41 protein-coding genes and 1 pseudogene (1 of these 42 running past the window's edge) are annotated in these 57,671 nt (G+C 73.1%); 12 read left to right on the top strand and 30 right to left on the bottom strand.

The window, feature by feature from the left end:
• From AB0R04_RS26225 to aceA, 7 genes are all read right to left on the bottom strand, one after another.
• Window positions 1-2,396 carry the 5' portion of a site-specific integrase gene (locus tag AB0R04_RS26225; RefSeq protein WP_363375299.1) on the bottom strand. It extends 28 nt beyond the left edge of the window, so only the first 2,396 of its 2,424 coding nucleotides appear in the window; its start codon is at window positions 2,394-2,396; its stop codon lies off the left edge, out of view.
• The gene (locus tag AB0R04_RS26220) at window positions 2,393-2,743 is read right to left on the bottom strand and encodes a helix-turn-helix transcriptional regulator (RefSeq protein ID WP_363375296.1); all 351 of its coding nucleotides are present in this window, start codon (window positions 2,741-2,743) and stop codon (window positions 2,393-2,395) included. Before AB0R04_RS26220 ends, AB0R04_RS26225 begins: the two co-directional genes overlap by 4 nt.
• Window positions 2,744-2,759: 16 nt before the next feature.
• Window positions 2,760-3,863, bottom strand: a complete 1,104-nt coding sequence (locus AB0R04_RS26215) for a tyrosine-type recombinase/integrase (RefSeq protein WP_363375294.1) — start codon at window positions 3,861-3,863, stop codon at window positions 2,760-2,762.
• Between the two features lie 65 nt (window positions 3,864-3,928).
• On the bottom strand, window positions 3,929-5,395 hold the full coding sequence (locus tag AB0R04_RS26210) for a site-specific integrase (RefSeq protein WP_363375291.1): 1,467 nt from the start codon (window positions 5,393-5,395) through the stop codon (window positions 3,929-3,931).
• Window positions 5,334-6,011, bottom strand: coding sequence for a 3-hydroxyacyl-CoA dehydrogenase NAD-binding domain-containing protein (locus tag AB0R04_RS26205; RefSeq protein ID WP_363375288.1), 678 nt, complete (start codon window positions 6,009-6,011; stop codon window positions 5,334-5,336). The genes AB0R04_RS26210 and AB0R04_RS26205 overlap by 62 nt, the downstream gene beginning before the upstream one ends.
• Before the next feature lie 25 nt (window positions 6,012-6,036).
• Window positions 6,037-7,647 (bottom strand): malate synthase A, encoded by a 1,611-nt coding sequence (gene aceB, locus AB0R04_RS26200; protein ID WP_363375286.1) that lies wholly within the window; start codon window positions 7,645-7,647, stop codon window positions 6,037-6,039.
• 129 nt (window positions 7,648-7,776) lie between these two features.
• Entirely contained in the window at window positions 7,777-9,072 is a 1,296-nt protein-coding gene (gene aceA, locus AB0R04_RS26195; RefSeq protein ID WP_363375285.1) for an isocitrate lyase, read from the bottom strand.
• Window positions 9,073-9,419: 347 nt separating this feature from the next.
• Between aceA and AB0R04_RS26190 the strand changes: the two genes are divergently transcribed.
• Together AB0R04_RS26190 and asnB are read left to right on the top strand one after the other, a co-directional pair.
• Window positions 9,420-10,823: a short-chain fatty acyl-CoA regulator family protein gene (locus AB0R04_RS26190; protein ID WP_363375284.1), complete on the top strand. Its 1,404-nt coding sequence runs from the start codon at window positions 9,420-9,422 to the stop codon at window positions 10,821-10,823.
• Between the two features lie 229 nt (window positions 10,824-11,052).
• Window positions 11,053-12,912, top strand: coding sequence for an asparagine synthase (glutamine-hydrolyzing) (gene asnB, locus AB0R04_RS26185; RefSeq protein ID WP_363375281.1), 1,860 nt, complete (start codon window positions 11,053-11,055; stop codon window positions 12,910-12,912).
• Between the two features lie 120 nt (window positions 12,913-13,032).
• On the opposite strand, the gene AB0R04_RS26180 is transcribed toward asnB, so the two are convergent.
• On the bottom strand, window positions 13,033-13,974 hold the full coding sequence (locus AB0R04_RS26180) for a nitrilase-related carbon-nitrogen hydrolase (protein ID WP_363375279.1): 942 nt from the start codon (window positions 13,972-13,974) through the stop codon (window positions 13,033-13,035).
• 179 nt (window positions 13,975-14,153) lie between these two features.
• Between AB0R04_RS26180 and AB0R04_RS26175 the strand changes: the two genes are divergently transcribed.
• Window positions 14,154-15,155 (top strand): LacI family DNA-binding transcriptional regulator, encoded by a 1,002-nt coding sequence (locus AB0R04_RS26175; RefSeq protein ID WP_363375276.1) that lies wholly within the window; start codon window positions 14,154-14,156, stop codon window positions 15,153-15,155.
• Between the two features lie 59 nt (window positions 15,156-15,214).
• Here the strand turns inward: AB0R04_RS26175 and AB0R04_RS26170 are convergent, their stop codons facing one another.
• Window positions 15,215-15,772: an adenylate kinase gene (locus AB0R04_RS26170; RefSeq protein ID WP_363375275.1), complete on the bottom strand. Its 558-nt coding sequence runs from the start codon at window positions 15,770-15,772 to the stop codon at window positions 15,215-15,217.
• Window positions 15,773-15,943: 171 nt separating this feature from the next.
• Between AB0R04_RS26170 and AB0R04_RS26165 the strand changes: the two genes are divergently transcribed.
• Window positions 15,944-17,236 (top strand): cytochrome P450, encoded by a 1,293-nt coding sequence (locus tag AB0R04_RS26165; protein ID WP_363375272.1) that lies wholly within the window; start codon window positions 15,944-15,946, stop codon window positions 17,234-17,236.
• A gap of 61 nt (window positions 17,237-17,297) precedes the next feature.
• On the opposite strand, the gene AB0R04_RS26160 is transcribed toward AB0R04_RS26165, so the two are convergent.
• Together AB0R04_RS26160 and AB0R04_RS26155 are read right to left on the bottom strand one after the other, a co-directional pair.
• Window positions 17,298-17,969, bottom strand: a complete 672-nt coding sequence (locus AB0R04_RS26160; protein WP_363375270.1) for a hypothetical protein — start codon at window positions 17,967-17,969, stop codon at window positions 17,298-17,300.
• Between the two features lie 65 nt (window positions 17,970-18,034).
• Window positions 18,035-18,859, bottom strand: a complete 825-nt coding sequence (locus tag AB0R04_RS26155; protein ID WP_363375268.1) for an SAM-dependent methyltransferase — start codon at window positions 18,857-18,859, stop codon at window positions 18,035-18,037.
• Window positions 18,860-19,006: 147 nt separating this feature from the next.
• Here AB0R04_RS26155 and AB0R04_RS26150 point away from each other — a divergent pair, with 147 nt between their 5' ends.
• The gene (locus AB0R04_RS26150; protein ID WP_363375406.1) at window positions 19,007-19,261 is read left to right on the top strand and encodes a DUF6093 family protein; all 255 of its coding nucleotides are present in this window, start codon (window positions 19,007-19,009) and stop codon (window positions 19,259-19,261) included.
• Between the two features lie 76 nt (window positions 19,262-19,337).
• Here the strand turns inward: AB0R04_RS26150 and AB0R04_RS26145 are convergent, their stop codons facing one another.
• A complete protein-coding gene (locus AB0R04_RS26145; protein ID WP_363375265.1) occupies window positions 19,338-20,057 on the bottom strand; it encodes a hypothetical protein in 720 nt (239 codons plus the stop codon).
• Window positions 20,058-20,443: 386 nt separating this feature from the next.
• Here AB0R04_RS26145 and AB0R04_RS26140 point away from each other — a divergent pair, with 386 nt between their 5' ends.
• Window positions 20,444-21,811, top strand: coding sequence for a hypothetical protein (locus AB0R04_RS26140; RefSeq protein ID WP_363375263.1), 1,368 nt, complete (start codon window positions 20,444-20,446; stop codon window positions 21,809-21,811).
• A gap of 226 nt (window positions 21,812-22,037) precedes the next feature.
• On the opposite strand, the gene AB0R04_RS26135 is transcribed toward AB0R04_RS26140, so the two are convergent.
• Window positions 22,038-22,259, bottom strand: coding sequence for a hypothetical protein (locus tag AB0R04_RS26135; RefSeq protein ID WP_363375261.1), 222 nt, complete (start codon window positions 22,257-22,259; stop codon window positions 22,038-22,040).
• A gap of 201 nt (window positions 22,260-22,460) precedes the next feature.
• On the opposite strand from AB0R04_RS26135, the gene AB0R04_RS26130 reads away from it, so the two are divergent.
• Window positions 22,461-24,062, top strand: a complete 1,602-nt coding sequence (locus tag AB0R04_RS26130) for a leucyl aminopeptidase (RefSeq protein WP_363375258.1) — start codon at window positions 22,461-22,463, stop codon at window positions 24,060-24,062.
• Window positions 24,059-25,759 carry an AbgT family transporter gene (locus tag AB0R04_RS26125; protein WP_363375255.1) on the top strand — a complete coding sequence of 567 codons (1,701 nt, stop codon included), beginning with the start codon at window positions 24,059-24,061 and terminating at the stop codon, window positions 25,757-25,759. Before AB0R04_RS26130 ends, AB0R04_RS26125 begins: the two co-directional genes overlap by 4 nt.
• Window positions 25,760-25,786: 27 nt before the next feature.
• Here AB0R04_RS26125 and glsA read toward each other — a convergent pair whose 3' ends face one another.
• The 3 genes from glsA to AB0R04_RS26110 form a co-directional block, all read right to left on the bottom strand.
• Window positions 25,787-27,031, bottom strand: a complete 1,245-nt coding sequence (glsA, locus tag AB0R04_RS26120) for a glutaminase A (RefSeq protein ID WP_363375252.1) — start codon at window positions 27,029-27,031, stop codon at window positions 25,787-25,789.
• Between the two features lie 76 nt (window positions 27,032-27,107).
• Complete coding sequence (locus AB0R04_RS26115; protein WP_363375248.1) at window positions 27,108-27,416, bottom strand: SHOCT domain-containing protein; 309 nt, start codon at window positions 27,414-27,416, stop codon at window positions 27,108-27,110.
• Between the two features lie 44 nt (window positions 27,417-27,460).
• Window positions 27,461-27,883, bottom strand: coding sequence for a DUF6325 family protein (locus tag AB0R04_RS26110; protein ID WP_063352198.1), 423 nt, complete (start codon window positions 27,881-27,883; stop codon window positions 27,461-27,463).
• A 365-nt stretch (window positions 27,884-28,248) separates the two neighbouring features.
• Between AB0R04_RS26110 and AB0R04_RS26105 the strand changes: the two genes are divergently transcribed.
• Complete coding sequence (locus tag AB0R04_RS26105; RefSeq protein ID WP_363375246.1) at window positions 28,249-28,788, top strand: hypothetical protein; 540 nt, start codon at window positions 28,249-28,251, stop codon at window positions 28,786-28,788.
• 75 nt (window positions 28,789-28,863) lie between these two features.
• Here AB0R04_RS26105 and AB0R04_RS26100 read toward each other — a convergent pair whose 3' ends face one another.
• The 12 genes from AB0R04_RS26100 to AB0R04_RS26045 form a co-directional block, all read right to left on the bottom strand.
• Window positions 28,864-31,686, bottom strand: coding sequence for a hypothetical protein (locus AB0R04_RS26100; protein WP_363375245.1), 2,823 nt, complete (start codon window positions 31,684-31,686; stop codon window positions 28,864-28,866).
• Complete coding sequence (locus tag AB0R04_RS26095) at window positions 31,683-31,850, bottom strand: hypothetical protein (RefSeq protein ID WP_363375242.1); 168 nt, start codon at window positions 31,848-31,850, stop codon at window positions 31,683-31,685. Before AB0R04_RS26095 ends, AB0R04_RS26100 begins: the two co-directional genes overlap by 4 nt.
• 424 nt (window positions 31,851-32,274) lie before the next feature.
• Window positions 32,275-33,585, bottom strand: a complete 1,311-nt coding sequence (locus AB0R04_RS26090; protein WP_363375240.1) for an MFS transporter — start codon at window positions 33,583-33,585, stop codon at window positions 32,275-32,277.
• A 133-nt stretch (window positions 33,586-33,718) separates the two neighbouring features.
• The gene (locus tag AB0R04_RS26085; RefSeq protein ID WP_363375239.1) at window positions 33,719-35,002 is read right to left on the bottom strand and encodes an ATP-grasp domain-containing protein; all 1,284 of its coding nucleotides are present in this window, start codon (window positions 35,000-35,002) and stop codon (window positions 33,719-33,721) included.
• A complete protein-coding gene (locus tag AB0R04_RS26080; protein ID WP_363375236.1) occupies window positions 34,999-35,235 on the bottom strand; it encodes an MbtH family protein in 237 nt (78 codons plus the stop codon). The genes AB0R04_RS26085 and AB0R04_RS26080 overlap by 4 nt, the downstream gene beginning before the upstream one ends.
• The gene (locus tag AB0R04_RS26075) at window positions 35,232-35,966 is read right to left on the bottom strand and encodes a DUF6875 domain-containing protein (protein WP_363375233.1); all 735 of its coding nucleotides are present in this window, start codon (window positions 35,964-35,966) and stop codon (window positions 35,232-35,234) included. Before AB0R04_RS26075 ends, AB0R04_RS26080 begins: the two co-directional genes overlap by 4 nt.
• Window positions 35,963-37,765 (bottom strand): non-ribosomal peptide synthetase, encoded by a 1,803-nt coding sequence (locus AB0R04_RS26070; RefSeq protein WP_363375230.1) that lies wholly within the window; start codon window positions 37,763-37,765, stop codon window positions 35,963-35,965. Before AB0R04_RS26070 ends, AB0R04_RS26075 begins: the two co-directional genes overlap by 4 nt.
• A complete protein-coding gene (locus AB0R04_RS26065; RefSeq protein ID WP_363375228.1) occupies window positions 37,762-39,174 on the bottom strand; it encodes a cytochrome P450 in 1,413 nt (470 codons plus the stop codon). Before AB0R04_RS26065 ends, AB0R04_RS26070 begins: the two co-directional genes overlap by 4 nt.
• A gap of 2 nt (window positions 39,175-39,176) precedes the next feature.
• Window positions 39,177-40,076 carry a phytanoyl-CoA dioxygenase family protein gene (locus tag AB0R04_RS26060; protein WP_363375225.1) on the bottom strand — a complete coding sequence of 300 codons (900 nt, stop codon included), beginning with the start codon at window positions 40,074-40,076 and terminating at the stop codon, window positions 39,177-39,179.
• A gap of 94 nt (window positions 40,077-40,170) precedes the next feature.
• Entirely contained in the window at window positions 40,171-44,748 is a 4,578-nt protein-coding gene (locus tag AB0R04_RS26055; RefSeq protein WP_363375222.1) for an amino acid adenylation domain-containing protein, read from the bottom strand.
• Complete coding sequence (locus AB0R04_RS26050) at window positions 44,745-47,738, bottom strand: beta-ketoacyl synthase N-terminal-like domain-containing protein (protein WP_363375220.1); 2,994 nt, start codon at window positions 47,736-47,738, stop codon at window positions 44,745-44,747. The genes AB0R04_RS26055 and AB0R04_RS26050 overlap by 4 nt, the downstream gene beginning before the upstream one ends.
• On the bottom strand, window positions 47,735-54,253 hold the full coding sequence (locus AB0R04_RS26045; protein WP_363375217.1) for an amino acid adenylation domain-containing protein: 6,519 nt from the start codon (window positions 54,251-54,253) through the stop codon (window positions 47,735-47,737). Before AB0R04_RS26045 ends, AB0R04_RS26050 begins: the two co-directional genes overlap by 4 nt.
• 819 nt (window positions 54,254-55,072) lie before the next feature.
• Here AB0R04_RS26045 and AB0R04_RS26040 point away from each other — a divergent pair.
• Window positions 55,073-55,891 carry an LLM class flavin-dependent oxidoreductase gene (locus AB0R04_RS26040; RefSeq protein WP_363375214.1) on the top strand — a complete coding sequence of 273 codons (819 nt, stop codon included), beginning with the start codon at window positions 55,073-55,075 and terminating at the stop codon, window positions 55,889-55,891.
• A gap of 18 nt (window positions 55,892-55,909) precedes the next feature.
• Here AB0R04_RS26040 and AB0R04_RS26035 read toward each other — a convergent pair whose 3' ends face one another.
• Entirely contained in the window at window positions 55,910-56,089 is a 180-nt protein-coding gene (locus AB0R04_RS26035; RefSeq protein ID WP_363375211.1) for a hypothetical protein, read from the bottom strand.
• On the opposite strand from AB0R04_RS26035, the gene AB0R04_RS26030 reads away from it, so the two are divergent.
• Window positions 56,079-56,234 carry a hypothetical protein gene (locus AB0R04_RS26030; RefSeq protein ID WP_363375209.1) on the top strand — a complete coding sequence of 52 codons (156 nt, stop codon included), beginning with the start codon at window positions 56,079-56,081 and terminating at the stop codon, window positions 56,232-56,234. The two genes, AB0R04_RS26035 and AB0R04_RS26030, sit on opposite strands and share 11 nt — an antisense overlap.
• Before the next feature lie 265 nt (window positions 56,235-56,499).
• Window positions 56,500-56,889 (top strand): hypothetical protein, encoded by a 390-nt coding sequence (locus AB0R04_RS26025; RefSeq protein WP_363375207.1) that lies wholly within the window; start codon window positions 56,500-56,502, stop codon window positions 56,887-56,889.
• Between the two features lie 134 nt (window positions 56,890-57,023).
• Here AB0R04_RS26025 and AB0R04_RS26020 read toward each other — a convergent pair.
• A pseudogene (locus AB0R04_RS26020) lies at window positions 57,024-57,578 on the bottom strand (transposase); the annotation flags it as partial.
• Window positions 57,579-57,671 lie beyond the last annotated feature (93 nt).

Raw genomic sequence — 57,671 nt, 5'->3', positions numbered from 1 at the left:
ACGTCGGCCGCGTAGGTGCCCCAATCGCCGGCTGCGGCTCGTTGCCATTTGACGGCGACGGTGATGTCGATGCCGAGGGTGCGGGCGAGGACTGCGGCGGGCAGCTCGGTGGCGAGCTGGAACAGAGCAGTCGAGCGGGTCTCGGCGAGCCTGATGCCGAGCTTGCGGAGGCGTTCGCCCATGGCCCAGACGCTGATCGGACGGCCGGGCTGGCCACCGGGGAACAACCACGGCGAATCCGTGCGCGCGAGGACGGCGTGACTGCGGCGAACCGCGACCTGCTGAATGGCCAAGTCGGCGACGAGCTGCGGCAGTTCGACCGGAACTTCACCGAGTCGGATGCGGACCGCTCCGTCGATCTGCTCGATGTGGTCGACGGTCAGACGGGAGATCTCTGCGGGCCACTGGGCATAGAGGAGCAACAGCAGCCCGGCCAGGCGGTCTTCGGTTCGGATGGTGTCGTCGTGAAGCAGCCGGCGGGCGGTGGCCCAGCGGGCCTCGTCGTCCATCGGCCGGGACGGGCCGTTCCATCGCACGGCCGGGAAGCTGAGGTCGCGGGCGATCTTCTGGGAGAGGGCCCAGCGCACGAAGTTGCCTGCTTCCCGGCGGTGGCGCACGTCGTCGCTGGTCATCCAGCGTTCGAGGTCGATCTGGCGGCAGGTGGCGAGAGTCAGGTCCTGGTCGTCGAGCCAGTTGAGGAGGTGGACGGCTGCCCGCAGGTGCTGGCGGACGACCGTGAGCTGGGTGTGCGTGATGTCCCTGCCGCGGCTGCGGCGGCGAAGGCGCCGCATCAGGTGCCAAGTCGCATACCGGTGCAGGACCTTGCGCCCCTCGACGGTTGCGTGGGAGGTGACGAGCTCTCTCACGTGTCGCTCCAGGCGGACCATCTGCTCGTCCCGGTGCGGCAAGGCGTCGGTGGCCACGAGCACGCTGCGGATGTGCTCGACGACCTTGCCGTTCGGGAGTTCGTCCAGGGCCTCGTGGCTCAAAGGCCGGCGCCCGGAGCCCAGATCCGACAGGACGGTGGAGACGATGCCCTTGGAGAGCCAGCGCATCGCGGTGCCGGCGCGCTCGGTGCCGGTCAGGGCGTCGTGGAGGGCCTGCAGCTTCGGCGGTATGGCGCCCGTGTCATCGGCGAGGAGTTCGTGGATCCGCCGCTTGAGAGTGCAGCGAGGGCAGGGCCCTGGAACTCGTAGCCGCTCGGCTTCGCCGCAGGTCGGACAGGGGCGCCAGAGTTCCGCGTCCGGTGCGGTGCAGGGGCCGCAGATGGGGGCGTCGGCGGTGCCGGAGTGGATGCCGCGAAGCCGTCCGCAGACGGTGCAGTGGGCTTGGCGCCTGTCGCAGCCGCCGCAGCGGGGAAGGCCGGTCAGTTTGGAGAGCGTGCAGGGGGCGGTGCGACCGCAGAGCGAGCAGGCCAGGACCGGTAGCGGACAGCAGTTGGGACAGAGAGGGCCGTCGGCGGTGCGGGTCTGCACTCGCCGTCGTTCGCTGCAGCTGATGCAGACCTCGGTGTTCGCAGGGTCGGTGACCAGGCAGTTCGGACACAGCGGACGCCCCTGCTCGTCGCGGGTCGCCGGTTCGCGCCGGGCACCACAGCGTGCGCATTCCTCGACACGCGACTTGGCGATGCAGTTGCGGCAGACCCGCTGCCCGTCCAACGGCTTGTCGATGCGGACGACCCGATGGCAGCGAGGACAGGCCGGACGGACGATCCCGGCGACGCCCGCCTCGTGCAGCAGGTCGATGAACTGCAGGATGGCGCGATGCGGGGCGAGATAGCCCTCGCCGGTCAGCAGGCGGGGATTGTCCTCCAGGGCCCAGACCAGCCTCCGCCGATAGGCGGGGCGGTGGGGTACTGACCGGTGGAGGGCTTCGGCGATCACGTCACGGTCGGCGTCCGGGGAGATCGCGGCGATCACTTCGTGGACAACCGTGGCCGGATCACGGTCGTCGGCGTCGGGACACATCGAACAGCGGGGCAGGCCCTTGCGGTCCCGGAAGGAGAGGCGCCGGGTGTTGCCGCAGGCGGCACATTCCGCGGTCTCCTGGCCGCAGACCGAGCAGTACCAGTTCTGGCCCTGGCGCTGGAGGGTCCGCAGGTTCTTGCCGCACTCGGTGCAGACGGGTGGCGAGATCGCCGAGGCGCCGGCCTTGCGGAGTTCGATGAGCAGGTCGCCGATGGCCCGTGGCGCCGGTGATCGGCCGTCGGTGAGGACGCCGGGCCGCGTCGCCAGGACCTGGGCGAGGCGGCGCGACTTCGCCCGGCCGCCCGCGACCGCGGTGACCACGGTCTGGACGGCGGCGGGTTCGAGTTCCTTCTCGACGTCGGCTATCAGATCGGTCATCAGGCCGATCGGGTCGGTGACGGCGCGACCACGGTGGTCAGCACTGGTCATGGCCGGTCAACACCCCTGATCCTGGCCCGTTTCGGCCGCAGTCCGCCGAGCCCTTCTGCGGGTTCCCCGCCGCCGCTGGCGGCGGCCTTCTTGGGCTTCCTCACGGCTCCGGCCACGGTGAAGGGCTCGATGAGGTCGTCCATCGTGCAGTCCAGGATGTCGAGCAGGGCCATGAGGATCTTCAGGCTCAGCCGCTCCGGTCGCTCGACGACGAGCCGGTAGACCTGGCTCGACGACAGGGTGATGCCGCGTTCGGCGAGCGGCGGGATGAGGTCGGTGGTGGAGAACATCCCGCGGTCCGCCATGACTTTGCGCAGGTGCCAGTGGTAGTCGAGCTTGGCGGCCATCGCCGGATCCCTCCTGTCAGTCCCCGGCGAAGGCCGGGGCCAGTGCCTTGTGCAGGGAAGTGTTCATGAAGTCGTCGCTGACGTGCGTGTAAATGGCCAGGGAGCTGTCGCACTCGTGACCGACCTGCTGCTGGATGAAGCGCCGGTCTACCCCGTCCTCGGTCAGGTGCGTGACATACGAATGCCGAAGAGAGTGCGGGACCAGCTCCTTCGGCAGCTTGAGGGCGTCTCGGTATGCCTCGAACCGGTCGTTGATGGAGCCGGGCTGCAGACGGCCCCCGCGCTCGGTGATCCAGAGTGCCGGGTGATCGGGGAAACCAAAGCGCGGCCGGACGTTCTCGACGTAGTCGGTGACCGCCTCGACGGCCCAGTCCATCACCGACAGCACGTTCCTCCGCCGCGGCGGCTGGCCCTTCTTCGCCTTGCCGTAGCGGACGTTGAGCGTGCCGTACCGGCCGAACTGGCGGGCCTGAGGGTTCCGTCCGAAGTCGACCACGTCGAGCTTGGAGGTCTCGGTGCGACGCAGGCCCCAACCGTAGATGACCTTGAACAGCGTGGCGTCGCGGTAGGCCGCAAGGGCGCCCTTGCGTTTCGCCCGTACCGCCCGTTCGACCTGGTCGTCGGCGTAGTCGAGGAAGAGCTGCAACTGTTCCCGGGTGAACGGCTTCGCCTCCGGGTCGCCTTCGTAGTCGTTGAGGTGGGCGATGGTGTTCCACTCGTGGCAGACCGCCACCGGGAACGTGCCGAAGGCTTCCTCACAGGCAGGCCCCCAGCCGTAGCGGCCGTCGATGAGGAACTCGCTGAACATGCGGACGTCGCCCTGATAGCTGCGGATGGTGGACGGCGCCAGGTGCTTCTCACTCGTCAAAGAGAGCGACCACTCGTCCACGTGGGCCGGTGTCCACTGCCACGGGTACTCATTCGCGAACTCCAGGAACCGGCGTATGAGCCGTTCCCGGTCGTCGACCGTCTCGTCCCTCAGCCCCCGCGACTTCTGCTGAGCACGCCAGCCCCGCAGCATCGCGTCGAACATCGCGTCCTCAGGACGCAGCTGAACCACCCCGGAGACAAGCTCCAGATGGGCGGACCCGGCCAGGGCCACCTTGCGCTGATGCACCACTCCAGACCATCCCTTCTGGAGGGCAAATCATGCATCAGAAGGGATCATCTCGGCAACATGCCTGTTCAGACCGCCAGCTCGTAGTAGCGTCGGAGCCCTTCAGCCCCCCACCGTGACCTGGCGACCTGCAGGTTCTCGCCCGCCTGATGCAATTCCCGAGGGTTCAAGTAGATCTGCGTCGTCTCGATCGACCGGTGGCCCAGGCGCATCCGCACCCAGTTCAGCGGATCACCGAAGACCATCTGGTAGGTCTCGCGCTGCCGCGGCGTCATCTCCGCCAGCTCCTGGATGTGCCCGCGCCACAGCTGTTCGAGGGTGATCACCGCGAAGCTGTGCCGCAGGACGTGGGCGTGGCACGAGACCCGCAGGCCCAGCCGCGCGCAGCGCGCGTTGGCGGTCTTGAAGACCTCCTGCCAGCCCGAGGGCCGGCTCGGCAGGCCGTAGCGGTTCAGCCACAGCGCCGCGGGCTCCAGGCCCCGCGCGGTGTCGATCAGGACGCGGCGCCGCTCCCGCTCGTCCAGCTTGCCGATCGCCACGCGCTCGCCGTCGACCACCACCACCGGCCTGCGCGCGTCCGGGACGATCAGCGGCCTGCGGATCCGCTCGTAGAGGCCCTTCTCGCGGGCCTCCTCGACGGCCTCCGCCCGGTCCGTCTCCACGTAGTCCCAGATGTCCTTCAGCGCCGACGCCGGGAAGTAGACCCTGCGGGCCGAGCCGCCCTTGGCGATCGCCTCCGGCAGCCACGTGCGGGCGTTGAGCACCCCCGGCACCGGCCCGGGCAGCTCGAACAGGCTCAGCGCGGTTTGCTCGGACAGCCGCAGCCCGGTGCGGATCATCGCATCGGTGTAGGCGGAGTTCCGCGAGGCGAAGCGGCCGCGGAACGACCGGTCCGGCAGGCCCTGCGGGGTGAAGCCGCGCACCCCCGTGTCGCGCCAGAGGCGGTAGGTCGCGGGCGGCAGCCACTCGACGTCGTTCGGCCGGCCCTCGTGCGACGCCTCCGCCGGCGTCGGCCCGCCCGGCGCCCGCCGCGGATCGCGGCTGCGGGAGGCCCGGTGCCGGAACGGGTTCCGGGACGCATGGCCTGCCGCGACGGCCCACAGGTAGAACTGGTGGACCGTGGCGACCTCGCGGTCCCAGGTCGTCATCTCCACCCGCGGACCGGCGGCATCGTGCAGCCGCCAGTGTTTGAAGGCCTCCCGGTCGTCCGCGGTCGCGGCCTTCCAGCTCCGCCGGCCCCGGTTGTCCCACAGGAACTTCAGGAACCGCTTCAGGTCGTAGGCGACCGCAGCCTGGGTCGTGGTCGGCTCGTTGGCCAGCACCCTGACGAAGTAGTCGTTCAGGTCGACGTCGTACCGGCCGAGCGGGTCGATCAGGTACGGCGAGCCGTCCTCGATCCGGTACTCGTCCAACCAGTCGTCCAGAGCCGCGACGTCGACCATCACGTCCGTACTCGACTGCGGCAGGCCGAGCTCACGCCGGGTGAAGAACACCCGCCAGCCCAGCACGCCCGGATCTCTTGATCTGGATCGCACCGCTGGAACGTAGCAAGGACAAGTCCAGAACCGCATAAGTGACGACGAAGCCGGCCCGGTCGCGGGAGCGGATGACGTGCTTGCCGAGGGTGTCCCGGGTGAAGGCCTCCACCCGGTCGAGGACGGTCGGGGCGGTGTGCAGCGAGGCGACCAGTTCGACGAGCGGCATGACGGGGGCGGGGTTGAAGAAGTGCAGGCCGAGGACGTGGGAGGCGCGGTCGGTGGTGACGCCGAGGCGGGTGACCGGGATGGCGGAGGTGTTGGTGGCCAGGACGGCGTCGTCGGCGACGAGCACCTTGTCCAGGGTGCTGAGCACCTCGGTCTTGACCCGTTCGTCCTCGACGACCGCCTCGACGACGAGCTGGCGGTCGGCGAGCGCTTCCAGGTCGTCGGCGAACAGCAGGTGGGCCCAGGCGTCCGTGCGCTGCTGCTCGTTGATCCGGCCGCGGTCGACGGCGCGGTGCAGCGAGCGGTCGATCCGGGCCCGGGCGGCGCGCAGGGCGCCTCGGCCGGCCTCGCAGACGACGGTGTCCAGGCCGGCGCGGGCGAAGACCTCGGCGACGCCGGAGCCCATCTGCCCGGCGCCGACGACCGCGATGCGGCGGATGTCGTTCATGGTGTTGCCTCCGTGGTCGGGCGGCTCAGGCCGCGGTGCGGATCCGCACGAGGTGGCGGGCGTAGGCCTCGGTGGTGAGGAAGGCGGGCAGTTCGGCGCCGAGGGCGGTCTCCTCCAGGATCCGTACGGCGTCGTCCACCAGCGCCGGGTCGGCGCCCTCGCCGAGCAGCGCGGCGCGCTCGCGGTCGATCAGCCGCCGTACGAGGTCGGGGGTGGCGAGCGAGCCGCCGGTCAGCCGGGAGCAGTGGTGCTGCCACTGCCAGATCTGGCAGCGGGCGATCTCGGCGGTGGCGACGTCCTCCATCAGGCCGAAGACGGCGGCGGCCCCGGAGCCGCCGAGCCAGGCCGTCAGGTAGCGCAGGGCGACGGCGACGTTGGAGCGCAGGCCCTGTTCGGTCGGCAGGCCGACGGACAGCTTGTGCACGCCGAGCAGGTCGGCGGCGGTGACCTCGACGTCCTCGCGGGTGCGGTCGAGCTGGTGCGGGCGGCCGTCGAGGACGGTGTCGAAGGCCGTCCGGCAGGTGGCGACGAGGCCGGGGTGGGCGACCCAGGAGCCGTCGAAGCCGTCGCCGGCCTCGCGCTCCTTGTCGGCGCGGACCTTGGTCAGGGCCGCCTCGTTGGCGGCGGGGTCGCGCTGCGGGACGGCGGCGGCCATGCCGCCGATGGCGTGTGCGCCGCGCCGGTGGCAGGTGCGCACCAGCAGGTCGGTGTAGGCGCGCAGGAAGGGCTGGGTCATGGTGAGGGTGGCGCGGTCCGGCAGGACGTAGCGGGGGCCGTGCGTGGCGAAGTTCTTGATCAGGCTGAACAGGTAGTCCCAGCGCCCGGCGTTGAGGCCGGCCGCGTGCTCGCGCAGCTCGTACAGGATCTCGTCCATCTCGAACGCGGCGGTGATGGTCTCGATCAGTACGGTGGCGCGGATCGTTCCGTGTGGGATGCCCAACTCGTGCTGGGCGAAGGTGAAGACGTCGTTCCACAGCCGGGCTTCGAGGTGGTTCTCCAGCTTGGGCAGGTAGAAGTACGGGCCGCTGCCGCGCTCGATCTGCCGCCGGCCGCAGTGGAAGAGGTGGAGGCCGAAGTCGACGAGGGCGCCGATCGCCGGGCGGCCGTCGATCAGCAGGTGCTGCTCGTCGAGGTGCCAGCCGCGCGGGCGCACGACGATGGTGGCGGGCGTGTCGCCGATCCGGTACCGCTTGCCCTTCGGGGTGGTGTCGTCGATCCGGCGCTCGATGGCGTCGAGCAGGTTCAGCTGGCCGGTGAGCAGGTTGTGCCAGGTGGGGGAGGTGGCGTCCTCGAAGTCCGCCAGCCACACCTTCGCGCCGGAGTTGAGCGCGTTGACGGCCATCCGGCGCTCGGGCGGGCCGGTGATCTCCACCCGGCGGTCCGCCAGGCCGGGGCCGGCGCCGGCGACCCGCCAGGTGGTGTCCTCGCGGACGGCGCGGGTCTCGGGGAGGAAGTCCAGGGTGCCTCCGGTGGCGAGCGCTGTCGCGCGGCGGCGGCGCTCGGCGAGGAGTTCGGCGCGGCGGTCGGCGAAGGCCTCGTGCAGGCGTGCCAGGAAGTCCAGGGCGTCGGGGGTGAGGATCTCGTCGAAGCGGTCCTCGTGTTCGCCGAGGACGTCGATGCGGCTGGGCTGGCTCATCCGGTTCTCCAGGTGGCGGGTGGGAGGGCGCCCGAGGCCTCGTCCCTCAACGGGGCCCCGGGCGGCGGGGTGAAGGGCGGTCTCTCCCCAAGGAGGCCGCCGGGGAGGGCTCAGTGCGCCGGGTATGGCTCAGTGGAACTGCTCGGCCTCGGTGGAGCCGGTCAGGGCGAGCGTCTCGGCGTTCGGGTTGAGTGCGGCGGAGACCAGGTCGAAGTACCCGGTGCCGACCTCGCGCTGGTGCTTCACCGCGGTGTAGCCCTGCGGCACGGCCGCGAACTCGGCCTCCTGGAGGTCGACGTAGGCCGTCATCCCGTGCTCGGCGTAGCCGCGGGCGAGCTGGAACATCGAGTGGTTCAGCGCGTGGAAGCCGGCCAGCGTGATGAACTGGAAGCGGTAGCCCATCGCGCCCAACTCCCGCTGGAACTTGGCGATCTGGTCGTCGTCCAGGGCCGCCTTCCAGTTGAAGGACGGCGAGCAGTTGTAGGCGAGCATCTTGTCCGGGTGCTCGGCCTTGAGCGCTTCGGCGAACTCGCGGGCCTGGGCGAGGTCCGGGGTGCCGGTCTCCACCCAGATCAGGTCCGCGTACGGGGCGAACGCGAGGCCGCGCGAGATCACCGGGGCCATGCCCGGCTCGACCCGGTAGAAGCCCTCGGCGGTGCGCTTGCCGGTGCAGAACCGGGCGTCGCGCTCGTCGACGTCGCTGGTCAGCAGGTTGGCGGCGAGCGCGTCCGTGCGGGCCACGATCAGGGTCGGCACGTCCGCGAGGTCGGCGGCCAGGCGGGCGGAGTTGAGGGTGCGGACGTGCTGGGCGGTGGGGACGAGCACCTTGCCGCCCAGGTGGCCGCACTTCTTCTCGGAGGCGAGCTGGTCCTCGTAGTGGATGCCCGCCGCGCCGGCCGCGATCATGCCCTTGGTGAGCTCGAAGGCGTTCAGCGGACCGCCGAACCCGGCCTCCGCGTCGGCGACGATCGGCACCAGCCAGTCCGGTCCGCCGTCCGTCCCTTCCGCCGCGTCGATCTCGTCGGCGCGCAGCAGCGCGTTGTTGATCCGACGCACCACCTGGGGAACGGAGTTGGCCGGGTAGAGGCTCTGGTCCGGGTAGGTCTGCCCGGCCTGGTTGGCGTCGGCCGCGACCTGCCACCCGGACAGGTAGATCGCCTGCAACCCGGCCCTCACCATCTGCACGGCCTGACCGCCCGTCAGCGCGCCGAGGGCGTGCACGTAGTCCTGCTCGTGCAACTGCCGCCACAGGCGCTCGGCGCCCCGGCGGGCCAGCGTGTGCTCCTCGCGGACGGTGCCGGACAGGCGGACGACCTCGGCCGCCGAGTACGTGCGCTCGATGCCCGCCCACCGCGGGTCGGACGCCCACCGCGCGGCCAGCGCCGCCGCCTGCTGCTCCTGCTGCTGCCGGACCGACTGAGTCATGGGTCTGCTCCCCAGGGTGCTCGTTGCGAAGGTTGTGAGGTGTCTCACCGCAAGGGCGAGTGGGCGGCCGGGCGGTGCCGGGCGGCGGCGGAACACCGCAGGACGTGGATGCCCGGACAGCCTGCCCGGCCGCGACCGACCTGGTGTTTCGCCGCTGTCCTGCGCACCTCCCGGCCGCACCACCGACTCTGGCACCCCGCGAGGCCGCCGTCACCGATGGACCACTGCCAACTTCTGCGAACGGTCCCCGGCAAATCTGCGAAGGTTGCGACGACTCGGCCCCGCGCAGTGCGGCTAGGCTTCCCGCACCGGATCGGCCGACGCCCGGTGAAGGGGAGAACGACACGATGGGAAAGGCCTTCGCCGGCGCCCGGCTGCGCCGCCTGCGCGAGGAACGCGGACTCAGCCAGGCCGCCCTCGCCCGGCTGATCGACCTCTCACCCAGCTACCTCAACCAGCTGGAGCACGACGCCCGCCCGCTCACGGTGCCCGTCCTGCTGCGCCTCACCGAGGCCTTCGGCGTCGAGGCCGGGTACTTCGCCCCGCCCGACAGCGCCCGGCTCACCGCCGAACTGCGCGACGCGCTCGGCGAGGAGCTCGCGGCCGGACGGGTCACCGCCGGGGACCTCGGCGAGGTGGCCGCCCGCCTGCCCGCCGTGGCGCGGCTGCTCATGGACCTCGGCCGCAGCCGACGGGCGGTCGCCGAGCAGCTCGCCGTCCTCGCAGGGGACCGCGGCCTGGCCCCCGACACCCTCACCCCGCACGAACAGGTCCGCGAGTTCTTCTACCGCCGCCAGAACTACCTCCACGAACTCGACACCGCAGCCGAGGAGTTGGCCGCAGCCATCGGCCTGCGGCGCGGCGAGGTCAGGGCGGTGCTGGCCGACCGGCTCGCCTCCGGCCACGGCGTACGAACCGTCGCCGGAGGCGAGCACCTGCACCGGTACGACCCGCGCAGCAGGGTCCTGAGCCTGTCGGACCGGCTGCGCCCGGGCCAGCAGGCCTTCCGGATGGCCACCCAACTCGCCTACCTGGAACACGATCCGCTGCTGTCCGAACTCGCGGCCCAGGACAGCCCGGAAGGCTCCACCGCCTGGTCGCTCACCCGGATCGGCCTGGCCAACTACTTCGCCGCCGCCCTCGTGCTGCCGTACGCCGCCTTCCACGCCGAGGCCGAATCGGCGCGCTACGACATCGAGCACCTCGCCGACCACTTCGGCGTCGGCTACGAGACGGTCTGCCACCGGCTCAGCACCCTCCAGCGGCCCCGGCTGCGCGGCGTACCGTTCTCCTTCGTCCGGGTCGACCGGGCCGGCAACGTCTCCAAGCGCCAGTCCGCGACCGACTTCCACTTCTCCCGCACCGGCGGCACCTGCCCGCTGTGGAACGTCTACGAATCCTTCGCCGCCCCCGGCCGGGTCCACGTCCAGGTCGCCGCCATGCCCGACGGCCGGCGCTACCTCTGGACCGCCCGCGCCGTCACCCGCTCACCCGGCGGCTGGGGCCGCCCCGGCAAGACCTTCGCCATCGGCCTCGGCTGCGAACTCCGCCACGCCACACGGCTCGTGTACTCGGCGGGACTGGACCTCGGCGACCAGACGGCCGCCACCCCGATCGGGCTCGGCTGCAAGGTGTGCGAACGCCCGGCGTGCCCGCAGCGCGCCGCGCCCGCCATCGGCCGGCCGCTCGCGCTCGACGAGCACACCAGCACCTTCATCCCGTACCCCGCGCTGCCCGACCCCCGGAACTGAACGCCGCCACCCGGCGTACCGGCACCTCCGTCCGAGCCCGACGCTCGTCCGTCCGAGCCCGACGCCCGGCGGTTCACCCCCCGTCGGGCTTCGCGCGGGCACCGCCCGACCCGCTCCGGGAATCATGCAGGTGCTCGGAACTTCCCCGACGTCCGGTCCGACTTCTGTGCCGGACGCCGTCGCCGACAGCGTCCGGCAGAGCACACCCCTTCACCCCAGGAGCGCGAGCATGTGCGGGATCACCGGCTGGGTGTCCTTCCACCAGGACATCGGCCAGTCCTTCCACCAGGACACCGGCCACGGCGCCGCCTCCGTCATCCAGGCCATGATCGACACCATGGCCCTGCGCGGACCCGACGCCGGCGGGGTCTGGCTCGGCCGCCACGCCGCGCTCGGCCACCGCCGCCTCGCCGTCATCGACATCGAGGGCGGCACCCAGCCCATGACCGACCGCCCCGAGCACCCGCAGGTGGTGCTCACCTACAGCGGCGAGGTCTACAACCACCACCGGCTGAGATCCGAACTCGCCGCCAAGGGCCACCGGTTCGAGACCCGGAGCGACACCGAGGTGGTCCTGCGCGCCTACCAGGAGTGGGGAGACGCCCTGGTCGACCACCTGGAGGGCATGTACGCCTTCGCCGTCTGGGACGACCGCGAGCAGCGCCTGCTGCTGGTCCGCGACCGGCTCGGGGTCAAGCCGCTGTTCTGGGCCGAAACCGACGGCGGCCTCGTCTTCGGCTCCGAACCCAAGGCCCTGTTCGCCCACCCCGAGGTGACCCCCACCGTGGACGCCGAGGGCCTGCGCGAGGCCTACAGCCTGCTGTTCAACACCGGCCCCACCGTCTGGGCCGGCGTCCGCGAGGTGCACCCCGGCAGCCTGCTCGTCCTCGACCGCGACGGCATCCGCGAACGGCGCTACTGGGAGCTGACCGCCCGCCCGCACACCGACGACCCGAAGACCACCACCGAGCTGATCGGCGGCCTGGTCGACCGCGCCGCCCGTACCCAGCTGGAGGCCGACGTCCCGCTGTGCAGCCTGCTCTCGGGCGGCCTCGACTCCACCGTCGTCACCGCCCTGATCGCCGACGAACTCCGGCTCCGCGAAGGGCCGCAGGCCACGCTGCGCTCCTACGCCGTCGACTACAGCGACCAGGCCGAACGGTTCACCGGCGACGTGCTGCGCACCGGCCACGACACCCCGTTCGCCGCCGAGGCCGGCGCGTTCATCGGCACCGAGCACTCCACCATCGTCCTCGACCCCCGTGCCCTGCTCGACCCGGACAACCGGCGCGCCGTGGTCGTCGCCCGGGACTCGCCGATCGGCGTCGGCGACATGGACACCTCGCTCTACCTGCTGTTCGGGGAGATCCGCAAGCACTCCACCGTCGCCCTCTCCGGCGAGGCCGCCGACGAGGTCTTCGGAGGCTACCCGTGGTTCCACAACCCGAAGGCGCTCGCCGCTCGCGCCTTCCCCTGGCTCCTGGTCACCGGGGACCAGGCCGCCATGCCGCTCCACCCCGACCTCGCCGCCCAGCTGCGCATCCCCGAGTTCCGCGCCGACACCTACCGCACCGCCGTGGCCGCCGTCCCCCGCCTCGACTCCGAGCGCGCCGCCGAACACCGCCTGCGCGAGATGCAGCACCTCTCGCTCACCCGCTGGCTGCGCCAACTCCTGCACCGCAAGGACCGCCTCTCCATGGCCCAGGGCCTGGAGGTGCGCGTGCCCTACTGCGACCACCGCCTCGTCGAGTACGCCTTCAACACCCCCTGGGCGATGAAGAACCACGACGGCCGGGAGAAGAGCCTGCTGCGCGACCTCGGCCGGGGCATCGCCCCCGACTCGGTGCTGTGGCGGCCGAAGAACCACTACCCGGCCACCCACCACCCCGACTACAACGCAGGCCTGCAGCGGCTGGCCCGCGAGGCGCTGGACGCACCGCACGTACGGGACATCGCCGACGAGACGGTCGTCGGGGCCGCCCTCGACACCCCTGCCGAGCAGTTGCCGTGGGGCCACCGGCTCCGCCTGGAGCGGGTCGTCGACCTCGCGCTGTGGCTCGACCACCACCGCCCCGCCCTGGCTCTCTGACCTCGCGGCCTCACCGCCTCGCCGCCTCGCCGCCGGGCCTCCCCGCCTCGCGGCCTCGCCGCCTCGCCGCCGGGCCTCCCCGTCTCCCGGCCGGAGCCGGGCCGGGGAGGCCGGCTGGCGTCAGCGCTCGGCGGTCAGGGGCGCGTAGGCGTCGGGGCGGCGGGTGGCGTTGAAGGGGAAGAGTTCGAGCCAGTCGTGGCGCTGGTCGAGGTCGAGGTCGGCGACCAGGACGGCGGCCTCGTCGCGCGGTGCCCGGGCGAGCACGCGGCCGTACGGGTCGACGATGAACGAGCTGCCGTAGAAGGTGAGTTCGCCTTCGGTGCCGATGCGGTTGGGGACGACCATGAAGGTGGCGTTGGCGATGGCGTTGCCCGTGATGACCTGCTGCCACAGCGGCTGGGTGTCGAAGCCGGGGTGGCCCGGCTCGGAGCCGATGGCGGTCGGGTAGACGAGGACGTCGGCGCCGGCGAGGGAGTAGGCGCGGGCGAGCTCGGGGAACCACTGGTCCCAGCAGGTCGGCAGGCCGACGGCGGCGTCGCCCACCTCGGCGAGGGGGAAGGCGTCCTCGTCGGCCGGGCCCTGGCGGAACCAGGTGTCCTCGTAGTAGCCCTCGGTCACGGGGATGTGCAGCTTGCGGGTGCGCTGCACCAGGGTGCCGTCGGGGGCGACGAGGATCGCGGTGTTGTAGCCGAGGCCGTCGGGGCCGTCCGGCCCGTCGGCCTTCTCGAAGAGCGAGGCGTGCACGTGGAGGCCGTGCTCGCGGGCGGCGGCCGCGGCGAACGTGAAGGTCGGGCCGGTGCGCAGGTCCTCGGGCTCGACGGCCTGCGGGTGGTCGGCCTGGCGCAGCACGGCGAAGTACGGGGAGAGCGTGAGCTCCTGGAGGGCGACGAGGGCGGCGCCCTGCTCGGCGGCGAGCCGGATCCCCTCCAGCAGGCCGGCCCGGTGCTGCTCGGGGTCCGCGTGCCAGCGCTGCTGGACGAGGGCGACCCGCAGGGCGGCGCGCCGGGGTGCGCGGGTGCGGGCCGGGGACGCGGGCGGGTTCAGGGCGGTGATCAGGCGCATGGCGGGTCCTCGGGTCGTCTCGGGTCATGGTGTCGGGAGCAGCGGCCGAAGCCGTGCCGGAACGTTCCGGCACGGGTGACCCTAAGCTGTGCCGGAACGTTCCGGCAAGGGGGTGCGAGCAGCACCGCAGGCGCCCGGACGACGGGTGGCCTCCGGTTCTGCGTCTAGACTTCCGGGCTGTGACCAGCCGATCCGTGACCCTGTTCGACGTGGCCCGGGCGGCCGGGGTGTCCAAGAGCACCGCCTCCGACGCCCTCCTCGGATCCGGCCGGGTGGCCGAGGCGACGCGTGAACGCGTCCAGGCCGCGGCCCGAGAGCTCGGCTACCGGCCGAACTCGGCGGCGCGCAGCCTGCGCCGCGCCAGCACCGGAGCGGTGGGCCTGTACCTGCCGCGTACGGCGACCCGCCTCGACTACTACATGAAACTGGCGTTCGGCGCCGTCGAGCGGGCCCGCGAGGACGGCCTCGACGTGGTGCTGCTGGCCCCCGGGAAGGCGGCGGAGAGCGGGTTGGCCGCCCGGGTCGACGGGCTGATGGTCATCGATCCCGAAGTCGACGACCCGGCCGTGCCCGGCCTGCTGGCCGCCGGCGTACCCGTGGTCACCGGGGAGCGCTACCTCGGCGGCGGGGCCGCGCCCAGCGGGTCGGTGGTGTGCGACAACGCCACCTCGCTCGCCGCCCTGCTGGACCACCTCGCGCAGCGCGGGGCACGCCGCCCGGCGCTGCTGGCCCCCGGCCCGGGATCCGACTGGGCGGCCGCCCTGCGGGCCGCCGCCGCCGACTGGACCAGGCGCCAGGGCGTCGAGGTCGCCGTGCGAACGGTCCCGTTCGCGGCCACGCCGACCGAGGCCGAGGCCGCCACCACGGACCTGCTCGCCGGCACCCCGGGCCTGGACGCCGTGGTCTGCGCCCCCGACGGCGCGGTGCCCGGCGTGCTGGCCGCCGTGGCCCGGGCAGGCCTGCGCGCCGGATCCGAGGTACTGGTGGCCGCCTGCGTCGACGGCGCCGCGGCACGCGGGTCGAGCCCGCAGGTGACGGCGGTGGACCTGCGCGCGGCGGAGTACGGCCGCGAATGCGCCGCCCTGCTCAGCGACCTGCTCTCGGGCGCGGCGGACCCGGGCGTGGTACGGACCCACGCCTGGGAGCTCCACGTCCGGGCATCCACCGCCGGGCGCGGCTGACACCGACCCGAACGCACACCGGCCGCGGCCCCGGACGACGACCGGCCACCCGCACGGTTTCACTCCCGGGCCCGGGCCCGGGCCCGGACAGGGGCCGGTGCCGGGCCGCCTACCGCCCGCAGCCAACTGCGCGCCGCGCGCGCCGAAGTCAGGTGGACCAGCGTCAGCTCGGGGTGGGCCGCGAGCCGGTCCAGCGTGCGCCGGCGGTGGGCGGAGTGCCTGGCCCAGGCCCAGCGGATCGGGTGTTCCGGGTCCAGCCAGTCGCGGAAGCCCTCGCGGTTGCCGTTCCAGAGTTCGCGGCGGCTGAGCGCGCGGGCGAACGAGCGGCGCAGGACGCGGTACATGACGGTGGCCCGGGGCAGGTCGAGCCAGACGTAGGTGTCGGCCCGACCAGTCAGCAGGTCACCGAGCAGCCGGGTGTACTGGTCCTCGACGACCCAGCGCGAGGTGCTCGCGAACGCCTCGACGTCGGAGCGGAACTCCGGGCGCGGAGTCCAGTTCGGGTCGTGGTGCAGGGCGTCCAGCTCGTACCGCGGCAGACCGAGCCGCTCGGCCAGCCGTCCGGCCATCGTCGTCTTGCCGGCCCCTGAGATCCCCGCGATCAGCACCCGTTCCACGACCGCCACCTTAGCGAGACGGCGGCGGCCCCGGAGGACGGCCGTCCTCGTCCCCGGGGTCGAGGGCGAATACGTTCGTTCGGGTGGATTGGTGCCGACGACGACAGGTGGGGCGCGGTCCGGCCGCCATGATGCCGTCACGGAACGACCACCCGTAGGGAGCGCCCCACCATGACGACGCAAGGCCAGGCCACCACCGAGACCGGCGACGAACCACTGGACCTGGCCGACCAGGAGCTGGTCCGCGATCCGTTCACCTCCTACGCGCACATCCGCGAACGCGAGCACCTGGTGCGGGGCCGCGTACGAGGCGTCGACCCCATGTGGGTGGCCACCCGCCACGACGACATCCGCACGATCATGAGCGATCCCGACTTCACCATCGACGCCGCGACCGTCCCCGGCGCGAAGGTGGCCCACCGCACCGAACAGACCTGGCAGGCCCGGGGCATGTACGCGGGCCACGAGAAGTACCTGCGCGCCGGGATCTTCGACTCGGACGGCTCCGACCACCGCCGTCTGCGCGGCCTGGTCACCGCCGCGTTCTCCCCGCGCCGCGTGGCCGCGCTGCGCCCCCGGATCGAAGCCATCGCCGCCGACCTGCTCGACCGCCTGCCGGACCACGCCGAGGACGGCGTCGTCGACCTGATCGAACACTTCGCCCGACCGCTGCCCATCACCGTCATCTGCGAACTCATCGCCGTCCCCGAAGCCGACCGCGACCGCTGGCGGAGCCGCAGCGCCACCCTGGCCGCCGGCACCTGCGGCGAGGAACTGGGCGACGCGCTCGCCGGCATGGTCGCCGACGCCCACCTCCTCATCGGCCTCCACACCGCCGACCCCGGCGACGACCTCATCTCCGAACTGCTCGCGCCCCACCACGACGACCGCCTGAGCACCGACGAGCTCGTCTCACTCATCACCAACCTGGTCGTCGCCGGGCACATCACCACCGTCAACCTCATCGCCAACAGCACCGAAGCGCTCCTCGCCCACCCCGACCAGCTCGCCCTGCTGCGCGCGGACCCCGCCCTCATGCCGCACGCCGTCGACGAACTCATGCGCTACTGCGGGCCCGTCGTGCGCGCGCTGCCCCGCTACGCCACCCGCGACACCACCGTCGGCGCCACCCCGGTGTGCGCCGGAGAAGCCGTCCTCCCGATCGTGTCCGCGGCCAACCGCGACCCTGCCGCCTTCGCCGACCCCGACCGCCTCGACCTCAGCCGCACCCGCCACAGCAAGGAGCCCCACCTCGGCTTCGGGCACGGCGCACACCGCTGCCTCGGCGCGCACCTCGCCCAGGAGGAGACCGCCGTCGCCCTGGCCGCCCTGTTCAGCCGGGTACCGGACCTGCAACTCGCCGTCGACCCGGAGCACCTGCAACGCGGCACCAACCCGCTCAACTGGCACCTGAAGACCCTCCCCGTACGCCTCCAACCCCCGAGCCGCACGCCGCCGGCCTAGCCCGTGCGAGTCGCGTCTGCCGGCGGACCTGGCCGACGCGACCTCGCTGACCAGCGACTTCTCAGCTGTCCTCCCGAACGGTGTGGTAACCCAGCGCACGGGCCAACGCGGTGACGGTGTCGAAGTTCGCGGTGGGCGAGAGCGCGGAAACCGTCCGGCGATCGAGAGGGGCGTCCGCCAGCACGGCCGCCACCGCCTCCCGGTCGACGGACTGCTCGTGGTGGTCCTCGGCGTAGCCCACGAACGCCTCCGTACCGTCGGCGTCGGTGAGCAGGTCGAACAGCCAGTCGGCGCCGTCCGTCTCGCCGTCGGCGAACTCGACCGGTCCGCACCGCCAGTCGGCGCCGCCCGTCTCGCGCCAGGCGCACACGGTCGCGTCGAAGAAGCCTTCGAGCTGGAACTCCGGCGCCTGCGCGTAGTGCGCGAGCGAGCCGGGCAGGCCGTCGAGCAGGCCGGGCCAGTGCACGCGGTCCTCCTCCCGCCACGGGGTGGCGTCGCTCTCGTGGTCGAACCCGTAGAGGAACACCCCGGCCGGGTCGAAGACGATCGCGTACTGGTCACCGGAACCGTTGTCCATGCACGCCAGATCGACGCCCGGACGCCACCCGGCCACGTACGAGTGGTCGGGTGCGTAGGGGGTGGAGACGATCGAGTCCAGCAGCGCCAGCGCCCGGCAGCGGGCGCGCAGCTCGTCGGGCCCGGGCAGGGCGGCCAGAAGGTGGTGAACAGTCATGGCGCACACTCAACAGCACGCCACTGACACTCCCGGTCCGCCCGCCTGCGCGGCGTACGAGCCGGTTACGGCTTGCGGGCCAGCGCGCAGGAGATCAGCTGTTCCCACACCGTCAGGGCGGGCCTGTCCACGCCGTTTCTGGTGCCGTCGTCGCCCGGCATGGGGTCCGGGCGCCACAGCGAGCAGGGGACCAGGCCCGGTTCGAGGAGTTCAAGACCGTCGAACAGGCCGATGATCTCCTCGTCGGTGCGCCAGTGGCCGCGGCCGAGGCTGCTCTGCAGCTTCTGCTCCAGGAGCCGGGTCTCCTCGTTCCCGCCGGAGCGGAAGTGGGAGATGTAGACCTGGCTGTCCGGCGGCACCCGGTCCACCCACCAGCGCGCGAGCTCGGCGGGGCGTTCGGCATCGGTGAGGTGGTGCAGTACGGCGCTGAAGACGACGCCCACCGGCTCGTCGAAGTCGACCAACTCCTGTAGGCCGGGGTCGTGGTAGAGCTCCTCCGGCTTGCACAGGTCCGCCCGGATCACGGTGGTGCGGTCGTCGGCGGTCAGCAGGGCCCGGCTGTGGGCGACCACGACCGGGTCGTGGTCGACGTAGACGACGCGCGCGTCCGCACGGTGCCGCTGGGCGACCTGGTGAACGTTGTCGGCGGTGGGCAGGCCGCTGCCCATGTCGACGAACTGGGAGATGCCGCCGCGGGCCATGGCCGCCACGGCGCGAACGAGGGCCCGGCGATTGGCGAAGGCCACCGCCTGCGAACCGGGCAGGTCCTTGATGAAGAAGTCGCCGATCTCGCGGTCGACGGCGTAGTTGTCCTTGCCGCCGAGCAGATAGTCGTAGACCCGGGCGATGCTCGGCTTCGACTGATCGTCCTCTGAGCTGCGATCGGTCACGGCAGCAGACTCATAATCCCTTGGTCGTGGGTTCGAGTCCCACCCGCCCCGCACTCGGTCAGCGCGGCTGCCCTTCACACAGGTCCCTGTGGCCTGTGAAACGTCCTCATTGTGCGATCGGAAATCTAGGGCACTGGGTGCGCCCGGATCGGGCTGCCCCGCCAAAGTTCACCCGGATGGGAACGCGGAAGCCGGTGGCTGGAGGACAACGCCTCTTGGTGCGAGCTCGCCACCCCGCTGTCCGCGTCGCTCCCGCAGCGCGGCGACTTGGTGACCCCCATCGCCGCGAAGAACCCGACGGCTGGCACGGTCGGCCGGACCTGGCAGGCCCTCGACCCGGGTGAGGCCGGCACCGTGGAAGTCGCGCGGATCGCCCGCCTCGACGAGGTCGCTCTGCCCTGACCGGAGCAGGTGCGGTCTCCGGTTCTGGTGGGGCCGGTTCACAGAATGGCCCCACCAGACTTTGTCGTGGTGTCGGCTACCCGAGGCTCTCTGCGACGCGGATGAGTTCCTCGTCCGAGAGTCGTGGGGGGCCGCCGGTGGTGACGGCGAAGGTGTAGGTCCCGTCAGACCATGTCAGCGACCGGGGTCCGCTATGAGAATCCGGTTGTGTGATGGTCGCGGGGTGGCCCTTGACGCTGGTGGCCCGGCCGGCTGGTGGCGTGCTGTTCCGGAGAGTCTGGCTGATGATCAGGGACCCCGCTTCGGGCCCCGTTCCCAGCCGGTACCCGATTGCCCAGGCGGGGGTGTCGGTCGGGAGCGGGGCCAGGCCGGGCAACTGGACCATCCTGCCTGCGGGGTAGGGGTAGTAGTTCTCCGGCAGGAACGCGGGCCGGAGAAGGTTGCGCTCGTCGAAGTGGATGACGGGCTTGCCTGCGGGGTCGTTCAGCGCCCTGGTCCCGAGCGGTTTGTTCAGGTGGGTTGTGATCTGTCCGATGCCACCTGGGTCGCAGGACCCTGGGGCGACAGTGTGCCGCAGGGAGACCTTTACTGTCTCGGCGGTCTCGCGGGCCACGAGCTCGGGTTGCTTCTCACAACTCCAGCCGATGCTGAGTGTCAGGGTCTGGCTGTCGGAGCTGAGCAGCAGCAGCTGGCCGGTCACGGGGCCTTCGTGGACCTTGGTTTCCGGGCCCCGATTCACCCATGCGTTGATCGCGAAGCCGCCACCGAGAATGGCCATGGCAGCCACGGCGGTCAAGCGATTCCGTCGTCCGCGCTTCGATATCTGACGGACGGTACCTTGCGTCACGAGCCCTCCCCGGCGGTCGCGGCCATGCTTGCGGCATGGCGTGCGCGAAGTCAAGCGAGATGGGAAGCGGAACTTACTGGGCAAATCGTTCAAAGATGTGCCGTTCAATTGCCAATAAATTGCAAAGCCCTGACGGTTGTGCCCGGAAAGGTCTCGCAAGGGTGCTTCTGGGGCTTTTATTTGCGGTGTGCGGGGCGTTGGCTTGGCGCTACCGTGCTGGGTGCAACATGGCCCACGAAGGCTCTGATTGAACCCAATTTGGGGGGAACCGAATGGTTCAAAAAAGCATCTCCGGTCGGAAGCGGATAATTCTAGCCACTGCCCTACTGACGTCGGTGTCCGCAATTGCTCCGGCTATCGCCATATCGGGGGATGGCGCCCTCATCACACCATCGGCTCAACCAGGCAACGCACCCAAGAAGAAGTTGCCGGCCGGCGCCACCGGTGCAGCTGCGCTGCTGGGGGCCGCCAAGCCGGAGGTCATCGAGCTCATGAAGAAACAGGAGGTCCTAGACAAGGTCGTCGACCGTATCACCGGAGGGCAAGAGGAACAGAACCGGGATCGGATCCCGGGATTTTCCGAAGTCGAGGTCGACCCAGGGGTCAATCGCATCACCTTGCACTGGAAGGGGGAGCTTTCGGACACAGTTCACGGTGTGCTCCAAGACCTTCCGAAGGACGTGAGCGTGCAGGTCGTACCTGCCAAGTACTCCAAGGCGGAGCTGCATGCAGCCCGTGAGAAACTGCTGTCGAACGGCAAGCCGATCCCCATCGCGGCGAAGAGGCCAAGCCACATCAACAGTATCGGGCCGTCGCTTGACGGAAGCGGCCTCGACCTCGGCTACGAGACGGACGACGAGCGGGCCCCCGAGATGCAGGCAGTCCTTCCGCCGCTTCCCGCCGAAGAGCTGACGCCGCAGGTGGAGGCCATCGCATCTGCCATCGCCGGTGTGGAAGTCCACGCCCGCCACCAGGCGATGGTTGTGGACCTGACGCGAGGAGAAGACTCCGAGCCTTGGTACGGCGGCGCCGGCATTCATCAGCCCGCGGGTGGGACGATCTGCTCCACTGGCTTCGGGGTATACAAGCCCTCGGCTCAGGGCAAGAACTTTGTCACCACTGCCTGGCACTGCGGCGCAGGCTCGTACGAGACCTGGTACAGCCATCAGTACATGGGATACGCCAACGAGGGTGACGGAAACGCCGCCGATGACACGATCGGTATCATCCCGCGCGACAGCCAGCACTCGGGCGGATACGTCTATGGCGGCCCGTGGAACGAGAGCAGCGGTTATGCCCTTCAGGTCTCCGGTTTCGGCGGCAACAACGTAGGCGACTATGTCTGCCACTCCGCCGCCAACTCGGGGGCGCACTGCGGTCTTCGCGTTCTGCAGGTCGATCGGCAGATTCAAGGGCCTAACAAAGTCTGGCGCAAGTTCGCTGACCAGGTCGTTCAGACGGACCCGAACGACATTGCCGCTGCCAACGGAGACAGCGGCGGACCTGTCGTCACGGAACTTGGCGGAGGCAAGCTCCAGGCCCGCGGAACCATCACGTCGCTTGAGAAGGAGACCAACTGCGGCGGCCGAGCGACCTCTGACGGTGGAACTCGAACGCCGTGGTGCTTCAACGGAATGTGGTACGTCCCCATTTCCCAGACGCTCGCCGACATGGGATGGGTCCTGAGGACAGACAACCCGTGAGAACAAACCGCTCCTGAAGCGGTACCCCGGTGCCGCGAGCTCTCCGGTGACGGGTTGCAGCAGCAAGGTGCGGGGGCGAGACCTTGGTCTAGCCCCCGCACCTTGCTGCGGTGGCGGACCTGTGGCGCGGATCCCAGGTCATTCGCGGCTCCTACGCTCGTGACCATGACCTCCGCCAACCTCCTGAGCAGCGGCATGTCCGCATCCTGGCGGCTCGACCGCTCACCTAGAGATCGACGACCACGACATCGCCGACCAGGTCCGTTCGTACGAGCTGCGGCACACCGCCGGGCAACTCCCCGAACTCCAACTGCTGCGGCAGACCGCCAACCCGGAGTGGGAGGGCGCCGCCCGCGTCGCGGTGGGCGAGGGCCCGGACCCGGCCGCCGCCGCGTTCTTGGTCGCCCTCGACCCCGCCGAGACTGAGCGCGCGGTCCTGGCCCGGCACGACCTCCTCTGACGCCGAGCCGGCTCATCGGGGTCTGGTGCGCCGTCAGGCCGGCGCCCGGGCGGGGGCGCCGGGCGTTCGTGCGTTTGGGGGGCACAGTGCGTGGCGTGTCCTGGAAGCGCCTTGACCGTGCGTCTTACTGGGGAGCGGCTGCTGGGACCGGTGGCCTCTGGACCGCCGCCCCTTGCAGAGGAGAGCACAGTGGCGCAGAGCAAGGCAGCCCTCGATCTCATTCCTTCGTGGAGCCGCGTTCCGAGGGTTGACGTCGTCCCGGCCCGGGATCCGTCGGCGGTGCGGGATCCGGAGGCGGTGGGGCTGCCGGTGGTCCAAGGGGCGGTGGCGGTGCCGGCGTGGATCGGGCTGGGCCCGGGGGCCGTGGAGGCCGCCGGCATGACGGGGGCGGCGGGCCGGGTGCTGCTGGTGCCCCGGGAGGACGGGCCGGACGTCGTGCTCTACGGGACGGGGCCGGAGGGTGTGGCAGGTCCCGATGTGCTGAGGGACGCCGGGGCGGCCGTGGCGCTCGCGGTGCCGGGCCGTTCGCGGCTGGCCGTCGTGGTGCCGTCCGGGGCGGGTGCGACGCCGGCGGAGGCGGCGCAGGCGTTGGTGGAGGGGGTGCTGCTGGCCCGTTACGGCTTCGATCCGCTCAAGCGCGAGCCGTCCGGCACGGCGCTGGAGGCCGTCACGGTCGTGGCGGGTTCGGGTTCGGGTTCGGGTTCGGGCTCGGATTCGGACTCGCGCGAGGCCGTCGAGCGGGGCGTCGAACGCGGGGTGTGGCTGGCCCGCGCGACGATGCTGGCCCGGGACCTGGCCAGCGCGCCGCCCAGCCTGCTGACCGCGCCGGACCTGGCCGAGGTCGCGGTGCGGCTCGGCGCGCAGTGCGGTCTGAAGGTGGAGGTGTTCGGGCAGCGGGAGCTGGAGGAGTTGGGCTGCGGCGGCCTGCTGGGCGTGAACCGGGGCGGCGTGGACGAAGCCCGCATGATCAAGCTCACCTACCTGCCCTCCGACGCCGGTGACGGGACGCCCCGGCTGGCCCTGGTGGGCAAGGGCATCACGTACGACTCCGGCGGCATCAGTCTCAAGCCCGCCGACGCCGTGCACGCGACGATGAAGAACGACATGTCCGGTGCCGGCGCGATCCTGGCGGCCCTGTGCGTCCTGGCCGGGCTCGGCTGCCGGACGGCCGTGACGGGCTACCTGATGTGCACGGACAACATGCCGTCGGGTTCGGCGCTCAAGCTGGGCGACGTGCTGTGGATGCGCGGCGGCACGAGCGTGGAGGTGGTCAACGCCGACGCGGAGGGCCGCCTGGTCATGGCGGACGCCCTGGTCCTGGCCGGCGAGGAGCCGGGGGACGCGATCGTGGACATCGCCACCCTGACCGGCGCGTGTCTGCGAGCGCTCGGCGCCGAGACCGCGGGCGTGTTCGGCAACGCCCAGCCGCTGGTCGACCAGGTCCTGGACGCCGCCGCCCGCACCGGCGAGCCGGCCTGGCAGCTGCCGCTGTCGCGGCGTTACCGGCCGGAGCTGGACTCGGAGGTGGCGGACCTGAAGAACATGGGCGGCCCCAACGGCGGGGCGATCCATGCCGCGCTGTTCCTGGAGGAGTTCGTCGCCGGCCGCCCCTGGGCGCACATCGACATCGCCGGGCCGGCCCAGAACGACAAGCCGAGCGGCTGGCGCACCAAGGGCTGCACCGGCTTCGGCGCGCGCCTGCTCGCAGAGCTCGCGCTGGCCTTCACCCCTCCGTCGACGGCCGCGCGCACCGACTCCACCCGCTCGATCAGTGAGGAGGCCGGCCGGTGAACGCCCTTGCCCACGCCCAGGCCGACGGCCCGCAGGACAAGAGCGCCACCGCCTCCGGGAACGGAAAGTCCGGCGGCGGGTCGGGGCGCGTCCTGGACGCCATCGAGAAGATCGGGAACAAGGTCCCGCACCCGGCCATCATCTTCCTGCTGCTGTGCGTCCTGGTGATCGTGCTGTCGGCGGTCCTGTCCGCGTTCGACGTCCACGTCACCAGCGAGACGGTCAAGTCCGTTCCCTACCCGGCGACGCAGGTCCACGAGGGCGGCACCGAGTACCCGGGCACCCACCTGCCGCCGGAGTCGGCGTACACCCACCGCTACGAGACCGTCATCGAGACGACGAAGGTCGAGAGCCTGTTGTCCGGCGACGGCGTCCGGTTCCTGTTCACCTCCGCGGTGCACAACTTCAACGACTTCGGCGTCGTCGCGGTCATCCTCGTCATCATGGTCGGCGTCGGGCTCGCGGAGGAGGCCGGGCTGATCGCGGCCCTGATCCGACGCCTGGTCAGGATCTCGCCACCGGAGACCCTCACCGCGATCATCGTCTTCGCCGGCATCCTGTCCAGCATCGCCTCCGACGCCGGATACCTCGTCCTCATCCCGCTGGGAGCGGTCGCCTTCATCAGCGCCGGACGCCACCCGCTCGCCGGGATCGCCGCGGCCTTCGGCGGGGTCAGCGCGGCCTTCAGCGTCAACCTGCTCATCGCCCCGATCGACGGCATCATGACGGAGATCACCAACCAGGCGATCAGGCTCGTCAACCCCGGCCAGTCCCTCAACCTGACCGCGAACTACTACTTCGCGATCGGCTCCACCCTGTTCCTGACCATCGTCATCACCTTCATCACCGAACGCATCATCGAACCCCGCCTGGGCCCCTGGCAGCCGCAGGACACCGACGCCGTCGCGGACGGCGAGGAGCCCTCCGTCGACACGGCGGCCGAGGCCCGGGGGCTGCGCTACGCCGGCCTCTCGCTGATCGCGCTCGTGGTGGCCGTCACGCTGCTCGCGTTCATCCCCGGCGCGCCGCTGCGCAACCCGGAGACGGGGAGCCTGTTCGAGGACTCGCCGTTCATGGACGGCCTGATCGTCATCATCATGATCGCGTTCCTGGTGATGGGCCTGGCCTTCGGTGCGGGCGCGAAGACCCTGCGCGGCAGCGCCGCCGCGATGGACGCGATCACCAAGACCTTCGCCGGGCTCGGCGGCCTGATCTTCCTGCTGTTGATCATCGCCCAGTTCATCTCGTACTTCAATTACAGCAACATCGCCACGGTGGTCGCCGTGCAGCTCGCCGACCAGCTGGAGAGCGCGAACATCGGCGCGATCTGGCTCCTGATCGCCTTCATCCTGCTGACCTACGTCATCAATCTGATCATTCCCGGGATCATCCCCAAGTGGGCGATCTTCGCGCCGATCTTCGTGCCCCTGTTCATCCGCCTCGGCGTCGCGCCGCAGACCGTGCTGGCCGCCTACCGGGTCGGCGACTCCCCGACGAACGTCGTCACCCCGCTGATGGTCTACCTGCCGTTCATCGTCCTGCAGTGCCAGAAGTTCAGGAAGCAGGCCGGTGTCGGCACCGTCATCTCCCTGATGATCCCCTACACGGTCATCGTGGCGGTGGCCTGGCTGCTGTTCTTCGTCGCGTGGTACGCCATCGGCATTCCGATGGGGCCGGGTGCACCCGTCAAGCTGTGAACGGGTGCCGGCCGGTGCTCACTCGGTTCACTCGGTTCTCTCGGCCCGCTCGCCCGGGGTGTCGCTCCGGTCCGTGGACGGCCTGCGGACCAGGCCCGCGGGGTCGACGAAGCGCACCGTCGTCCGGGCCTGGAGGCCGGCGGCGCAGTCGGCCAGCAGCCTGCGGGCGATCGGGCGCACGGCGGTGACGTGGGAGAGGTCGACCGTGACCAGCGGCCGGGGCTGATCGCGGGCGAGGCGGCGGACGCAGTGGACGATCTCCTCGGCGGCCGCGAAACCGAGGTCGCCCAGCAGCTCCAGGCGGTGCGCGCCGTGGTCGGTGCGCACCGCCTGGAGCGGTGAGCGGGCACGCTCGGTGTGCCGCAGGACGTGCAGGCCCAGCTCGGCGGACAGCTCGCGCAGGACGGCGCTCGCGCGGACGCTGTTGCCCTGAGGGTCCAGCGGGGGGCTGAACACGCCGACGCCGAACTGGCCGGGGCTCACGGCGCAGACCCCTCCGCCGACACCGCTCTTGGCCGGCAGGCCGACCCCCAGCATCCATTCGCCGCTGTGGTCGTACATGCCGCAGGTGGCCATGACCGACAGCGTGGCGCCCGCCGCGTCGGCGTCCACGACGCGGCGCCCGGTCACCGGGTTGCGCCCGCCGTTGGCCAGCGTGGCGCCCATGACGGCCAGGTCGACGGCGGTGACCTCGATCGCGCACTGGCGGAAGTACACGTCGCAGGCCTGCTGGGCCGGGCGCTCCAGCACGCCCTGGGAGAGCGTGAGGTAGGCCAGCGCCCGGTTGCGGTCCCCGGTGGCGGCCTCGGACCGGTAGACGTCCTCGTCGACCGTCAGCCGGCGGCCGGCGAAGCCCGACAGGGTGTCGCGGATCCGTTCGAACGCGGCCTCGCCGTCGCCGCCGATCAGCGCGGTCGTCACGATCGCCCCGGCGTTGATCAGCGGGTTCGCCGGGCGCCCGGTGCCCGCCTCCAGGCTGATCGCGTTGAACGGCTCCCCGCTCGGCTCGAACCCGACCCTCCTGGCCACCTCCGCCAGGCCCAGCTCCGACAGTGCCAGCGAGTACACGAACGGCTTCGAGACCGACTGGATCGTGAAGGCGGCCGACGCGTCACCGGCCTGGTAGGCGTGGCCCTGGACGCTGACCATGGCGAGGCCGAAGGCGTGCGGGTCGGCGCGGGCGAGTTCGGGGATGTAGCGGGCGACGTCACCGGCGGTATCGGCGCGGTGCCGTTCGACGAGTTCGGCGAGCACCGCCGTCACGGGCTCCATCAGCGCACCACGGCGGCGCGGCGCGCGGGCCCGGTCGGGCCCTGCCCCCGTGCGGGCGCCGTCCGGGGGAGGGGATTCACGAGGTGAGGAGGCGTTGCTTGGCCGCCGTGAACTCGTCGTCGGTCAGCATCCCGCTCTGCCGCAGTTCGACGAGGCGTTCGAGCTGGGCGAGCGTCTGGTCGTTCGGCGCGGCGGCCGGTGCGGCCTGGGGTGCGGGTGCGGGCGGTGGCTCCGGCGGTGGCGGGGCCGCCGGCGCGGTGGCCTGCTGGTGCCGGGCGGCGACCCTGCTCGACACGGACGTGGCGGTTCCGGCGATGACGGCGGTGCGGGCGGCGGTCCCGATGAGCCCCGGGCGCCCGCCGCGCGACAGACGGCGGCCGATCATGACAGCCTCCTTCTCCGAGAGTCCGGCTCCCCCTTTTAGATCTTTTAGAGCCCGATCGCGGCGAGGTCGGCCGCCACCACGGTGTGCGGCACGTGCTCGCGCGTGACCAGGATCCCGTCCGCGTCGTCGAGTGCCCGCAGCAGCGGCGCGGCCCAGCGGTGCTCCCAGACGATGATCGCCGCCGAGCACCCCGCCGGGATCTCGTCGCAGATGCTGGCCAGGTCCTCGTCGCTCAGCAGGCCCATGATCTCGCCGTCCAGCTCGGCGAACACGGCCGCTTCGTCGCTGTCCAGGGCATCGAGTTCGAGGACGCGGACCGCCCCCTGCTCGTCCCTCTTGATGAAGGTGAGGTCGAGGATGCGGATGATCCCCTCGGAGGTCAGGCGTTTGAGCTCCGGCAGGATCGCCCCCCGGAACCGGTTGCCCGGGAAGGCCATGACGGCGTACTCGACCGGCCCGACGTCCATGGCGTCACGCCCCTTCCGCATCGCGTCCCGCCCCTGCCTTCATCCTCCGCCGAGCCCGGCGCCGCCGCGACCGTGTGGACGGCTCACCCGTACTGATGACGTACTGAGGGCGTGCTGTTGACGAGTGGAACCGGATCGCCGGGGGCTGCACCACCGCCCCCGGCGATCCGCCGCACCGCCGGGACCTGCGGAAAGCCGCTGCGGACGGGTGAGCGCAGGCGGCCCGCCGAGGCGTGTGCGAGGAGCGGAAACGGGCGCCCGGCCGCGACGGGGAGCGGTACCGTCGGGCGGGTGACCCGACCGGCCGAAGAACCCTGCGACCGGACCTGCCGCGCACCCGCCGCGGCCGTGTGAGGAGGAGTCCTGTGTCATCGCCTTGTGACCCCCGATACGCCGCCGTCGGCGATGTGAGCACCGCGCTCATGATGATCGACTCCCGGCTCAAGGCCGTCTACGACGGTAAAACCGGGACGGACCCCGAACAGCAGCGGCTGGTCGACGAGTTCGCCGCATCCGTGGGCCCCGACGAGTTCAACGAGCTGCTGGACGGCGCGTGCACGCTCATCTACCTGTTCATGAACTGGCTGCGGTCGGCCTGCGAGGAGCACGACAAGGACGTCATCGAGCACGTGGTGCCCACCCTCGTGGCCACGATGCGCATGATGCCCAGGACCTTCCGCCCCGAGGTCATCCCCACCATGGCCGGCCTGGTGATCGCCGCGGGCAGCGGTCTGAGCCCCAACCTGTGGCGCGCGCAGTACGGACCCTGGACCGGCGCCGAGATGAACCCCCTGGAAGCCACGGCCACGCTGCTCGCGGAGCACGTCAACCGGGTCTCCGGCGACGACCACGACTTCGCCACCCGCCTGATCACCGACGCCCTGTCCAAGTTGGACCAGGACTGAGGCGCCACCGCGTGCCCTCGACCGTGGGGTCGAGGGCCGGTTATCCGGTGATCGCGGAGAGCCTCCGTCGCGGTGTCACGACTGTTCCCCCGCCCGCAGTTCGGTGGCGATCTGGCGCCGGCCGGTGACCAGCGTCTCCAGCACCACCCCGAGGCCGACCAGCAGGGCCAGGCCCGCGGTGGGCAGCAGCACCGGCATCAGCGCGGGGGTGACGAGCTCCCCGACCCTGGCGCCGACCAGGGTCGAGATGTCGAACGCGCCGCCCAGCAGGGCGACCGCCGCCACCGCGACCAGCCCGCCGCCGACGGCGGCCGCCAGAGTCTGCGGCAGCGCCTCGGCGACGATCAGCGCCAGCCCCTGGCGGGGCCGCAGGCCCATGGTGCGCAGCCGGGCGAGCACGGCCGTGCGGTCGGGCGCGGCCCGGAACAGCGTCAGCAGCACGGCGAGCAGGGCGAACCCGGCGCCGGCGGCACCCGAGTACCAGAACAGCCGCCCGGCGGCGTGCTGCAGCGGGTCGCCGCCGAGCGCGGCGGCGGTCTCCCGGCTGCTGTGCACCGTGTACCCCGCGGGCAGGCCACCGACGGCCTTGCCGACGGCCGCGGCGTCGTCCGCGATCATCTTGGCCAGGCCGGTCGGCTGGACCCCGCCGTTGTCCCGCAGCGCCGCCCTGACCGCTTCGGGGTCGACCTCGCCGACGGCGAACCACTCGTTCACCCGCTTGGCGTCCGGCAGCCGCTCCCAGGCGGGGCCGGCGGGAACGACGGCGAACGGCCTGCCCGGGTCCGGCAGGGCGGGGGTGGCGCCGACGGTCCCGGCGACGGCGAGGCGCAGGTCGTTGCCGTTGGGCGTGCGCACCTGGGACGATCCTGCGGCCAGGCGCTCGGCCAGGTCGCGGCTGACCAGCGCGGGCACCGGGGTGTCCCGGCCGCCGGCCGCCCCGGCCAGCTTCGCCGGGTCGAACCCGCCGACCCCGAGGGTCCGGGCGATCTCGGCGTACGCCGCCGGATCGACCACCATCACCAGGTAGGCCTGGGTGTAGCGCTGGTCGGCGCCGACGATGCGGGCGTTGGGCTCGACCCAGGCCGCGGTCGAGGCCCGCACGCCCGGCAGGGCGTCGGCGGCCTTGGTGAACGACTCGGACAGGGTGGCGTAGCCCGGGAGGGAGACGCCGATGTCCCCGCCCGTGGCGATGCGCGCGGCGCGGGTCCGCGCGTGATCGACGGTGTCGAGCACGGTGGCGCCGAAGCCGGTCGTGGTGACGGCGATCACCAGGGCGAGCAGCGGCAGCGCGGAGGGCCGGCGGCGGCCCGAGCTGTCGCGGGCGGCGCGGGCCAGGCCGAGGAAGCCGATCAGGCCGCGGCCCCGGCCGGCGAGGGCGGCGAGCCGGCCGACCAGCACCGGCTCGACCCTGGCCAGCAGCAGCCCGCCGGTGACGGCGAGCAGGAGCGGGGCGGCGACCAGCAGCGGATCCAGTCCGGCGCCGGTGCCGACGCCCCGGCGCCGGACCTCCGCCACGGCCACGGCGGTGATCGCCAGGACGGCGAGTTCGCCGACCAGTCGGCGTCGGCCGCCGGCCGCCCGCCGGCGTGCCCGCCGCAGGGCCGCACGGGCCGGGAAGGCCAGCAGCGCGATCAGGGTCGCGGCCAGGGCCGCCAGCACCGAGCGGTCCCACCGGGGGGTGGGCAGCAGCACCAGGGCGAGGGCCGTTGCGAGCACGGCGGCCGGCAGGACGGTGACCGCGCCCTCGCCGATCAGCCGTCGCAGCACCCCGGCACGGGAGCCGCCGCGGGCCCGGAGCAGCCCGATCTCGGCGGTGCGCCGGTCGGTGGTGAGGGCGGCGGCCAGGAACAGCACCACGGTGGCGACGCCCGCCACGCCGGCCGGGCCGATCACGCTGAGCGGCAGCGAGGCCTGGTAGCGGTCGTCCGCCCGGCTGAGGATGCCGGGAAGGCCCGAGGTGGTGTGCAGGTCGGGGCGCCGGGTCGCGTCGGCCAGGGCGGTGGCGTGGTGCCCGGTCAGGAGGGAGCTGAGGACGCCGCGGGTGCGGTCGAGTTGGTCGGCGTGCAGCGAGGCGGTGTCGACGGGCAGCCGCCAGAAGTTCTCGGCGTTCGAACCCCAGCGGGCCATCGCGGGCAGGCTGTCGCCGTCGACGAATCCGCTGGTCATCCAGTGCTCGTGCTCGGGGTCGGCCCTCAGACAGGCGCGGGCCGGGCAGCCGAGGTCCTCCCAGAACGGGTCCTGGGGGTCGTTGACCTGGTAGAGGCCGACCACCACGGTGGTCCGCTTGGCGCCCGAACCGTCGACGCCGTTGTCGATGACGTCACCGAGCTTGATGTGGATGCTCTCGGCGGCCTTCTTGCTGACCACGATCGGCAGCGGACCGCCGACGGCGCCGGGGGTCGGCCAGGTGCCGTCGGTGAGGGTGGCCCGGGCGGCCAGGTCGTGCAGGTAGAGCAGGCCGAGGACCGGGTCGGTCCTCTGCTCCGCGAACCGGACGTACTCCGGATTGCCCATGCCGCGGTCGCCCAGGGCGCGGGCGCCGTAGGCCTGGCCCGACTGGGTCAGCGTCAGCTGCCGACCGACCATCTCGGTGAGCTGCTGCTGCACCCGGTCGAGTGCGGCGGCCTTGTCGCCGTCCCGCGTCTTGGACGTGGTCTGCAGGCTGGTCTGGTTGAGGCCCTTCTGACCGACGAAGTCCTGGAGCGCGGTGTCCGCGCCCCGGTCCGCGATGCGGGGGAAGGCCGCCGCCAGGAAGACGGCGACGAACGCCAGGGCCGCCATGAGCAGCGCGGCCAGCGGGTTCGCCCGCAGCCTGGTGCGGACCCAGCGCGGGGGGCGGTGGGCGGTCCCGGGCGCGGGCGAAGGGGCGGGCACGGTGGTGCCGGTCCGGGGGGTCACATCTCCTCCACGTGGCGCAGCCGGGTGGCCACGTCCCGACGGCGGCGTCCGGTGGGGAGGGCCGACAGCAGCGGGGCGGCAGCCGCCAGCGGCCGTCGCCCGCGCGGTCGGCGCACGACGAAGCCGAGCATCACGTTCTCCCCCCGGTCGCGTTCCGGCCCCACCCATTGCTCCGGTCCAGGCACATCTCGGCCATGGACGGACACCTCGCGGGCATGCCGGCGCAGTGATCACCGACATTCGGTCGCCGGATAGCGGACGATGCTGTCAGATTCGATCCGGGAACGGAAGGGATTTGCGCGAATCAAGTAAGCGAGGAACAAATGCCATGCACACTTCACAATTCTGGTATCGCCGCACCCCTTTGACCAGGGGAAATTCCTTTCCCGAATTTTCCGCTCGGAATTGTGAACCGGCGAGCCGCTGCATCCGTTGGCCTGGGCCGCCACCGGCCCGGTGGTGGCCCAGGCCGAACCCGTTCCGGAGGAGATTCGATAACGATGTCCTGCCGCATTGTCCGAGAAATCCGAGGTTTCGGTCGGAAAGCGCGGTCATTCGAGATCACCGGCCACCACCGGCGGGCGGGGCCTATAAGACGAGGGGGTCCGGATCCTTGGCCGCCGGATGCTCCTCCGGGGCCGTGGTGCTCAGCGCGCGGGCCTCGCGGTCGAGGGCCAGGTGGAGGCCGACGGCCAGCATGGGGATCGCGGCCAGCACGAACGCCCACTGTATGTCCCAGCCGACCAGCAGGCCCATGGCCGCGATGGAGAGCGGTTCCAGCGTGGCCCGGGGCAGTTCCATCACGCTGCTGACCCGGCCCAGCACGTCCGTCGGGGTCCTGGTCTGGATGAACGTCGGCAGCGCGACGTCGCTGGAGTACGCGACGCCGATCCCCAGCAGGGTGAGCACCACCGCCGCGCTCCACACGCTGGGAAGGAAGCCCAGCAGCACGAAGGCGGTCCCCTCGCAGAGCGTCATCCCGATGATGAGCAGTCCCCAGCGGCGCGGCAGCCCGGTGAAGACCGCGCCGATGGTGCCGATCAGCTGCCCCAGCCCCCAGGCGGACAGCAGGACACCCAGCGCGAGCGAGCCCTGGGGGAAGGTCTTGGCCAGCGCGGGCAGCCCCACGCTGAAGAGGCCGCTGTAGCTGAGGGCCGCCGCGCCGATCAGCAGGAGGACGGTACGGATCTCCCGGCTGCGTCCGGCGTAGCGGAGCCCTTCGACGATCTCCCGCCGGATCGCCGTGAACGACTTGGCGCCCTCGTCGGCCTCGCCCGCCTGGTCGGAGGCCTGGTCGCCCAACTGGTCGCCCGCCTGGTCGGACGGTTGTCTGCGGGGTGCGCCGAAGACCGTCAGGGCGGCGAAGAAGAAGGTGAAGGCGTTGAGCAGGATGGTGGTCGACGTCCCCACCGCGGCCACGAGGGCGCCGCCCAGGATCGGCCCCAGCAGCCGGGCCCCCTGTTCTCCGAAGCCGACGAGCGCGTTGCCCCGGGCGAGGTGCTCGGGCGGCAGGAGGGAGGGGATGATGCTGCCGGCCGCCGGCCAGAAGAACGCTTCGGCGACGCCGGTGAGCGCGCCGAGGGCGTAGAGGTGCCACGTGCTCACGTGGTCGGTCAGGGCGATCAGCCCCAGCGTGGCGACGGCGAGCCCCCGGAGCGTGTGGGAGCAGAACATGACGGCGCGGGGGGAGAGCCGGTCGGTCACCGCGCCGCCCACCAGCATCAGTACGCCCCGGGGGACGGCCTGGACGAGCAGGATCGTGGCCAGCGTGGTCGTCGATCCGGTCTCGTTCAGGATCAGCCAGATGAAGGCGACCTCGAAGCTGTAGTCCCCCACCAGGGAGACGGTCTCGCCCAGCCACACCCGCCGGAAGGGCCGGTGTTTCAGTGGCTGTCGCACCTTGTCGAGCATCGACTACCTCTCTGCTGTTCCACTTTTCCACGATGAAGGACTGCGGGACACTGCGGGGCACGCGCTCTTCGACGCTCTCGGCGGGGCGTGCGCGGCCGGTCTGTGGTGGGGAACGTTCTCTTCACTGGGGTGCGAACTCCAGGTGGAATCTGTCATGGACGGACGTGATGAGCCGGAGCAGCTCGTCATGGGTGGCGACGGTGCCCCGGACGAACGCCAGGCGCTGTGCGGGGTGGCGCCAGTCGACGGGCTGCCCCGGGGCCGTCGCCACGTCGACCTCGCCGACGCCGGGGAGGGCCCGTACGGCGTCGGCGCCGTCGATCGCCCGGACGGTGCCGACCGTGCGCGGCGGCACGATGAAGTACTCGAAGGTCACCGCCGCCGGCCGGGGGGCCGTGACGGGCTCGACGGTGCGTTCCAGGGCCAACTCGAAGGCGAGGGCGAGCAGATCGATGCCCAGCGCCCGGTCCAGCAGGCCCACGGCGCGCCCGCCGACGCGTCCGTTGACCTCGATGACGCGGGGGCCGTCCGGGGTGAGCTTCACCTCCGTGTGGGTCACCCCGGTCGTCACGCCGAGGGCCCGGACCGCGGCCGCGGCGAGCTCGGCGGCGTCCTTCTCCACGGCGGGCGCGAGGGTGGCGGGCAGGAACAGCCCGGTCTCCCGGAGCGGGTCCGCCAGGGCGAACTTGCCGGTGACGCAGAGGGTCGTGACCTCCGCGTGCTGCACGACGGCCTCGACGGAGACGTAGTCCCCCCAGTCCGGTCCGGCCACCGTCGGGTCGCCGGGCAGGTACTTCTCCACGACGAAGTCACGCGGGGCGCCGTGCGGGCCCGCCCGCTCGTCACCGGGGCCGGGCCCGGGGGTGAGGCCGAGGTCGGCCAGGGCGCGCCGCTGCTGCTCGTGGTCCGCCAGCCGTACGGTGTCCTGGCTGCCCGCCCCGGTACGGGGTTTGAGCACCACGGGGTAGCCCAGGCGGGCCACGGCGGCGTCGACCTCGGCGGCGGAGCGCACCACGACGCTCGGGGTGTGGTCGACCCCCGCCGCCGCGAACGCCGCGCGCTGGTCGGCCTTGTCGGTGAGCAGCCGGACGGTGCCGGGCCGGTGGTAGGGCAGGCCGAGGGCCTCGGCGAGCCGCGCGGTGCCGGCGAGGCAGTACTCGCTGAAGGTGACGATGCCCACCGGGCCGTGCCCGCGCAGCAGTTCGGCGGCGGGGGTGTCGTGTCCGCTGATCTCGCAGACCCGGGCCCGTCGGCGCATCCCCGCGAGCAGCGGCGCCACGCCCGGTACCGCCGGGTCGCAGACGAAGACCACGTCGCACAGGCCGCGGGCGGCGCCGAGGATCTCGGCCGGCCCCGCCGACCCCCTGCCGTAGACGACGGCGACTGTGGGAAGCGTGTCGGTCACGGGGACCCCGGGGAGCCGGCCGGGCCCGCGGGGACCGGTGCGGCGGGGGCCGCCTCGCGCCGGGCGGACTTCGGGGTCATGTCGTCCCACTCCTCCTCGATCCTGCGCAGGCAGTCCTCGCGGGACGCCGGCTCCCCCACCGTCCGCCACCCCTGGGGGACGTCGTGGTAGGTGGGCCAGATCGAGTACTGCTCCTCGTGGTTGACGACGACGTGGTACTGGTCCTCGGTCACGGCGCGTCGTTCTCCTTTGCCTTCGGGGCGAGCTCGGGCAGGCCGTGACGTTCCACAGCGGTCACGTACAACTCGCGCAGGAGCGGGTCGCGTACGCGGCCCCGTTCGTAGTGGGCGCGGAAGTTCTGATCGTAAATCTTGAACCAGGCGCGGTGCTTGTACAAGAAGAGCACATCGTGGGGTGCCATCCGGCGGATCGCGAACAGGCCGACGGGGGCCACGGAGACGGGGAAGAGCGGGTTGCGCACGGCCCGTTCGTCGCAGTGCGGGTGGAACTGACCGACCATCAGCCCGTGGGCGACCGCGCTGTTCTTCAGGCCCTCGTACGTCTCGTCGAGGACCCGCCAGCCCTCCGGCCCGGTGGCCGGCAGCACCACGATGCGGCAGTCGAGGGAGGCCCCGGTGTGGGTGCGGCTGCGCTCGGTGCCGAGGGCGAACGTGGACATCTCCGCCTCCAGGGCCTCGCGCAGCTGCCGCTCGTCCTCCCCGGTGATGTCGTAGCGGAAGCTGAACTGGGCGTCCTTGCCGCTGAGGGCGGGCGGGATGAAGGGGCAGACCGGCCCGGTGCGGCCGATCTCGTCGTGGGGCCGGCTGATGTACTGGCGCAGCCAGGTGTGGACCTGGGCGAAGTCCCGGGCGTGCCGGGCGGGTGACTGGGGTTCGATCACCCGGATCCACAGGCCGTCCATTCTGGCCAGATCATTGTCCTGATCCTGCATCACCTGCGTCATGCGACGGCCTCCTGGGCTCGGTCGCCGGGGGGTGCCGGGGTGGCGCTCGGGGCGGTCAGCCGGCACAGATCGGCGTACGTGGGAGCGGCGTAGAGCTGGGCGAAGTCAAGGGTCGGTCCGAGCTGGGTGCGCACCTGCTCGACCAGGCGCATCAGCCCCAGGGAGGTGCCGCCGTCGGCGAAGAAGTCGGAGTCGGGCAGCGGGCGGTGCCCCGTCTGGGACTCCCAGGCCGCGGCGAGTGCGGGGTGGCCCGGGGCGGCGGTGTCGTGCGCGTCGTGCGTCCGGGCGTCCGCGTCGTCCGCGTCGTCCGCGAGGCGGGCGAGGGCGGCGCGGTCCACCTTTCCGGTGGGCCCCAGCGGAAGGGCGTCGACCGCGATGATCCGCTCGGCCACCAGATGGCGCGGCGCCCGCTGCCACGCGCCCCGGCGCACCGCGTCGGTGTCGACGGACGCGGGCGTGAGGAAGGCGGTCAGGACGGCGCCGTCGGGCCCGGTGCCGGCGATGACCACGGCGTCGTCGACGGCGGGGTCGGCGGCGAGGACCGCCGCCGCCTCCGCCGGATCGGTGCGGAAGCCCCTGACCTTCACCTCGTCGTCGGCGCGCCCGAGGAAGTCCAGGGCGCCGTCGGGGAGGTGGCGTACGCGGTCACCGGTGCGGTACATGCGGGCACCGGGCCGGGCGGAGAAGGGGTCGGGCACGAACCGCGCGGCGGTCGCGGCGGGGTCGTGCAGGTAGCCGCGGGCGAGCCGGGGGCCACCGAGGTAGAGCTCGCCCTCCGCGCCCGGGGCGACGGGCCGCAGCCGTTCGTCGAGGACGTGGCACGTCGTTCCCGCGATGGCGGCGCCGATGGGGAACGCGGCGGAGCGCTCGCGGTCCCACGCGGCGGCGTCCCCCAGGGTGCTGAAGGTGGTGTTCTCGGTCGGGCCGTAGCCGTTGACCAGCCGGGTGGCGGGGTGGGCGGCGGTGAAGGAGCGCGCGGTGCCGGCCGGGACGGTGTCACCGCCGGTGACGAGGGTGCGCAGGGTGCCCAGCGCCGGACTGTGGTGGGTGGCCATGAGGCGGAAGAGCGGGGCCGTCAGCCAGGCCGTGGTGATCTGCGGCCGGGCCAGCAGGGCGGCCAGGTCGTGGAGTGCGAGGGGGTGGTGGTCGGCCGCCGTGATCCGGGCCCCGGCCAGCAGCGGGGACCAGATCTCGAACGTGGACGCGTCGAAGGCGAGGGTGGAGTGCAGGAGCACGCCGTCGCCGGGGCCCAGCCGCAGGGACTCCGCCCCGAGCGCCAGCCCGGTGATCCCCCGGTGGGTGACGCCCACGGCCTTGGGGGCTCCCGTGGTGCCGGAGGTGAACATGATGCAGGCCAGGTCGTCGGGGCCGGCCGGTGCGGACGGCACCGCCGTGGTGGTCCGCTCCGTGAGGAGGGAGGGGATGTCGTGCGCGGGGATGCCCAGGTCAGCCACCGGTGGGTGGTCGGCGTGCAGGGCCAGGGCCGCCCGGGCCGTGCCGGCCATGAGCCGGACGCGGTCCGCCGGGTACCGGGGGTCCACCGGCACGTAGCAGCCGCCCGCCATCAGGACGGCCAGCATGGCGAGGACGGTCCGGCGGTCGCCGTGCCCGACGATCAGCACGGCGGTACCGGAGTCGACGCCCTTCGCCCGGAGCGACGCCGCCGCGGCGCGCGCCCGCGTCAGGAGTTCCCCGTAGCGGATCTCGCCGTACCGGTCGGCCAGCGCCACGCGCTCGGGGAACGCCTCGGCGACGGCGGTGAAGCACTGCTCGATCCGGGCGTGCGGCGCGGTCGTCATCGTGCCCCCGAGGGGTGCTTGCGGGCGTTGCCGAGGCCGGTGGTTGTGGTGCCGGTTCCGGTGCCGGGGCCGGGGTACGGGCCGGTGCCGGGGCTGGGGTGCGGGGTGAACACGGCGCGCGGGCTGGGGTCCGGGGTCAGGGCGATGGCCGGTCGCAGCCCGGTCGCGGCCCGGTCGCCCAGCAGGGTGAACCGGCCGTGCGCGAGGATCGTCGCCGTGGCGAGCTGTGCCTCCAGCAGCGAGAACTGCCGCCCCAGGCACTGATGGGGCCCGGCCCCGAAGGGGAAGTACTGCTGGACGGGCGGGCGCCGGCCCAGGAAGCGATCCGGGCGGAACTCCTCGGGCGCCTCCCACAGGGCCGGGGCGCGGTGGATGGCGTAGGTGCTGGCCAGGACGAGGTCGCCGGGCTCCAGCCGAACGCCGGCCGCTTCGACGGGGGTGTCGATGCGGCGAAAGAGCGCCCACGCGGGCGGGTGCAGCCGCAGCGATTCCTCGACCACCGCCAGCGTGTACGGCAAGGATCCCTGGGGGATCGACGGCGCGGCGCGCAGGGAGCGGAGGTCGGTGGAGCGGACCTCGTCGAGGGTGCGGGCCAGGGCCGGGGGAGAGCCGGCCAGGTTGTGGAAGATCCAGGTGAGCAGGGTGCCCATGGTCTCCACGCCGGCCACGAAGATCGACATCAGTTCCTCGCGCAGCACGTCCTCGGGGCGGTCGCCGAGCGCGTCCCCCCGCTGGTGCAGGGCGGCGACGAGCGACGGCAGGACCCCGTGGGCCGTGGCCGCCGCAGGCGCCTGGGCCGCCCGGTGCGCGATGAACTCCTCCAGCACCGCCCTGTCCCGGGCGAACGCCTCGCCGTCCGCGTCGGTGACGGTCTCCGGGGCGAACAGCCGCCGGTCCAGGTAGTGGACGGCCGTGTCCACCGTCGAGGCCAGGGACGCCAGTTCGGCGCCGGTCAGCTCCGGGTCCACGAGCCGGAGGATGATCTCGATGCTCAGCTGCTGGAGGGTGTGTCCGAGGTCGAACTCGCGGCCCGCCCCGGGCAGCAGCCGACGGCGGACGAAGTCCTCCGTGCTCTCCAGCACCAGGGTGTGCAACTCGGCCACGGCCCGGGCCGAGAACATCGGGCGCAGCAGGGCGCGGCGGTGGCGCCACTGCTCCCCGGAGGCGACCACGAACAGTCCGCTGCCCACCAGTTCGCGCAGCAGCCCGCGGTGGTTGCGGGTGCCGTGGGCGAGGGCCGCGGCGGCGACGGCGGGTTCCGCCGCGACGATCAGCCGCGTGCCGTCGTCCAGCGGGACGGCGCTGACCGTCCCCTCGTCGCGCAGCCGTGTCATCAGCCCCAGGGGGTCGCTGCCGAGCTCCTGGTCGAACTCCTCGTAGCCGACCGAACTCACGGTGATGCTCGCCATGGCTAACCCCGCCCCTCGGCGGACTCTTCCGCGTCTTCCGCGAGCGTGATGATCTGCTGGGAGTGGTCGTTCATCGTCCAGCCCTCGGCGGTGCGCACGGAGGTGCGCTGCTGCTCCGTGTAGCCCCTGCCCCTGTCGTGGAAGTGCCAGGCGAACGGCGGGCGGAGCAGCCGGCGCTCGACCGGGGTCCACTCCTCGCCCGGGAGGTCCTCGGGCACGGGCGCGGGAGCGGTGTGCTGCACCATGCCCGCGGTGTAGCGGCAGAAGACGACCCGGCGTTCGAAGTCGGCGGCCCAGGGCCAGCTGCCGTGGGTGGCGGTGTCCGCGAAGAGGACCACCGAGCCGGCCCTGACCGGGACACGGGAGACCCAGTCGCCGACCTTCTGCCAGGTCTGGAAGTCCTCCGGGATCTCGAAGGCCGACTTGTGGCTGCCGGGGACCACGGCGAAGCCGCCCTGGTCGGCGAGGGCGTCGGTGAGGCAGAACGCGACGATCAGGTGTCCGCCGTAGATCCGCCCGTCGCGGACCTGGTAGGTCAGCGGCGGGTACTCCCACGGGGTGTTGCCGTTGTGCAGGATCAGCGCTCCGGCGCCCTTGCGGGCGTAGAGCACCTGGCCCTCGTCGTAGCGCAGGTCGGGGCCGAGCACCTCCTCCAGGTGCGGCAGCACCTTCTCGTGGCTGATCAGGTCGCGCACCGGGCGCGGGGTGGTGTGGAGCGGGCCGGCGTTGGCGATGAACGGGTTGTACCGCTTGAGCAGCGGGTATCCGAGCTTGTTCTCGCCCTCCCACAGGCCGTGGCCGTCGAGGGCGGCGTTGACGGAGGCGAGTTCCCGCGCGGAGAGGACGTCCTCCAGGACCAGGTAGCCGCGCAGGTCGAACAGGTACTTCTGCTCTTCGTCCATGACTTTTCCCCTTGTGTCGGATGTGTCGGAGAGCGGGCGGTCGGGGCACGGGCGCGACGGGCGCACCGCGCGGGAGGTACGGCTGGGGCGTAGCTCAGCTCCGGTCGGGTTCGAGCTCCGCCAGGGCCCGGGCGAGGTGCCCGCGCAGCTCGGCCTGCGGGAAGAGGCCGACGGCTCCGGTCAGGAGCACCGAACACCCTCCCGAGCGGGCCGGTTGCACGTGGAGGACGAGGTCGAGGTCCGCCCAGTGCTCGGGCACGGTGTCGTGGTGCAGGTCGTCCGGCACCACGGCCGGGTTCTCCTCCGGCCCGTGGACGACCAGCCCGGCCGCGCAGACCGGCGGCCGGACCGCGGGGTCGACCGGATCGGCGAGCTCGGCGATGTGCAGCAGCGGCAGGTCGGCGTGGTCCAGGGCGGACAGCAGTGCCCGGTGGGCGTGGCCGGCCCCGGTGGCACCGAGCACCACCGGCAGCAGGTCGACGGCGCGGCCGACGAGCGATTCCTCGGTGGCCGCCGAGCGGTGGGAGACCGGCATGCCGATCACCGTGGACGTGCCGCCCGACATCCGGGAGACGATCCGGCCGAGCAGGTCGAGGAAGGCGGCCGTGGTGGTCGTCCCCGCCGTCCGGCCCGCCCGCTGGAGGCGTGCGTACGCGTCGGCGGGGAGGACCTTCCGCACCCCGTGGTTGCGGAAGGTCCTCGGGCCGGTGCGGCGCTCGGCGAACGGGTCCGGGGGGACAGCGCCCAGGCTGGTGCGCCAGTACCGTTCCAGCTCGGCGCGCCGGGCCGTGCGTCGGACGGCCCTGGCGCGGGCGTAGTCGCTGTAGCGCGGGGCCGGTCGGGGCAGGTCGCGGCCGGCGAGCAGGGCGAGGAGCTCGTCGGCGAGGATGCCCACGGAGGCGCCGTCGCCCCGGTGGCGGGCCAGCCTCAGCAGCAGGTGCCGGACGGTGCCGTCCTCCCCGGCCAGCAGGACGACCTCCAGCCCCGGTGATCCTGCGGGCAGCGGCCGCTCGACCAGTGCGGTGTCCCAGTGGACCTGGGCGGGCCGGTCCGGCAGCGGGGCCATGGGGCAGGGCTGCCACTCGTCGTGCTGTCCCGTTCCGGCGGCCTCCGGTGTCGCCTCCGGGGCTGTCGGCTGTAGGGCCTCGTGCCGGGCGACCAGTGCGCGGACCGCCCGCTCCACGTCCTGCGGATCCACGGGGGCATCGAGCCCCAGCAGCAGCGGAATCGGGGGAGCGGGGTGTCCGAGGGCGCGCTCCTGCTGGGCCACCAGGAGCTGTTCGGGCGTGCGGGAACCGTCGGCTCCGGCCTCGACGGGAGGGGGCGCGGCGGCGAGCAACGTCCTGACCTCGGTGGCGAGTTCGACGGCCAGCGGATGCGTCAGGACGGTGCGCACGGGGACCTCCACCCCGAGGCGCCGGCTCAGCGCGGAGGCGATCCGGGCCGCCCCCAGCGACGCCCCGCCGAGGTCGTAGAGATGGTCGTCCAGGGTGGCCGACGGCCGGTCGAGTGCCGCCGCGAACGCCTCCACCACGGCGGCGGCCACCCGGTCGTGGGCGGCGGCGGGGCCGGCCGCCGTGCGCGCGGAGCGCACCATGGCCAGCAGCGCGCGGCGGTCCGCCTTGCCGTTGGCGGTCACCGGCAGCCGCGGGAGCACCCGGATCTCGCCGGGCACCATGTACGGCGGGAGGGTACGGGCCAGATGGGCGCGCACCGCAGCCGGGTCCGGGGCGGGCTCGCCGGTGACGAAGCCCACCAGGCGGCTGACGCGTTCCCCGACGACGACGGTGGCCGCCTCCCGCACCCCCGGCGCGTCCACGACGTGCCGGTCGACCTCCTCCAGCTCCACCCGGTGGCCGCGCACCTTGACCTGGTTGTCGGTGCGGCCGACGAACTGCACGCTCCCGTCGGCGTTCCACCGCACCCGGTCCCCGGTGCGGTACATCCGCGAGCCCGGGGGACCGGTCGGGTCGGGCAGGAACCGGGCCGCCGTTTCGGCCGGACGGTCCCGGTAGCCTCGTGCCACCCCGGTGCCGCCGATGTACAGCTCGCCGGTGACCCCGATCGGTACCGGACGCAGCGCGCCGTCGAGGATGTGCAGGTGCACGCCGGAGATGGGGTGGCCCACGGGGGCGGTGCCGCCCTCGGCCCCCGCCGTGCACCGGTACGAGGTGGCGTCGATGCAGGTCTCGGACGGCCCGTACTGGTTGCGCAGTTCACCGCGGCCGACGCGCAGGTAGCGGTCGGCCTGCGCCGAGGGCAGCGCCTCCCCGCCGCAGAAGACGACCCGGGCCGGCAGCCGGCGCAGATCCTCGTCGTCCAGGGCGGCGAGCAGGGACGGGACGACGTCGACCACGGTCGCGGAGTGCTCCAGGGCTGCCTCCACGAGGGCGGCCGGATGCGCCCCGAGGTCGACGCCGGGGAAGACCACGCCGGCCCCGGCGACCAGCGGTCCGAAGCACTGCCACAGCGACGGGTCGAAGACCAGGGGAATGGTCTGGAGCACCCGGTCGGGGGCGGCGAGGCCGATCGCCTCGCGGCGCCAGGCGAGCTCGTTGGCCAGCGCCCCCAGCGGCACCGGGACGCACTTGGGCGTACCGGTCGTGCCGGAGGTGAACACCGCGTAGGCCAGGTCCTGCGGGCCCGTGCGGGCCACGGGCGGCACCGCCGCGCCGGTGGCCGGGAGCTCCCGCGCGCCCCCTCGGGGGAGCCGGATCGTCCGGAGTGCCTTTTTCGGCGCGCCGCCGTCGGCATGGTCCCCGTCGGCGTCGTGCCCGGGGCCGTCGGCGGTGCGGACGAGGAAGTCCGCCCGGGCGCTGCGCAGCAGGGCGCGGCGGCGTTCCGCGGGGTCGTCGGGGCGCAGCGCGATGATCCAGCCGCCGAGCCGCCAGACCGCCAGGGCCAGCGTCGGATAGTCGGCGCCCGCCGGCACGTCCAGGGCCACCGCGGAGCCGGGGCCGACCCCGGCCAGGGCGAGGTGGGCCGCCGCGCGCTCGGTGCGCTCGTGCAGCGCCCGGTAGGTGAGGTGACCGTCGGCGGCGTCCCGGACGGCGAACGCCTCGGGGGTGCGCCGCGCCCAGTCCGCGAAGGCCTCGTAGGGCAGGCGGGCCCCGGCCGCGGGCGGCGCCGTCGAGGCGGCCGCGATGGTCGCGCGCTCGGCCGGGTCGCGTGCGTCCAGGGCGGCCAGCGGCGCGTCGGGGGCGGCGAGGACGGAGGCGAGGCAGCGTCGGTAGGCCCGCCCGAGCCGGGCGAGGGCCGCGTCGGTGTAGTGCTGTGGGGAGCCGGTCAGCCGGACGACGGCGGTGTCGGCGTGTTCCGTGAGCTGCACGGTCAGCGCGCCCTGGTCCCCCTGGACGCGTACGGGCAGGGGGGTGACCGTGAGGGGGCCGGCCGGGCGCGGCCGATTGTCCTCGTGGGTCAGGACGAAGGCGGCGGCGGGTACGGGCACGGCGGTGTCGTCGGAGGTCAGGGGGAGGGTCGGGTGCTGCGAGCCGGTCAGGAGCTGCTCGCCGGTCCGCCGGGCCAGCGCGGCGAAGCCCAGCGCGGGCGGCAGGGGCAGGGCGAGGGGCATCGCGGAGACGAAGGCGCCCACGGTGAGGTCGTAGCGCTCCGCCGCCCGGTTGGCGGTGGGAACGCTCACGGAGGCCGTCCGGGTGCCGGTGACGGCGCTCCAGGTGGCCGCGAACGCGGCGAGCCACACCGCGTGCGCCGTGCAGGCGTGCCGCCGGGCGAACGCGTGGACCTGCCGGGTGAGGTCCGGGGACAGCGCCAGCTCGGCGTGCGGCATCCGGGCGGCCTGCTGCGCGGTGGCGTGCTCCGCGGTGGCCTGCTCCGCGGTGGCCTGTTCCGTGGCGGCCTGCTCCGTGCTGGCCGGGTCGACGGCGAAGGGGAGTTCGGCCCCGTCGTCGGCCCCGTCGTCGGCGCGCCCGCTGGAGCGGGCCCAGTGAGCGGCGTGGGCGGCCAGCGCGGCCCGCCCGTCCGGCGACTGCTCCCAGCGGACGTAGTCGAGGTGCTGGGCGCCCGGCGCGGGGAGGGTGGAACCGGGGCCGTCCCCGGCGGCGTACGCGTCCAGCAGGTCGTCGATCAGAACCCCCAACGACCATCCGTCGCAGACGGCGTGGTGGAAGGTCAGGAGGAGGGTGTGCTGCTGCGGCCCCTGGGCCAGCAGGACGGCGCGGACGTACGGGGGCCGGTCCAGGCGGAACGGGCGCGCCGCCTCGGCGTCGAGTGCCCGGTCCCGCTCCGGCGCTCCCGAGGGCAGTTCCCGCACCTCCAGCGGGATGCGGGCGGGCAGGTCGAAGCGCTGCCGGGGCACCCCGTTCTCCTGGCCGAAACGGGTTCGCAGGGCCAGATGGCGGGCGGCGAGGGCGTCCAGGCACGCGCGGAGCCGGTCGATGTCCAGCGGGCCCGCGAGCTGGAGGGCCAGGGGCACGGTGTAGGCCGCCGACGCGGCGGGGGACGCCTGCTCGGCGAGCCACATCCGGTACTGGGTGACGGAGAGGGGGTGGCTGCCGGCCACGGCCTCCGGGCGGGGCGGGAACGCCGGTTCCGAAGGCGCGAGTGACGGTACGGAAGCCGCCGGTGGCGCGGCCGCGGGGCTGCGCCCCTGGAGCCGGGCGGCCAGTTCGGCGCGCTGCCCGGGGGTGAGCCGGTCGAGGGGCGAGGCGGTCATCCGAGCTCCTCCCCGGCCTCGTCGAGGATCTGCTGGGCGATCAACCGCTCGACCAGCGCGTACTGGAGCCCGATGGACCGGGCCCGCAACAGCTCGCCGACGGGGACGTCGACGCCGAACCGGCGGCTCATCCCGCGCGCGAGCCGGGCCACGGTGAGCGAGTCACCGCCCAGCTGGAAGAAGTCGGCCGTGTCGGGCACGTCGGTCACCCCCAGCTGTTCGGCCCACAGGGCGCGGAGGATCGCGACGGGGGTGTCCGCGACGGGGGTGTCCGCGACGGGCTCGACCGCGCCGGCGACGGCCGCCCGGGCGGGTGGTCCGGGCGGTGGTCCGGGCGTCGGGGCGGCCGGCACCGGGTGGCGCGGGCCGTGGAACGGATAGGTCGGCAGCGGGATGGAGCGCCCCGGCGCCTGGAGCGGGACGAGGTCCAGGGGGAGGCCGGAGCACCACAGCCGGCCGATCGCCGCCAGCACCGGGCGGGCGGTGGAAGCGGCCGGGGCGTGCGCCGATGCGGCGGGGGCGGGCGGCGAGGAGCCCAGCAGCGGGATCGCGGGCAGCCCGGCGGCTTCCGCGAAGCCGCTCAGCACCCGGCCGGGCCCCACCTCGACCGCGACGGCGTCGGGGAACTTCGCCCGGGCCGTCGCCAGCGCGTCCGCGAAGCGCACCGGCCGGCGGGCGGCCCGGGCGAAGTGGCCGGGGTCGGTGAGCGAGCCCTCGGGCAGCAGCTGCCCCTCCGTGTTCTCGATCCACGGCAGGGCGGCGGGGCGCACCTCGGCGGCCGTCGGTGTGCCCCGCAGCGCGTCGGCCGCCGGTTCGATCAGTGGGGAGTGGAAGGCACGGGACGACCGCAGCACCTTGGCCGCGTACCGGCCGCCGATCCGCTCCCGGAAGGCCGTCACCGCCTCGGGGGGCCCGGCGAGTACGGTGCTCGTGGCGGCGTTGACCGCCGCGACGCCCAGCTCGGCGCCGGTCTCGGCCAGCAGGGCCCGGGCCTCGGCCTCGCCGCAGGCCAGGGAGACCATCGCGCCCGGGGCGCAGTCCTGCATCAGCTGGGCCCGGCGTGCCACGAGACGGGCCGCGGTGTCGAGGGCGAGGGCGCCGGCCAGGGTCGCCGCCGTGATCTCCCCCAGGCTGTGCCCGAGCAGCGCGCAGGGCACCAGGCCCAGGGCGAGCAGCGCCGTCCCGGCGGCGTACTCGACGGCGAAGAGCGCGGGCTGGGCGAGCGCCGTCCGGGCGAGCCGTTCGGCGGGGAAGGAGGCGTCGTGCAGCGCCTCGTCGACCTCGCGGGCGAGCCCGGGGGAGAAGGCGGCCAGGCAGGCGTCCAGCGCGTCGGCGAACGGGGGCAGGGCGGCGGCGAAGGGCGCCGCCATGCCGGGGAACTGCGTTCCCTGCCCCGGGAAGAGCAGCAGCGCCGGGGCGGGGTGCGTGGCGGGTTCCGGTGCCGGCTCGGCCGGGGCCCGCAGCGCCGCCACGACCTCGGCCACGTTCGCGCCCACCGCCGAGGAGCGGTAGGGGAGTTCCGACCGCCGGGCGAGGGTCCGGCCGACGTCCGCCAGCGAGGGCGCGGCTTCGACGTTCTCCAGGTGCGCGGCGAGCCGCTCCCGCATGCGGGCGAGGGCCCGCGGGTCCTTCGCGGAGAGCACCACCAGCCGTTCCCGCCCGGGCGGCGGGGCGGGCGGCGCGGCGGCCGGCTCCGGCGGCTGCTCCACCAGCATGTGCACGTTGGTCCCGCCCACGCCGAACGAGCTCACCGCGGCCCGGCGCGGCTGCGGGCCCCGCCACGGCCCGGCCTCGGTGGGCAGGGACAGCGGCGAGTCCTCCCGTTCCAGTAGCGGATTGGCCCGGCTCAGCCCGGGAAGCGCGGGCACGTACCCGTGCCGGAGCACCAGCAGCGCCTTCACCAGCCCGGCGAGTCCGGCGGCGGCGTCGAGGTGGCCGATGGTCGCCTTGAGCGCGCCGACCGGGATGCTGCCGGGAGCGGCACCCAGCGACCGGTACACCGCCGAGGCGGCGGACCACTCGATGGGGTCGCCGACGCGGGTGCCGGTGCCGTGGCTCTCCAGGTAGCCGACGGATGCGGCGTCGACGTCGGCGGCGGCGAGCGCGGCGCGGATCGCCTGCTCCTGGCCCGCCGCCGACGGCGCGAGGAAGCCCGCCTTGGTGGTGCCGTCGTTGTTGACGGCGGAGCCCAGCAGCACTCCGTGCAGGGGGAGCGGGCCGTCCGCCACGTCCTCGTGGCGGCGCAGGACGACGCCCAGCGCGCCCGAGCCGCCGAGGGTGCCGTCCGCCGAGGCGTCGAAGGGGCGGCAGTGCCCGCTGAGCGACATCACTCCGCCGGCCATGGGCAGGTGCCCCGCCTGGGGGGCGTTGGCCGACGCGGCGAGCACCAGGGCCTGGTCGCACTCCCCGTTGTTCAGCGCCTGGACGGCCAGGTGGGCCGCGACGAGCGAGGAGGAGCAGGCCGTGAGGACGGTGAGCGCGGGCCCGGTCAGCCCCAGTTTGTAGGCGATGCGCGTCGCGAGGAAGTCGCGTTCGTTGACGAGGAGTGCCTCCTCGAACTCCGGGGGCGCCAGCGAGCCGGAGGCCAGGAGCGCCCGCAGATGACCGCTGCCGCTGGCGGCCGCGTACACCGCCGTCCGCAGCCCGTCGCCAGCCGTGACGCTGTGGCCGGCGTCCTCCAGGGCGGCCCAGGCGCACTCCAGCAGCAGCCGGTGCTGCGGGTCCGTCAGCCCGGCCTCGCGGGGGCTGACGCCGAAGAACTCGTGGTCGAAGCGGTCGGCATCGTCGAGCGGCCCGTGGACGGGGACGTAGGCCGGATCGTCGGCGAGGGACGCGGGGACGCCACAGGCCGACAGCTCCTCCCGGCTCAGGCGCCGGGTCAGCACCCGCCCGTCGCGCAGGGCCTGCCACAGCTGTGCCAGATCGGCCGCTCCGGGGAAGCGCCCCGTCATGCCGGTGACGGCGATGTCGAGGGAACGGTCGCGGTTCATCGGTCGGCCTCCTGGGCGCGGCGGTCGCGGAGCGTACGGGCCGCGTCGCCGCGTCGGCGACGGGACGATCCGGCTGAGGGCGGTGGTTCCGTCCCGGGGGCGGGCGGCGCGGCCGTCGTGCTGCGCGCCAGTCGGGCCGCGAGGTCGGCGACGGTGCTGTGGCGGAAGAGGTCGAGGATCGGCAGCCGGACGCCGGTGTGCCGGTGCAAGGCCTCCTGGAGCGCCGGCACCAGCAGCGAATGCCCCCCGAGGTCGAAGAAGTTGACGTCGCCGGGAACGTCGGCGACGCCCAGGACCTCCCGCCACGCCGCGGTGACCGCCGCGTGCCCGGGCGACACGTCCCCGGCGGGCCGGGCGAGCGCCGAGGCCCGGCGCCGGGCCGCCTCCTGCTCCAGGGCCCGCCGGTCGACCTTGCCGTTGGGGGTGACGGGCAGCCGCTCCAGCCCGTGGACCACGGCGGGGACCATGAACTCCGGCAGCAGCTCCGCGACTTCGCGCCGGATGGCCTCCGGCCGCCCGCCGCCGGTGACGAAGCCGACGAGGCGCGCGCCGCCGTCGGCGACCACGGCCGCCTCCCGGACGCCCTCGGCGCCGCGCAGCGCCGCCTCCACCTCGGCGGGCTGCACCCGGTGGCCCCGGACCTTGATCTGGTGGTCCAGCCGGCCGACGAAGGCGAGCGCCTCCGGCCCCTGCCACCGCACCCGGTCGCCCGTGCGGTACATCCGGGCCCCCGGCTCGCCGCCGAACGGGTCGGGCAGGAAGGCGCCGGCCGTCTCGGCGGGCCGGCCGACGTACCCCCGGCCCACGCCCGCGCCGCCGACGTACAGTTCGCCGTCGACCCCCGGGGGGACGGGGCGCAGGGCGTGGTCCAGGACGTAGAGGCGGTAGCCCGGCACCGGGCCGCCGATGTCGACGGCCTCCGGCCCGTGGTAGCGGCGGTAGCTCGCCCAGACGGTGGCCTCGGTGGGCCCGTACTCGTTGACCAGCGCCACCCGGGGCAGGACGGCGAAGTGGCGCCGCAGCAGCTCGTCCGGGAGCGGCTCCCCGGCCGTGACGACCTCGCGCAGGCTGCGCACCGCGTCGGGGCCGGCCCGGTCGGCGGCGGTGAGCAGCAGGGCGTGGAGCGAGGGCACGCACAGCAGCCGGGTGACCTCGTGCCGGGCGATCAGCGCGACCAGGGCCTCGGGGTCGCGGACCTCGTCGTCGCTCGCGACGACCAGGCGGCCACCGGCCGACAGCGTCCCCCAGATGCCGACCGCGGCCGAGTCGAACGCCGCGGGCGATAGCAGCAGGAAGACCGGCCGCCCCGGATAGACGGTGCGGCGGGCGGCCGTGGAGGCGGCCAGCGTGCCGTGCTCGATCACCACGCCCTTCGGCCGCCCGGTCGTGCCAGAGGTGTAGATGACGTACGCGGGATCGTGCGGCCCGGGCGGGAGGGGGACGGCGGGCTCGGCGCTCCGGGCGGCCGTCGGCTCGGGCGTCGGCGCGGCACTCCGGTCGCTCCCCGGCTCGGCGCTCCGGTCGGTCCGCAGATCTGCCGCCGAGGACAGCGGGAGCAGCGGGACCAGCGGCAGCCCGAACGACGCCGCCCGCCCGGCCATGGCCGCGTCGGTGACGACGGCGGAGGCCCCGCAGTCGGCCAGGCACGCCGCCATGCGGGAGTCGGGGTGCCGGGGATCGAGCGGGACGTACGCGGCACCGGCGAAGTGCACGCCGAGCAGCGCGGTCATCAGGCCCGCGGACCGCTCGGTCAGCACCGCCACCCGGGCGCCCCGGCCCGCGCCCCGGGCGGTCAGCCGGGCCGTCAGCCGGGCGGCGAGGTCCAGGGCGTCGGCCCGCAGCCGCCCGTACGTGAGCTGCTCGCCCCCGGCGACCACGGCGGTCCGCTCCGGTGCCTCCCGGGCGATCCGGGCGACGAGCTCGCTCACCGGGACCACCGGCGCGAACGGCTCCGGGCCCCGCCCCCACTCCAGGGGCAGGCGCCCCGGGTCCAGCGCCACGGGGAGCGCGGCCGGCGCGGAGGGCTCGGCGGCCAGCGCGAGCAGCGCCCCGCGGATCCGCTCGGCCAGCTGCCAGGCCTGGTCCGTCGTCCACCGGTCGGTGCGGTGGAGCACGTCCAGCCGGGCGCCGTCAGGGGTCTCCCGGAGCAGGATCTCGACGTCGTACTTCGCGATGGCCGCCGGGATCTCCACCGAGCGGGCGCGGACGCCGGGCGGCGCGGCCGTCGCCGTGGCCGGCTGCTCATGGTCCACCAGCACCTGGAACAGGGGGGCCTGCCCCGGACCGGCCCGCAGACCGAGCTCCCGGACGAGTTCGTCGAAGGGGTGCGCGCGGTGCGCGTGCGCCCGCAGGAGGGCCGCGTGCGCCTGGGCGACCGCCTCGCCGGCGGTGCCGCCGGGGCGGGGGCGCAGCCGTACCGGGACGGGGTTGACGAAGAGGCCGACGGCCTCGCTGAAGCCGGGCGGTCGGACGTCCATGGTGGTACCGACCAGGACGTCGCCCGCCGCGCCGTACCGGTCGGCCGTCACCGCGAACGCCGACAGGACGAGGACGAGGGCCGTGGTGCGGTGCGTCCGCGCCGCCTCCGTCACGCGCCGCCACTGCGCCGCGTCCAGCGGGACGCCGACCGTCGCCGCGGTGCGCCGGTGCGGGCCCGGCCGGGGCCCGCCGAGGGCGACCGGCGAGTGGGCGCAGACGCCGGCGAGCTCCTCGGCCCAGAACCGGCGCAGCCGTTCGGCCTCGGCGGGCGACGGCCCGGGGACGGCGCCCGCCGGGGCGGGCGGGAGCGCCGGGCCGCCGGCCAGCCGGCTCAGCAGCTGCTCGGTGATCAGCTCCGTGGAGCGGCGGTCGAGCACGAGGTGATGGCCGACGAAGACCAGCACGTGGTCCTCGGGGCCGGTCCTGAGCACCCGCAGCTCGACCAAGGGCTCCTCGAACAGGTCGAAGGGCCGGTGGGCCACGCGCCGCAGGTGCTCCGCCAGGGCGTGCCCGGGTACGTCCCGCACGCTCACGGTGAACGCGGTGAGGGGCCACTGTCCGCGCCCGGGGGCCACGTCGTCGTCGATGACCCGCAGCCGCGTCTCGGGGTGGGCGGTCAGCACGTCGCGCCAGGCCGACTGCAGGCGCGCGGGATCCAGCGGACCGCTCAGCCGCAGCGCCCAGTACACGGTGAACTCGTGGCTGTCCGGCTCCGCCCGGTGCAGCAGCCACAGCCGCCGCTGGGCGGCCGACAGACCGGCGGGCGCAGCCGTGGACGGGCCCTCGCCGCCGGCGGGCGCGGCCCGCGCGATCAGGTGCCGCAACCCTTCCGGTGTGGGGTCGCCGAAGAACGAGGCGAGGTCGACGCGCACCCCGCACTCCTGGTTGACCTCGGCGACGAGCCGGGCCGCGTCCAGTGAACTCCCGCCGCAGGAGAAGAAGTTGTCCCCGTTCGAGGCGGGCGGGCGGCCGAGCGTCAGCGCCCAGAGCCGGACGACGGGGTCCGCGTCGCCCTCCGGCGGCCGCACGGGCGCGGGCACGGGCAGGGCACGCTCGTCGACCTTTCCACTGAGCGTGAGCGGGAACGCGTCGACGACCTCGATGTGCGCGGGCACCGCGGCGGGCGCCAGCCGCCGGGCCGCGAGGCCGCGCAGCTCCCCCGGCACCGGAACCGGCCCGGGGCGGCGGGGGGTGACCCAGGCGAGGAGCCCCGCCGTCCCGGTCGGGCCCCGCCGTGCCACGTAGGCGTCCTGGACGCCCGGCGCGCCGCGCAGCACCTCCTCCACCTCGTACGGGTCGACCCGCTGGCCGCGCACCTTCAGCTGGTGGTCGGTCCGGCCGTGGTAGATCAGGTGTCCGTCGGCGCCGAGGGTGACGCGGTCCCCCGTGCGGTACATCCGGGCGCCAGGTGCCGGGGCGAAGGGGTCCGGGAGGTAGCGCTCGGCCGTGAGAGCGGGCGCGTTGAGGTAGCCGCGGGTGACCAGCGGCCCCGCGAGATACAGCTCGCCGCGGGAACCGACCGGCACGGGGCGGAGGTCGGCGCCCAGCACGTAGGCCGAGGTGCCGTCGAGGGGCCGGCCGATGCTGGGGCTCCCGTACTCGTCGAAACCGCACCACGTGGTCTGGATCGTGACCTCGGTCGGACCGTAGCCGTTGGACCCCCTGACACCCAGCTCGCGCAGCCTGCGCCAGGTCGTGGCGTCGACCGCCTCGCCCCCGAAGTCCAGCTCCAGGCCCGTGCGTTGGAACATCCCCTCGACGCCGAAGGGGCGCATGGCGGCGAACATCGACGGCGAGGTGCTGAGCAGGCGCACGTCGTTGCGCTCGACCCACTCCACCAGCGCCTGCGGATCGCGGTACGTGGCCTGGTCGGCCACCACCAGGCAGCTGCCCCGGAAGAGGTAGAGGAGCTGCTGGAAGAAGACGTCGAAGGAGACGGCGGCGGTGACGCCGACCCGGGCGGCCCCGGCTCCGGCCGGCTGCGCGTCGACGAGGACGGCGAGGCCCCGGTGCTCGACCATGACGCCCTTGGGGCGGCCGGTGGTGCCCGAGGTGTGCAGGACGTACGCCAGATCGTGGGGGCGGGCGTCTTCGGTGTGCGCGTTCTCGGTGTCCGGGGCCTCGTCGTGCGGATCCTCGGTGTCCGGGGCCTCGGTGTGCGCGTCCTTGATGTCCGGGGCCTCGTCGACGATCGTGAGCGAGGCGTCGAGCCGGTGGCGCGACGCGGGGTCGCACAGCACGACACGGGTGCCGGTGTCCGCCACGACGTAGGCGAGACGGGAGTCGGGCTGGGAGGGGTCGAGGGCGACGACATGGGCCCGCACCCGCCACGCCGCCAGCACGGACGCGACCAGGGCGACGCCCCGCTCGCGCAGGACGCCCACCGCGGTGCCCGGGCCCGCGCCGTGGCGGCGCAGGGCGGCGGCGAGCCGGGCGACCTCGCGGTCCAGGCCGGCGAAGGTGAGAAGGTCGTTGCCGCACCGCACCGCGGGCCGCTGAGGTTGTGTGCGCACCCAGGCGTCGAACCGCTCCATGAGGGGCTGTGCGTGCTCTGACGGATCGGTCGGCGCGACGATCAGGGACGGCGTCGCCGCGCTCGTCGAGCGGGGCAGTGGTGCCCCGGGGTCGCGGGCGAGGGCGAGCAGGACCCGGCGGTAGACGGCGAGCAGTTCGGCGGCGGCCGCGTGGGTCGTGCCGCCGCGCATCCGGCGCGTCACCGTCACCGAGGCGTCGTCCGCCCGTAAGCAGAGGTCGAATTCGAGGTCGAAACGAGTGAGGCCGATCGTCGCGCCGGGGGGCCCGGCCGGGGGCGCGGCTTCGGGGGCTTCAGGGGTTCCGGGGGTTTCGGTCGCTTCAGTCGCTCCGGGCGCCTCCGGTGCGCCTGCGACGGGTGCCGTCACCGGCTTACGCACCGCTTCCATCGCGCGGACGGTGAGCCCGTCGAGTGCCGGCCCCGGGAGGGGGTCCCGCAGCTGGAAGCTGACGGTGAGTCCGGGCGTCGCGGCGTCGAAGAGGTCCGCGCTCTCGTGGATCGGCTCGTGCGCGTGGGACAGCGCCTCGGCGACGGTCCGCCGCACACCGTCGCAGAGCTCGGCGCCGGAGGCTCCCGAGGGCCACCGCTGCCGCAGCGGGACCATCCGCGCGAAGCAGCCGACCAGCGACACGGTGGCCGGTGTCCGGGAGGCGAAGGGCGTGGCGACCATGACGTCGGGGGCGTTGCCCTGCGTGGCGAACGCCGCGTAGAGGGCGGCGAGTCCCATGAGGTACGGGGTGACGCGCAGGCGGCGGGCCGCCGCGCGCACCGCGTCGGCCTCGTCCGGGGGCAGCGGGAGCACCAGGACGTCGGCTTCGGCCGTCCGGGGGCCCGGGGTGCGCGGCAGGGCCTCCGGCCACTGGGCGTCCGCCAGTTCGAGGGGCCAGAAGCGGGAGGGTTCCGCCGGCGCGGGCGGGCCAGGTGTCGTGGGCGGGGCCGCTGCCGCGGGCGGTGCCGGGGCCGGTTCCGGTGTGAAGGGGGGCCCGTCGGCGGTGCGGGCGTTGTACGCGGCACCGATGTCCGCCAGCAGGTTCTCCAGCGACGCCCCGTCGCACGCGATGTGGTGCACCAGGAGGGAGAGCACGTGGTGGTCCGGTCGGTGCCGGAACAGGTCGACGCGGACGGGGCAGTCGCGTCTCAGGTCGAACCGGTGGTGTCCGACGGGAGCCCAGGGCGCGGCGTCGGCCGTCGCGGCCGTGTCCACCGTGGCCGTGTCCACCGCGGTCCATCGCGGCTGCGGCGCGCCGGGAACCCAGGAGGGCACGCCGTCCTCGTCGACGAGCCGGCGGGCGAACACGGGGTGCCGGGCGACGGTCTCCTCGACGGCGCCCTTCAGGGCCTGCTCGTCGAGCTGCCCGCGCAGTTCCCAGACGCGGTGGATGTTGAAGGACTCCGGCTGGTCCCGACAGGTGAGCCAGATGCCGAACTCCGGGGCCGAGAGCGGGAATGCGAATTCGGCATCCGATGCCGGACCCGAATCCGAAACCAGGTCGCTCCTGTTCACTTCGGTTGCCCCTTCCGTACGTGCTGGCGGCACTCGGCCGGTGGTCCGAGTGCGGGGTGTCGAGAGGAGGAATGTCACTGTGTGGCCATCCGGGCACGGGGCTCTGAAAACTCGAAGAGTTCGCCCGTGAGCGGGCGGATGCCGGTGACGGCGAATTGAGAGGGGAACCGGGGGCGCGTACATGAAGGTGCGGTCGGCGCCCTCGGGGATCGGTGCCCCGGGTCGGACCTCCGGCCTGCTGGGGTCCGTTCACGAAACGAGTCTGTATGTACCCTGGGAGTTTTTCAAGAACGAGCAAACGGAATGTCTCATTCTCGCAGGTGCAGGGAAGGTGACTTTCTGGACATAGGTCCGCGCCTGCCTCTCCCGGCACCGGATCCAGTGCTTCCGCCGGTGCTCCTGCCACCTCGGAGCCCGCACAAGAGTGCACTTTGGGGCGAATCGCACCGTTGGTTTGAGTGAAACCTGTGGACCTTGCGAAGGTTGGTTAAAGGATGTTATATGGCTTGGTAAACGGATCTCCGGCCTGGATTGGTACACTTCTCGAAGGCTTGACCCCTGTGGTACGTTCCAGGCGAAGGTGTATCTGATCCGCGTCGTCGGCTGCGTACGGCGAGCGGAGACCCCTTATTTCGACAGGGTTCGACAGGAGTGGAAAATCCTGTGGATCGCGGACCTGAAGTCGGTATTCAGATGGCTCCCGCCAATTCATCGACCGCCCGCTTGGCGGGCGGCCGTGCCCCGTAGGCAATATCTCGACAGGGAGGTCTCATGGGTCTGCAATTCGGCTTCTGTTTCGGTACCTCGTTGCGTCATGACGTGACGCGGGACCACTTGTGGAAATTGCTCGACGCGGTGGAGCAGTACGGATTCGATTCGTTCTGGTTCTACAACAACAACGGGGACGACATGCCCCCGCCGCTTGAGCTGGCACGGGAAGTGGCCCACCGGACATCCGCGCTGGTCTTCGGTCCGCACGTCCTGGTCGCCGCCGGCCTGGAACCCTCCGCCGTGGTCCGCGAACTGACCGACCTGTACCGGCGGTCGAACGGCAGGTTCGTCGCCCAGCTCGGCATCGGCGGCCCCCGCGAGGCCCTCATCCGGGACCCCGCCGAGGCGGCCGCCGCCCTGGAGGACATCCTGCGCCGCCTGCGCCGCCTCGTGGGGGAGTCCGCCGGGGAAGCCAGCGGCAGCGGCCCGACCGGGGTGCCGCCCGTCTGGCTGGGCGGAGGCCGGGAGCGGACCGTACGGCGCGTCGCCGCCCTCGCGGACGGCTGGGTCCCCGCGTTCATCACCCCCGCCGAGTACCGCCGGCGCCTGAAGGTCCTGGACGAGGAGCGGCAGCACCTCGGCCGCACCGAGCACATCACCCGCGCGGTGCAGCTCGTCTACGTGCCGCCCGCCATCGACACCCCCGAGCTCCGGCGCGAGCTGGACGCCGAGGTCTCGGCCCACAAGCAGGGCTGCACCAGCCGCGACGTCTATGCCGTCGGCGGCGACCGGGCGTTGCGCGAGCGCCTGGCCGAGTTCGCGGACGTCGGCGTCGAACACGTCATCCTGGTCCCCGCCCGCGCGGTCCCCGACTGGGAAGCCGAGATCGCCCGGCTCCACCACACCGTCACCACGCTGTTCGGCTAGTGCTGTGACCGGGAACGTTCACCGGGTTTTGCCGGTGATGGTGTGGGCGACTTCGGTGGCCCAGGCGTCGAGGCTGCCGGGGAGTGGGCCGCTGGGTAGGGTGCGGCGGGGCGGTGCCTGGCGCTTCTTGTCGGACGGTGGGGCGTTGTGGGTGGTGGTGTCGGTGACGGCGTTGATGATGATCTCGTTGACGAGCATGGCGTGGGGCGCCGGTGTGGTCGTCGCCGAGGGCTTCGGCGGCGGCGATGAGGCCGGCTGGGGTCAGGCCCACGATCTTCTCGGCTCCGGGGTCGCCCGGCTCCAGGGCGCCGACCTTGTCGCCGTTGCGGTGGCGCGGCGGTGAGGTGAAGCCCCGTTCCTCGACCAGCGGCCGGGCACGGTTCGCGGGACGTCGCCATGCACAGTCTTGCCAACCGTCCGGTGCTCCCTGAATAGTGGGCGCCGAGACTCGGCGATCACGCCGGTCGGCTCTGCGACCGGGTTGGGGATTCGGTATGGCAAGGCAGGTTCGGGGGCCCGATTTCGGTGCGCTCCACCGTAGTTCTTCCGTCGTAGGCATCCCCGGGATGTTCTGGCAGCTCGGGCGACGGTTCGTCCTGGTGTTCTGCGTGGTGCTGCTCATCGGGCTGGTGGTAATGCGGCCGGACAACGCCGCAGTGAAGGCCGCGATCGTGGTGGGGATCCCGCTGGCGGTCTACGGCATCGCCTTCTCCTGGCGCCGGTTGGCCGGTCGGCTCGGCATGTGTCAGTGCTATCTCCGCGAGGACGGCGTGACCGTGACCGACCTCTTCGGCCGCGTCCGGGACGCGGCCGCGTGGCGCGACATCGCGACGGTCAAGGAGACCAACTCGGCGGGGATTCTCATGGCCTTCCGCCGCTTCGAGTTCCAACGCCATACGGGACATCAGTCGGCGGTGATCGTCCTCTCGATCCACCGCGCCTTCGCGAGGGACCTCATCCGCCTCGCCAACGAGAAGATCGGCCCCTCAGGGTCCTGACCCGGAGCGAGAGACGGTCGACGTGCGACGCCCAGGGTGAAGGTCCGTGGCCAGTCGGAGGCCTGGTCACGTAGCCCAGGTGGATCTGCGGCGGGAGTGATGCTGCGACCGGACCCGATCGCCAGGTTGCGTGATCATGCGGCGGGAGCGGGTCGTCCACCCCAGCGCAGGCTCCTCTCGCTGTGGATGCGTGCGCGCTCGCGACGTTGGGTGGCCAGCACGTCGGGGTGACGGGCGTTGGCATTGCGCCAGCGCAGGTACGCGTGCAGGGCCCGGGTCTGGACGGTGTGGTTGCGGTGGTTCGAGTTCGCGATCGTGAACTGTCTCAGCGGCCCGAAGTGGGCCTCGATCGGGTTGGCCCAGGACGCGTAGGTCGGGGTGAAGCACAGCTCGACCCGGTTCTTCTTCGCCCAGCGTCGGATGGTCTCGCCCTTGTGGGCGGACAGGTTGTCCAGGATGACGTAGATCGGGGCGCCGTCCGGGCGGGCCGCCCGGATCGATCTGAGCGCGGCCAGCGTGTTCGCGGCACCCTTCTTGCGGCGGTTGACGCCCCACAGGGTGTCGTCGCCGATCGAGTAGCAGCCGTGAAAGTACCGCACGCCGTGGGTGCGGTGGTAGGTCGCAGGGTGCCGCTCGGGGTGACCGGCGCGGGCCCAGCCGGAGCCTGCGGTGGGGCGGATACCGAGGGGTTGGGTCGGGGACGAGACGCCGTGCACCCTTGCAGGTGTCGGTCTTCCCGTCCCCGCCCGCCGAACCGGACGTGCCCGTTGGCCGGGCATCCG

The sequence above is a fragment of the Kitasatospora sp. NPDC056731 genome (assembly GCF_040687675.1).
Classification (GTDB): domain Bacteria; phylum Actinomycetota; class Actinomycetes; order Streptomycetales; family Streptomycetaceae; genus Kitasatospora.
This window is presented reverse-complemented; position numbering and strand designations above follow the sequence as displayed.

Coding starts and splice junctions, on each gene's coding strand:
- AB0R04_RS26065 (WP_363375228.1), bottom strand. CDS start 39,174: ATGGCGAGCATCACCGTGAGTTCGGTCGGCTACGAGGAGTTCGACCAG.
- AB0R04_RS26190 (WP_363375284.1), top strand. CDS start 9,420: ATGGGAAAGGCCTTCGCCGGCGCCCGGCTGCGCCGCCTGCGCGAGGAA.
- AB0R04_RS26165 (WP_363375272.1), top strand. CDS start 15,944: ATGACGACGCAAGGCCAGGCCACCACCGAGACCGGCGACGAACCACTG.
- AB0R04_RS26055 (WP_363375222.1), bottom strand. CDS start 44,748: ATGACCGCCTCGCCCCTCGACCGGCTCACCCCCGGGCAGCGCGCCGAA.
- AB0R04_RS26110 (WP_063352198.1), bottom strand. CDS start 27,883: ATGGACGTCGGGCCGGTCGAGTACGCCGTCATGGCCTTCCCGGGCAAC.
- AB0R04_RS26075 (WP_363375233.1), bottom strand. CDS start 35,966: ATGACGCAGGTGATGCAGGATCAGGACAATGATCTGGCCAGAATGGAC.
- asnB (WP_363375281.1), top strand. CDS start 11,053: ATGTGCGGGATCACCGGCTGGGTGTCCTTCCACCAGGACATCGGCCAG.
- glsA (WP_363375252.1), bottom strand. CDS start 27,031: ATGGAGCCCGTGACGGCGGTGCTCGCCGAACTCGTCGAACGGCACCGC.
- AB0R04_RS26205 (WP_363375288.1), bottom strand. CDS start 6,011: ATGAACGACATCCGCCGCATCGCGGTCGTCGGCGCCGGGCAGATGGGC.
- AB0R04_RS26220 (WP_363375296.1), bottom strand. CDS start 2,743: ATGGCCGCCAAGCTCGACTACCACTGGCACCTGCGCAAAGTCATGGCG.
- AB0R04_RS26160 (WP_363375270.1), bottom strand. CDS start 17,969: ATGACTGTTCACCACCTTCTGGCCGCCCTGCCCGGGCCCGACGAGCTG.
- aceA (WP_363375285.1), bottom strand. CDS start 9,072: ATGACTCAGTCGGTCCGGCAGCAGCAGGAGCAGCAGGCGGCGGCGCTG.
- AB0R04_RS26035 (WP_363375211.1), bottom strand. CDS start 56,089: ATGCTCGTCAACGAGATCATCATCAACGCCGTCACCGACACCACCACC.
- AB0R04_RS26060 (WP_363375225.1), bottom strand. CDS start 40,076: ATGGACGAAGAGCAGAAGTACCTGTTCGACCTGCGCGGCTACCTGGTC.
- AB0R04_RS26180 (WP_363375279.1), bottom strand. CDS start 13,974: ATGCGCCTGATCACCGCCCTGAACCCGCCCGCGTCCCCGGCCCGCACC.
- aceB (WP_363375286.1), bottom strand. CDS start 7,647: ATGAGCCAGCCCAGCCGCATCGACGTCCTCGGCGAACACGAGGACCGC.
- AB0R04_RS26115 (WP_363375248.1), bottom strand. CDS start 27,416: ATGATCGGCCGCCGTCTGTCGCGCGGCGGGCGCCCGGGGCTCATCGGG.
- AB0R04_RS26070 (WP_363375230.1), bottom strand. CDS start 37,765: ATGACGACCGCGCCGCACGCCCGGATCGAGCAGTGCTTCACCGCCGTC.
- AB0R04_RS26050 (WP_363375220.1), bottom strand. CDS start 47,738: ATGAACCGCGACCGTTCCCTCGACATCGCCGTCACCGGCATGACGGGG.